The following is a 57,671-nucleotide window of genomic DNA, read 5'->3' as shown; positions in this document are numbered from 1 at the left end:
AATCGATATCGAGAACTTCGCATTCTTGGTGTATTTTGACACCTTGTTTCTGTAGTTCTTTAGCAATTCCGAGTGCGTAGTTAAGCGGGTGGAAGTGCATCGCGTTCGGTTCAAATAAAGCACCGTGATACTGGTCGCTTTTCAACATGCCGCTTAATTCTTCTGGTGGGATGTAGTCCCACTTAACGCCAATGGTGTCGCGCATAAACGTTTGCTCATCGTGCAGCATCGACTGATCTTTGAACCAGTTTGCCCACAGCGCGCCTTTATCCACTAAATCGCAGTTGATGGTGTATTGAACGACACGTCGGCGAATAAGACTGACCGCGGCTTGAGTAAATTGATACAGCACTTTTGCTTGCTCAAGCCCCACTTGTTTAACGAGTGCTTTCGCGCCTAACGAATATCCCGCAAAAACCAAGCCACCATTACGGCCAGAGCACCCATAGCCGATTCCGTGTTTATCGACAATGGCGATATTGGTGTGTCCGCGCTCAACTAAGCCTAAGGCTGTCATTAGTCCCGCGTAACCACCGCCGACGATACAGGTTTCGACTTCTTGATTGTCGACAAACTCGTCGCTGGTGATGGTTTGATTTCTAGTTGCAGCGTAATAGGTGTCGGGATAAAGAGCGCTCATGTCATGATTCGTTGTTTATTTTATGAGCATCATTGTGTCTGATTTTTAAACAGAGGGAAAGTTTATTTCACGTTGATGACCGGGTGACTTTTTAAAACTTAACATTTGTTGCTTGAGATAGGCGCTACGTCTGTTTATGGTGAATGAATAGCATTCATCAAGAGCAAGGAGTTACCATGTCGAGTAAAGGTGAGTCGAAAACTGTTGAGTCGAACGTGCGCCCAGAACCTGATGCAGAGTTGGTTCGCATTGCAGAGTATGTTGCGGATTATACGGTCGAAAGCAGTGAGGCAATGACCACAGCTCGGTACTGCTTGATGGATACGCTGGGGTGTGGCTTGCTAGCTTTGCGATACCCTGAGTGCACAAAACATCTTGGTCCGCTGGCGCTCGGGACAGTTGTGCCAAACGGTGCGCGAGTGCCTGGAACACAATTCGAAATGGACCCTGTTAAAGCGGCCTTTGATATTGGCTGCATGATTCGCTGGCTTGATTACAACGATACTTGGTTGGCGGCGGAGTGGGGGCACCCCTCGGATAACCTTGGTGGTATTTTAGCGATTGCTGATTTTTTAAGTCGCCAGTCGATTGCTGAAGGTTACGCGCCACTGACCATGAAAACCGTTTTAGAAGCCATGGTTAAAGCGCATGAAATTCAGGGTGTGTTGGCGCTGGATAATAGTTTTAATCGAGTCGGTTTGGATCACGTGATTCTAGTCAAAGTTGCTTCAACGGCAGTCGTGACGCAAATGATGGGTGGTAGCCGCGATGACATTATCGATGCGGTGTCACAAGCTTTTGTTGATGGACAGTCGCTTCGAACGTATCGCCACACGCCAAACACAGGCTCGCGTAAGTCGTGGGCTGCGGGCGATGCGACGTCGCGTGCTGTGCGATTGGCGATGATGACACTGACGGGTGAGATGGGCTACCCAAGTGCGTTAAGCGCTAAAACTTGGGGCTTTTATGATGTGTCGTTTAACGGCAAGCCGTTCAGTTTTCAGCGCGACTTCGGTTCTTACGTGATGGAAAATATTTTGTTTAAGATTTCCTATCCGGCAGAGTTTCACGGTCAAACCGCAGTCGAAGCAGCTATCGAGTTACACGATAGTGTTGCTGATAAATTGGATGACATTGAACGAATTGAACTGACCACGCATGAGTCTGCGATACGAATTATTTCCAAAGAGGGTGAGTTACACAATCCAGCGGATCGCGATCATTGTATTCAGTATATGGTGGCGTGTGGTTTATTGTTTGGCGAACTTAACGCTGATTATTATGAAGATGATGTCGCCCAAGATTCGAGAATCGATGCATTGCGTGACAAGATGACGCTGCAAGAAAACAAAGACTGGTCAAAGGATTATCATGAGCCGAGCAAGCGCAGCATTGCTAACGCGGTTCAAGTGTTTTTTAAAGACGGCAGCTCTACCGATAAAGTTACCGTTGAATACCCGCTCGGTCATAGAAGACGTAGGGAAGAGGGGATTCCTGTCTTAATCGAAAAGTTTAAAAAGAATGTTTATACACGCTTTTCTAAAAGACACGGCGAAGAAATTATTGATCTGTGTCTGGATGAAGAAGCGTTGATGAATACTCCGGTTAATGAGTTTATGAATTTACTGGTGATTTAGAGCTTTTGTATTTGTAAGCTTTAAGTACTGAGGTTTCACTCAATATTGACCCTGTCTATGTCATATTTGACTTAATAACAGGAGACATTGAATGAACTTATCAGTAAACGATATTGCGCAGTTGGAACGAAAGTACCGACTCAACTTAATTAATAGCATCACAGGCGTGAAGCCTGCTAACCTGATTGGTACAGTGAACTCGAAGGGCCAGAGTAACCTAGCCATTTTTAGTTCTGTGGTTCACCTCGGAAGTGATCCCGCTTTGATTGGTTTTATTACTCGGCCTACTGGCGAAGTTCCTCGCCATACCTATGAAAATATCCTTGAGAATCGTTATTTTACAGTGAATCATGTGCCAGCGAGTCATATTAAAAATGCTCACTACACTTCTACAAAGTTTCCAGAATCAGTTTCTGAGTTTAGTCAGTGTGGCTTTACCGAAGAGTATGTGGATGGCTTTAAAGCGCCATACGTCAAAGAGGCGACGACAAAAATCGGCGTCAGGTATTGTCAGCAGTTGCCTATCGAATTGAATGACACACGTTTGATGATAGGAGAAATTGAACACATTATCGTTCCAGATGATGCCGTGAATGATAAGGGGTATTTGGATTTAGAAAGCCAGAGTAACGTAGGTATCGGTGGCTTAAACCAGTATTATCGTTTATCAAAAGAGGACGAGTTTCCTTATGCTAGACTAGGCGAAGAACCAAGCTTTGATTAAGGTGAGTAATGCAATACTCACCACTCAATTTCTTTGCCGTCCCATGCGTAAAATTTACCATTATCCTCTAGTGTTAAGCCTTCAATCACAGCCATCATTTTCGACACCGAGTACTGAGTAGTGAACAATTTCTCTTCGGGTACGTTGGCTTGAAATGGTTTGGATAGCTCAGTGTCCGTTGTTCCAGGATGAATAGCGATGATTGTACAATGCTTAAATCGTCTTGAGGATTCTATGGACAACGTCTTAATCAATTGGTTTAGTGCAGCCTTGCTCGCGCGATAGCTGTACCATCCTCCAAGGTAATTATCACCAATACTCCCGACACGAGCTGATAGCGAGGCAAAGACTCCTGTTGATTGCTGTGCTTTGGCACCTGCTTCTAAGTGTGGCAGTAGATACTTTGCGATTAGAGGCGTAATCAGAGTGTTAGCACTAATAACGTTCTCAAAGTTTTTTTGATTAAAGTCTTCGATCTTTTTCTCAGGGGCGATGTTTCTTGACTCATCATGTAATAAACCACAAGCATTGATAATCAGTTGTATATCAAATCCGCGTCCAGTCAAATATTCAGAAAACAGCTGTAATTCGGTTTCTGAGCTAGGATCCAGCTTCATCATATGCAACTTGCTTTGGTTATCACCTTCTATGGTTTGAAAGCTTTGTGGTTGGCGTGTGCAAGCAAAGACATGCTCATAATGAGCAAGACAATACTCAACAAATTGATGGCCTATACCGCCGCTAGAGCCGAATATCAGTGCTGTTTTCATGATAAGAGTATCCTTCGGCAATTGTGAAGAGAAAGTGAAGGAGTTTAAAGCTTGTGCAACTGGGCTTTGCTTTGTCTTTAAATTCAGTATGATAGTCCGCAGTAGATTCGATGTAAGGAAATGATTGTGTCTAAAAAGCGCATGGGTATTACTGATGTTTTGGAATCTGTAAAAGACAATGCTTCTGGGGAAAAGGTGGAGCTGGGAGAGGTTGTAGAGCATCTCGAACATCGTGGATTTGGCCCTATTTTATTAGCTCCGGCTTTGGTTGCTTTGTTTCCGACAGGGGCTATTCCGGGGATACCCAGTGCATGCGGTATTCTAATCTTCTTAATCGCGATTCAAATGGCTTGGGGTAAAAAGCACCCTTGGCTACCAAATAAATTAACAGCTATCGGCTTTAGCCAAGAAAAGCTTGGAAAAGTTATTGATAAAGTCTGCCCTTATACTCATAAAATTGACCGTTGGTTTAAGCCTAGAATATCGATTCTGTCTGAAGGAGTGGTAAAGCGTCTTGTCGCCTTGCTGTGCGCCTTGGCGGGGCTAATTATGACTCCTTTAGAGCTGGTACCGTTCGCTGTCATGTTACCCGCGTTTGCCATTGTTTTGGCAGCTGTTGGGTTAAGTACTGAGGATGGAATTGTGATTGCTATCGCTAGCGTGATTATGGTGGGTTCGTTTTATCTACTTTGGATTAATTATCTGCAGTAGCATCTCTATTTAGCTAGCTTTAAAGAGCGCGGGGATGTAAAAGTTAGTTTGTTTTGGCTGATAGGGTCTATAAAGTTTAGTGTTTTTGCTAAAAGTTGCAGAGGCTGTTGATAACTATCTTCTTGTTTAGCCTGTAACTCGGGATAAAACCGATCGTTAAGAATAGGGTAACCGATTTCCATCATGTGCAAGCGTAACTGGTGGGTGCGACCAGTGACGGGACTGAGTTTAAATACAGCTTGCTGGTGATTTTGTTCGATGCATTCAATCAGGGATTCTGCAGACTGTCCTTGGGAGGGATCGTTACTGTTAGTAAACCGAAACTTGGGCTTGCCGCGAGTTAAGTAATTTTTGATATGCCACTGTTTTCCGGTAATTGAAACCGAAACTGGGGCATTAGCAATCGCTTGGTACTCTTTGTGTATTGTTTGCTGACTAAAGAGTTGGTGGTAGTCACTTCGTGTTTCTGGATTGGTAGAGAACATGACTAATCCAGCGGTATCACGATCTAAGCGATGTATGGCTTGTAATTCGTTAATGCCTGTGCGGCGTATGAGTCGCTCCTGTAAGCACTCATTGACGAAGGCTCCACCGGGCATTACGGGCAAGAAAGGTGGCTTGTGAGCGATGAGGAAATGATCATTATGTTCAATAATGATTTCATCGAAAGGAATCTGCGGTTCCTGACGGACTTCTCGGTAATAGCCTAACGTTTTATTTTGTTGGAAAGGAGTTGTCGTCGTAATGATACCTTCGCTTTCTCGCCAAAACACTTTGCCGTTGTCCATACGTTCTTTCCATACCTCTGAACTGATGTGGGGAAACTTCTCAGCCAAGAAGTCCAGAACGGTAGCGTGCCGAGAGGAGGGTGGCAGAGTGATATAGGATGGGCGGCTAGCCTGTGACATGTGATGGTTGACAGTGCGCTTTCAGGGTTAAGATTGTAACAATAATTGGGTTATATAGAGAAGTCATCACTTGGATGTTAAAGAATATTCCTATTTCTTGGTTTTAGGGGTATGATGTTTTCTGGATTACAACAGGACGATATTATGAAAAAAATTACTTATTTATTAATTGCTTGTGCAATGACTTTGCTTTTAACTGCATGTGGCGCGCCGACTATTGATGCTTCGAGCGAGCAAGCGATGCAGGAGTCTATGGAAGAGATCACTAAAGATATGACTGAGGCTGAGAAAACTGAATTTGGTATGGCTATTATGGCTGTTTCGATGAAAGTTGCTATGTCAAACATGGGTAACCCAGAAAAAGCTGAGGAAGCTGTTCAGGACGCCCTTGACGGTAAAACTGCAGAAGAAATCATTGAGATGAGTAAAGAATAATACAATTAACTCATTGATATTATTTAAGAAAGCGCCTGAGGGCGCTTTTTTTGTTTGCGTCACTCCATACCTTCTTTTGATTTAGTTGCAAATATGACTTGATTTGCAGATGATAATTGTTATCATTCGCGCCATCTTTCTGAGTTAAAGGCAGCATCATGACATATTCACTACTTTCTATCGCAGTGTTAGGAGCACTAACTGTATCCGCCCCAAACGCTTACGCAGAAGAAGCCAATGAGCCAGAAACACTTGTCGTTTCTGCAACTCGAGCGCCATTACAGCAAAGCGCCGTTCCTGCAACGGTGACCATAATAGATGGGACTGAGATTCGTCAGCAACTGTCGGTGAGTAATTCTTTATCGGATATTCTAGGTAATTTGTTGCCTTCTTATAGCCCTTCGCGACAGAAACTAACCAGTTCTGGCGAAACTTTACGCGGGCGTACACCGTTATACTTAATTGATGGTGTACCGCAGTCTAACCCTTTACGAAACGGTTCACGCTCAGGAAATACTATTGATCCAATGATGATAGAGCGCGTCGAAGTGATTCATGGAGCGAGCGCGATTCAAGGTTTGGGGGCGAGCGGTGGCATTATCAACATTATTACTAAAACGGCTAAAGCTGGCACTGAACACCAGGTAACCGCAGGGGTTGCCGCTCCAACGAGTAAGACGTCGGAAGGCCTATCTTATGATGCCGGATATTTAGTTTCTCATGGTGAGGGTAAGTGGCAGTTTGTCGCGGGCGTTCACCTGCGTGAAACCGGCATGTACGTTGATGGCAATGGAGAGTTAGTCGGTGTTGACACCACTCAGGGCGATACCATGGACTCTGATAGCCAGGATCTATTTGGTAAGGTGATCTATCAGATTAACAACGAGCAGCAGTTGCAGTTAATGGTTAATCATTATGATTTAGCGACTAATGGTGATTACGTGACCGTTACTGGCGATCGTGAAAACGGTATTCCTGCAACGTCTGTTCGCGGCGATATTGAGGGCGAGCCAGCTGAGAATGAAGTCACTACGGTCAGTTTGAACTTTAGTGACGCGGATTGGTTAGGAGCGGATTTAAAGTGGCAGCTATTCTCACAAGATTTTTCTGCGCTATATGGCGGTGGTCGTTTTGGAACTTTCCAAGATCCAGCATATGGAGCTGATCTTTATGACCAATCACGTAATGACTCAAATAAACTGGGCTCGCGACTTACTTTGAATTGGTTAGAAGTTGCTGACTCAAATATCGATATCACGACTGGTCTAGACTTTTTACGTGATCGCACTTACCAAGAGTTGGCGCAAACTGGGCGTAAGTGGGTTCCTGAAACGGATTTTGAAAACTGGGCACCTTACTTGCAAGCGAGGTTAAACGAGGGCCCTTGGAGTTTCAGCGCAGGACTACGATATGAATACGGTAAACTCATCGTTGATGACTTCACAACGTTGGCATCATACGGTAGCCAAGACGTTGAAGGTGGTGAGCCATCGTTTAATGAGTTGCTGACGAACTTTGGGCTGGTATACGAATTTACTGACGAGTGGCGTGGATTTATCAGCGTTTCCGAAGGCTTCAGTATGCCTGATGTGGGACGTGTTTTGCGTGGTATTGACCAACCAAACCAATCGGTGAATACGTTCTTGAACTTGCAGCCGGTGTTGACCGAAAACAACGAAATCGGCATCGAGTATTTAGGGCACGATCTGGCTTTGTCTGCTAGTTATTTCGAGTCTGACTCGGACCTAGGCGCTCGACTGTCACCAAATGCAGACGGCATCTTTGAGGTGAATCGCGAGAAAACTGAAATCAATGGTTTTGAACTCTCAGCAGAATATTCATTGACTCAAAGCGCGAGTATCGGTGCTTTGTATGCGGATAATGACGGTGAGTTTGATAGCGATGATAACGGTCAAGTTGATACCAAGCTTGGTGGTCGTAATATTGCACCGCGTCGCTTAAATCTGTTTTGGAGCCACAACTGGACGGGCATGGTAGATAGCCGCCTTCAGTGGAATAAATTCTTCGACCGCAAAATCTACAGTGGTGCAGAAGCGATCAATAACTTTGAAGGTTATTCAACAATAGATGCATCGCTCAACATCATGACTGATACAGTAGGAGAGTTTACGCTGGGTGTCGAAAACCTGCTTGATGAAGATTACTTCACTTACTACGCGCAAACTGCTGGTAATGACGGGCGTAACTTCAAAGGCCGTGGTCGTACGTTGCGCTTGAACTGGCGCTATGCGTTCTAACTCGGCTGTTCAGCTATAAGTAGAAGTGCCAGTGAAGAAGTTTTCAATGCTAATCCACAAATGGCTGGGCCTTGCGCTCAGCCTTTGGCTTTTATTGGTCACCATTACTGGCACCATACTTCTTTATAAAAATGATTTATTAGTTCTAACCTATCCTCAGCTGGAACAATCAAAGCAAGCCACTCAGCAAGAGGCCATCGACATTATTCAATCGGGCTTGATGTCTCCAGACTCTCGTTATGTATTTGTGCCCACGGACTTGCACCCTTGGGTTGAGGCGATTGAAGTATCAGGTGATCGCGCTTATTATTCCACCGAAGGAGAACTGCTTGTTCAGCGATCGAAGTACGGCGATTGGATCAGTTGGTTTGTTGAGTTTCACCATCATTTATTACTTGATGGTGTTGGAGAAGAACTGCAAGGAATTTTTGGATTACTGACAATATTGATTTTAATCACTGGATTGATTAAGTGGTGGCCGAAAGGGAAGTGGCAAAAGCGTGATTTAGGAATAACCTTTTCACGCCCTGGGAAAAAGCGTTGGGGGCAAACGTTATGGCAGTCTCATAGGACCCTCGGAGTGGTTTTATTGATTCCAATAGTCATACTGGTGTTCACTGGAACAGCGATGATTTATAGCCAAGCGTTTAATTCCGGTCTAAATTCCGTGTTCCCACAGCATCATCGTCAGCCTGTTGATTATGCACCGATTATTGAAAAACAAAATCAGGTTGCGCAAAACCTTCCGAGCGATTGGGCTACTCGATTGCAACAAGTATCAACTGTTCTCCCAGACCTGCGCCCAGTAATGATTTACGTTAACAGCGATAAACTACGTATGAAGCAGCCTGAGGAGTGGCATCCGAATGGTCGTAGCTATGTCAGCTTCCACCCAAACACGAGCCAAATATCTGAAATTACCAATTATCGTGATCAAACATTGGGCACTAAAATCTCACAAACATTCTATGCATTGCATATCGCTGAAGTGGGCGGTCTAATGTACTTTTCGATTGCTGTTATCAGTGGTATTGCTTTAGTTTGGGTTACAGTTAGTGGTTTCTGGTTTTGGCTGTGGTGTCGTGCTAAGCAAAAGCTTGCAAAGCAAAAGCGTCGATTAAAAAAGATTGAGAAATAGAGTTGCGACTTTATAAAAAGTAATAGTGTGATCTGGTTCAATGCAGATATGAGATTTAAATATTGAACTGTTACACGTTTTAGAAAAAAACTCACCGATATTCATTATCTGCTTCTTAGATCAAGTATGATCAGCCTGTGTTTAGTCTAGTTAAAGCTTTCAGGAAATTTAGACATGGTAAAAACAATAATTAATCACGTTGAATCGAATAACGATATCTCTTTAGTTGAAATGTTGGCCAATAAAATTTGGCATGAACATTACCTCCCCATCATTGGTCGCGAGCAAGTGACTTACATGCTCGGAAAATTTCAAAGTACTCCCGCAATAAAGCGTCAAATTCAAGATGGTGCCAATTACCATTTAGTGTACGAACAAAATCACCCAGTAGGCTATTTTTGTTATCACTATGAAAATGACTCGCTGTTTTTGAGTAAAATTTACGTTGCAAAAGAAGTTAGAGGGAAGGGTATTGGTAAGCGCGCTTTGGACTTTATTGTGGAACAGGCAAAGTTACAATCGGCCAGAGCAATTCGTTTAACCGTCAATAAATTTAACTTAGGTACGATTGCTGCGTACAAACAGCTTGGGTTTGAAACGATAGATTCGATCGTAAAAGACATTGGCGGTGGCTTTGTGATGGATGACTATGTTATGGAAAAGCCATTAACGAAAAAAGCGGTTTGATTAAACCGCTTTTTTGTTGGTAGGGCTTTATTACGGATTAATATCCTGCCGCTTGACCATCCTTGCGCGATTCTGAAGCACCTCGATAAACACCTTCTTCATGGTCTCTCATGATCGCTTGGTAACCACCAAAACCACCGTTTCCACTACGGACATCGTGACCTTTTTGCTGGAGTTCGCGGAGTACCTGAGCCGAAACTCCAGACTCTATTTCCACGTAACCACCATCGGTAAGGTATTTTTTCTGAGGTTCCGTTGGTTCAGTTGACCCCATATGCTGCCAACGTGTGGCGTCACCGGCTTCTTGAAGGTTCATTCCGTAATCAACCATGTTGACCAATATTTGTACGTGGCCTTGCGGCTGCATCGCTCCGCCCATAACGCCATAACTCATGTAAGGCTTTCCGTCTTTGGTCACGAAAGCTGGAATAATGGTATGGAAAGGGCGTTTGTTTGGCTCATAAACATTTGCATGGTCTTTATCCATGGAGAAAAGCTGCCCACGGTCTTGGAATACAAAGCCTAAGCCTGGAACTACGACGCCTGAGCCCATGCCGCGGTAATTGCTTTGAATTAACGACACCATATTACCTTCTTTATCAGCGGTAGTGAGATAGATGGTATCGCCTTCGGTTAGGTTAGGGTTACCAGCTTGAACCGTGCGTGCTGCGCGCTGCTTAATTAATTTGGCTCGCTCTTTGCCATACTCTTCTGAAATTAATGCCTCAATGGGTTGTTCAGAGAAATCCATGTCAGCATAAAATTTGGCACGATCTTCAAACGCGAGTTTTTTAGCTTCGACCATAGTGTGCAGGCTTTCGGTTGTGTTGTAACCCATGCTCGCTAAGTCAAAGTTCTTTAATATTTGCAGCATTTGCAAAGCAGCAATACCTTGTCCATTAGGCGGTAATTCCCACAAAGTGTGGCCTTTGTACTCAACGCCCAACGGCTCGACCCAGTTAGAATCATGCTCTGCTAAATCTTCGTAGCGAAGGTAGCCGCCGTTAGCTTTCATGAACTCATCAATCTTTTTGGCGATTTCACCTTGATAAAAAGCGTAGCGGCCGTTTTTAGCAAGTAGTTTATAGGTATTGGCTAGTTCGGGATTTTTAAACATTTGACCTTCGCGCGGTGCTTTACCGTCAATGGTGAATGTTTCTTTAAAGCTGCCTGGCTGTGGACTCAAGCGAGGGACACTCAGATTCCAATAATAGGCAATTAACTCAGACACAGGGAAGCCGTTCTCAGCATAGTCAATCGAGGGCTGTAGAATCTTTTCCATCGGCATCTCACCGAATTTGCTGTGCAGTTCAAACCATCCATCGACTGCACCGGGCACTGAAATTGGGAGCATGCCGTAAGGCGGTAAGTCATCACGACCGAGTTTAGTTAGCTCTTCTTGCAACTTGTCGTAAGATAGGCCTTTTGGTGAACGGCCTGAAGCGTTTAATCCGTATAGGCGTTGTGTTTTCTCGTGCCACAGAATGGCGTATAAGTCTCCGCCGATACCGCTACCTGTGGGCTCCATTAGGCCTAAGGCCGCGTTAGCACCAATCGCTGCATCAATGGCATTACCGCCATTTTTCATGATATCCAGCGCGATTTGTGTGGCTAGTGGTTGACTGGTGGCAGCCATGGCATGAGGCGCGATGACTTCGGAGCGTGTTGCGTGCATTTCACCGGTGACTCGGTCAGCTGCTTGCGCGGATGCGCTGACTATAACGGTGCTGATAAGCGCAAACTTTATCGTTTTTGTGAACATGTCTTTTATTAACATTGTGTTCCCCAAATAGTGTCTGGTGACTCGATAATAAACGCTGAGCACTGGAAGTTAAAGTGCTCGGTAGCGGAAACGTTTCAATCTTGCATTAAAACAGTGAGAACACTATCGCATACAGTTTTACGTCGCTTGCTCATAATAGGGAAAAGCAAAGGGGTGAAATGAGGGAGGTTTGCCAATGTACTTTATTACAAATCGAGCTTTTGACGATACTCAAACTGGACTCAATCAGTTAACCAAGTATCCAAATCCTAAAGGGCCGAATGAATTATCGGCGGTTAAAGTCACTGGCGAGAGTTCGCCCCGAATCGAGTTATTGGATGACCAGCTCACAGAGCAGGAAGTTGAAAGCTATAAGCAAGAATTTAATTTGCCCATCGATCCCTCTGCACCATTTTATGCGAGTTTAAAGGTAGCTTGCGAGGTCTTTCGTCAGGCGAAAGCAACCGGGAAAAGTGTGTTGCTTTATGTGCATGGTTATAACAACGATCTTGGCGATATCTATCGTTCGGCTCGTGAAATTGAGCGTTTGTATAACGTGATCGTGGTGCCTTTTACTTGGCCTGCTAATGGCGGTGGCGCTATGTCTGGTACTTTGTCGTATTTAGCTGATAAGCGTGATGCTCGAGCGTCTAATGATGCTTTGAACCGAGTAATCGATATTGTGGGGCGTTACCATCGGTTACTGGTACAGTCGACGTGGAATCGCTTGGAGAAGCAGGCGTCGAATAAACACCCCGAAAACCCGACTAAACAAAGAGAGTACTTGGCTTTATTACTGGATCGCTATTGCGATATTTCGGTGAACTTGTTTTGTCACAGCATGGGCAACTATGTTCTTAAACATGCCTTAAAAAGCACATTGGCAGAATCGCGGCAGTTGGTATTTGACAATATCGTTTTGGTGGCTGCTGACACCAACAATGAAAAGCATGAAGAGTGGGTGGATGAACTCCGCTGCCGTAAATCACTGTACATAACGATTAACGCGGATGACTTTGCTCTGTCATGGTCACGACGCAAGCCAGGCGAAGAGCAGAAAGCTCGTCTTGGACACTACCTGCGTTCGTTAAATGCTGAAAATGCGTTATACATTGACTTTACTAACAGCAAAGGCGTCAACCGAAGCCATTCATACTTTGATGGTGATACAGTTTCTCGAAATAAAACCGTCAGGCGCTTTTTTGAAAAAGCGTTTACAGCTAAGAACCTTCTGCCTTACTTAGAGTATCAGGTGCATAACAATACCTATCATCCCAAGTAAGGCTTCCGAACAGTGGATCCTCAATGCATGCGCTGCATGATCTTTATGGGAATCGTGGTTTCAGCGTGGTCACTAAGCAGTTCTAAGTCTGGATGGCGTGTGCTCATGATTTGCTTGATGTGCGACTCTTCAGCCAGAGTTAGATCAATCAACAATAAGTACTTGCCCTCATCGACCAAGTGATAGAACTCTTTTAATGCATGATTTCGAGATTGCAGGCCTATAAAACCGCCAAACCAAATACCAAATGCAGTAAAAAGGACTAACGTGGCTAGGACACCGAACCAACCATAGTAACCACCGAACGCATTGGTCGCGTAGAAAATAATTGACATGACAATAGCGCCCAGAAAACCAAATATAGCGCCTTTACTGGCCCCGTTTAGGATATCTGTTTTATACCAATTATTAGCAGCGTTAAGACCACGGCGAAGAACTCGCCCTTGTTTTTTTGCGATGACATGTAGGTGATCATCGGAAACACCTGAAACACGAAGATCCTCGTAGGTGCTCTCCAGTTCAGCCAAATGATCAGCCTTGTAGAGTAAACGTGACATACGAACCTCCTATTTGTGTAAAACACACTCTTAAATATAGCAAAGTCCCTATCAAAAATCTGTGAATTAAGGTCAACTCAATATTTCAGTGGTGGCTGAGATGAGTCACGACTGGATCGGCTTGGGGAGCATATCGCTAACAATATTTGTTTCTAAGTGATTGATTATTCGATTTTTTACCCAAAGTTTCCCGTGATTTCTATAGCGAAGCGGTGCACACTGGAAGTATAGTACTAGTCTGAAATATAAGAATGTAAACACTTAAATTAGGAGTTGGTTATTTCAATGAAGTATTTAGTTACCGCTGTTTTTTCTAGCGTGTTGGCTGTATCGGCAGGCGCACATGAACTTCCTAGCACCAGCTTAGACGCTAAACAGGCTGTTGTCATCGCAACCTCATTTTCGTTGAACGGCGACCAGATTACATCAAATTACAATAATTACAGTCAGTTTTTCGATTATAACGGTTGGTTAGATCAAAAGCGCAGTGAGCAGGGGATGCCGCCAGTAAAAGGAGATACTTGTGGTGATCAAATGGTAACGGCCAAGACTTGTGGTCAAGTCGATCATTTTTACCAAGCAGCCATGGTCGGTACTTTCACTTGTAATGCCTACGCTTCTTTACATGCTGCCAGTTACCCTAATGGTTTAACTGCGCGATTTACCGCACCAAGTAGCTTCGTTGATAATATGGAAGCGGCAGATGGTCACCATGATTACTATGATGTGTCTCAAGGCATTTCTTTTGACTGTGTTTATCCGTCAAAAACCACAACGGCAGAGCCAGCGCCAGTGGAGCATGCTGAGTTTTAAACCGATTTTCGTTGTGTCACAAAGTTCTGACTAGGGGTAGTTGCATTCATATAGAATGTATTAGGAGCTTTGTGACACCGAGCGTTGTTTGATGACTTGCATGATGTGATCAAGTTTCGCTTCCAGAGCAAGGCGTTCATCCTGCTCAACCTTACATTCGGCCAAGACGTAGTGACTGGTTTTAACCACATTACGCCAGCGCGGATTTTGTGGGATTTTGTTGATATCAATGTACTTATCCAGAGATCGTGTTCTTAAGCGCCCATCGTCAATCGACACTTTCCAAATGCCACTTTTCTCTGCAAGCTCTATACGATCTGTTTGGGTCGATTTTTCCCATAAAGCCAAGGTTTCGATTAATAGCTCCACCAGTAGCTGTCTAAAATCGAGGTTTTGTTTGCTTTCTTGTGCTACCGGCTCCTCACTCATATCGCTATCTTGCTCTGACTCAAGTAACAGCACTTTGTCTTTATGCGTTTTGATGGATTCAAGTAAACGCTGTTTTTCTTTTACTTTACGGTAAATAATAAATGCAGCTGTGAAGGCAATAATCACAAGGACTAACGAAATAATCAGTAGGGTGTTGGAGAGCGATTGGATCTTGCTACTTTGTTGTTGGCTCTTCAGTTGCTCGGCGATTAAACGGCGCTGAACACGTTCCTTTTCAATTTGCTCTTGAATGACTCGCAAGTCACTTTCGTATTTCGATGAAAGACTTTTTTCTTTGTATTGATAGGCTGTTTTTAAATGCTGAATCGCGCTTTCAAAGTGTTCGTCTTGCAAGTCTAATAAATGCAGCAAGTCGTAGGATTGCTCTAACACATGGGTATCGTCATTACTTTTAGACAAAGGAATGGACTGCTTTAATAAATAGCGAGCTTCCTCAAAGTTACCGTTGAGATAGGCTATCGCTGCTTTTATATAATCAATTTCTGCAATGTATTTACTATCACCAGTAGCATAGTGTTCGGCTTCTTGGATAAAAAGTTGTGCTTTATCGGCTTGATTCTGTTCGACATGCACCCGAGCTAAATTTTTGAGCGCCCTGACTTTATCGTTTTGGGAAAGCTTGCGAGAGAAAGTATCAATAATTCGGCGTGTGTACTCTTCGCCTCGTTCAGGTTCCCCCGTTAGACTGTAGGTGACTGCTAAATCTTCATACAGGTGCGATAGGTTCGTAAACACACGCTGGTCGAAGTCATCTGTTTCTGTGTAGGTTATGAATGCATCCAGTGCTTGCTGATAATATTGGATGGCTTGTGAATAGTTTTTGAGTTCTTTATTGAGTAACCCAAGGTTGTTTAACGTCGTGCCAATGTAGTAAAAGTTACCGATTTGCTCTTTTAGCTTCAGGCTTTCCTTGTAATACAGTAGCGCATCTTTGTAATTCTTTTGCTTGTAATAAACTAGGCCAAGATCGTTGGCGCTCTTAGCTTGTTGGGTTATGTTTTCTGATAATGCAGCTATCTCGTATGCTGTTTGTAAGTAGTCAGTGGCTTGCGGGTACAAGTTCTGGTGTAAGAAGTCCAAACCCATAGACCGGTTCCAACGGTAGCGAACTTCTTGATTAAGGACAAATGCTTCGCTTTGCTTTACCTGCTGCAAATACTGACGGCTTTGTTCTTGTTCGCCTTGCAGTGCGTATAGATCGGCTGTTTCTAGCATGACTAAAGCCCGTGTGATTTTAGCTTTTTCATCGTTTAGGCTGCCGATTTGGTCATGTAACGTTTCACATCGCTCTATGGCAAGCTCATTCGAAAGGTTCTCGCTGGCTCGAATGCATTGCTCATATGGCTCCATGATTAAATCATCAGCAAGCAGGGCAGATGTCGTCATAAGGAGTGAGCTCAGGAGTAGGGCGGGCTTGAGCATAGTTTAAAGTTGCTTAGTGTTGGTTGGTTAGATTCTAGTGATTGCATAATAGCACAGAGATTACATTAGCATCTTCTAAATGTAAGGCCTATCTCGGCGTGTAATCTAGTACCAAGCATTATCAGAAGTCTCTTAATAAATTCTATTAGCTGATAAATTATTTATATAAAGTAAACGCTTTATTAAAAAGGGGTGACGGATTATGATTCTTATTATTGAATAATAATTCTTATTGCTAGGACGTCGTATGACAAAACAAAAAGCCATGTGGGTACTCGCCAGCGTGATGCTGTTATCGGTTTTAGGAACGGCAGGGATTGCGTTACCTTACCCTGTTCTAGCACCTTACTTCCTTGATTCGCCGCCCAATGATTTAACTCACTTCATGGGGATTCACCCGAAAATATTACTGGGCTTTTCGTTGGCTTTTTATCCTCTAGGGTTGTTGATTGGCAATATTTTTGTTGGCGCTCTGTCGGACAGTTACGGACGCCGGAAGCTATTACTGATCACCTTATTCGGCAGTGTGGTGGGTTACTTGTTAACAGCGGTGGCTGTCATTTATGAATCGTTTATTGGTTTTACATTGGCGCGGCTCTTAACCGGTGTTTGTGAAGGCAACATGTCGATTGCGCGGGCTATCGCGGCTGAGCTGCACCCACATATCGAACGAACTAAAGCGATTTCGATGTCGTATGCTGCGAATTATGCAGGGTGGTTGATTGGTCCTGTGGTCGGTGGCTTCCTAGTCATATATGGGGTTTCAGCAGTATTTCTTATCGCTGCTCTCGGTATTGGGGTTGCCTTTGTATTGGTCTTTTTCACCATTGAGCGACGGGAACTCAGCAACGATACGAGTGAACTACACTTTTGGACTATTATTCGCCGTAATAACTCACTAACCTTGTTGAAAAACAAAAACATTTTGCCAATCTTCTGGTTTTATTTTCTTTATTCAATGGGGCTGAACGCCTTTTATGACTTTTATCCTGTGTGGTTTGTGGATTATCTGGATGCGGATAGCCAAACCATCGCTTGGGCCACGGTGGCCTTGACCGCTTGTATGATTATTGTCAGTAGCTTTGTGGTCGACAAACTGAATTCGCGGTTCGGTGAAGTGAGATTGATGATTGTTGGTGGTAGTTTACTGTGTGTGGCTTTGGTCGTTCAGCCGTTTATTGGCACAGCTCAAGTGTACTTAGTCTTCGGCATGATTGGAGTATTTATTGCCATAGCGAACGGTATGGTGCCGACGTATTTATCGAAATACTTCGGTCATTTAGGTCAAGGCAAGGTGATGGGACTTCAAACGTCAACTTTCTGTGTCACCAACGTGATTATTGCGAGCGCCGGAGGCCCCTTAAGTATCCTCAGTTCTCGCTGGGTCATATTAACAGGTGCGGCCTTGGTACTGGCGTCGATTGTGGTGATGTTCGTTACGCGCCAACAGCAAAAATTCATGATGGATAACCACGAGCGAGAGCAGCAAGACATTAAAAATTCGGAGGTGGTCAATGCCTAAAGTGCATGATAAGACTTCTTCGCAGAGCAATAAAGAGCGCATTCTTTATTTGCTGAAAACCCGTGGAGAACTGACTGCCACGGTGCTATCCCAATTATTGAACATGACCATGATGGGTGCGCGCCAGCTGTTGCAAGACTTGGAAGCACAGCAATTGGTGAGCTCTGAAAAACGAGCTGAAGGGCGAGGGCGGCCAAAGTTATTTTGGCGCTTGAGCGATAAAGGGCATGGTCGCTTCCCTGATCGCCACTCGGACTTAACCTTAAGTCTTATATCTGGCATATCAGAGGCGTTAGGGCCAGAAGCCATGGAGAAACTGATTGCTATACGCGAAGAGCAGTCGCTACAACTCTATTTGGACAGAGTGACGCCACAGCCTGACCTGCGAGCCAAAGTCTTTGAGTTAGCAGCCATTCGTAGCGAAGAAGGGTATATGGCGGATGTTGAAGTTGTTGATGATGGCTTCTTGCTGATTGAAAACCATTGTCCTATTTGTGCTGCAGCCCAGGTGTGCCAAGGTTTTTGTCGCTCAGAGCTGAGTATTTTCAAGCAGTGCCTTGTTGCCGAGGTTGAGCGCGTGGAGTATCTGTTAGACGGTGCAAGACGCTGTGCTTATAAAATCACGCCTTAAAACATAGGATTCGTCCTGAGCTTGTTTTTGTTGAACTTTGTTACATTTTTCCTTTTTCTAAGTTTGGCTGTTCCTTGCCTATTGCGGGTAGACCACGTATAAAAGATCAGTTGCAAGTATTAATACTAGAACGATAGGTACTTTTATATGAAAAAATTAACTCTTGGGGCAGCTATTGTGTCGGCTTTATTGGCCGCTGGCTGTGGTGATGACTCAGCGAAGAAAGCTGATGTTACAGAAGCAAAAGCTGCGCAAATGGATAAAGTTGATGCGTCATCTTCCGACGCGAAAGCAGCTGATACGAACAAAGACTCGGCTACCACGGGCAGTAACCCATTCTTCGAAGAGTGGGACACACCTTATGGCATGCCTCCTTTCGACAAAATTAAAGATGAGCACTTTGCTCCTGCGTTTGAGAAAGCGATTGCAGAAGCACGTAGTGACGTCGAAGCGATCGCTAATAACCCAGAAGCGCCAACTTTTGAGAATACGATTGAAGCGATGGAGTACAGCGGCAAGCTAATGACCAAAGTCGCTAACGTTTTCTTCAACTTAACGTCGGCAAATACCAATCCAGAGTTACAGAAAATTCAAAAAGACGTTGGTCCTAAGTTATCTGCATTAAGCGACGATATCAGCTTGAATCCAGCGTTATTTAAGCGTGTTGAAACGATTTATAACCAACGCGAAGAGCTAGGCCTTCGCGAAGATCAGATGCGTTTGTTGGAAGAAAACTACAAATCATTTGTTCGAGGTGGTGCTAAGTTAAATGATGAAGAAAAGCAGCTGCTACGTGATTTAAACAAAGAAATGACAGAGCTAGCGTTAGCGTTTTCTGAAAACGTACTGGCTGAAACCAATAACTGGGAGTTGGTTATTGATAATGAGGACGATTTAGCCGGTTTATCACAAGGTTTGATCGACGCTGCAGCGGATACGGCCGAAAAGCGTGGTCATGAAGGCAAATGGGTCTTCACGACGCATCGTCCAAGCAAAACACCATTCTTGATGTACTCAGAGAAGCCTGAGCTGCGTGAGAAGATGTACTATGCCTACACGCACCGTGGCGATAATGATAATGAGCACGATAATAAGATGCATGCGGCAAAATTAGCACAGCTTCGTGCGAAAAAAGCGCAATTATTGGGCTACGACACTCACGCAGATTTTGTTTTAGAAGAGCGTACGGCTCAAAACGCTGAGAATGTCTATAACTTGTTAAATCAAGTATGGCCGGCAGCGTTAGAGCAGGCGAAAGCTGAGCGTGCTTTGATGCAAGAGCAAATCGAGAAAGAAGGCAAAGACTTTAAACTTAAAGCTTCTGACTGGCGTTATTATGCGGAAAAGGTTCGCAACGAAAAGTACGCGTTAGATGAAGCGGCAGTTAAGCCATACTTCTCTTTAGAGAGCACATTACAAGGTGTTTTCTATACGGCTCAAAAGCTATTTGGTATGAACTTCAAAGAGCGTTTTGACTTACCGAAATACCATGACGACGTGCGCACGTTTGAAGTGACGGATAACGATGGTGAGTTAATCGGTATCTATATTTCTGACTTCTACGTTCGTGATGGTAAACGTGGCGGTGCTTGGATGAACTCGTACCGTAAGCAGTTTGTGACGCAAGACGGTGAATTTGTTAAGCCGATCATTGTTAACGTTTTGAACTATCCACGTCCTGTGGGCGATGAGCCAACATTATTAACGTTTGATCAAGCCAGCACCTTATTCCATGAGTTTGGTCATGCGGCACATGGTCTTCTGTCTGACGGCGTCTATCCATCGCAAACGGGTACATCGGTACCTCGTGACTTTGTTGAGTTCCCATCTCAGGTCCTTGAGAACTGGATGTTAGAACCAGAAGTGTTGGCACAATTCGCTAAACACTACAAAACTGGTGAGGTGATTCCTCAAGAGTTAATTAATAAGATTCAAGCGGCTTCGAAGTTTAACCAAGGCTTTGCAACGACTGAATACATGGCTGCAGCTTTGTTGGATATGGCATGGCACACGTTAGATGGTAAAGACGTTAAAGATGCTGATGCGTTTGAAAAAGCCACGTTGGACGAACTTGGACTTATTCCTGAGATTGCGCCACGTTACCGCACAACTTACTTTAACCACATCTTCTCAAGTGCGAGTGGTGGTTATTCAGCGGGTTATTACAGCTACATCTGGTCTGAAATCTTTGCAGCAGACGCCTATCAAGCATTCCGTGAGAACGGCATCTTTGATAAGGAAACGGCGGATAAGTATGTTGAATTCATCTTATCGAAAGGTGGTACACAAGATCCGTTAGAGTTGTACAAAAAGTTCCGTGGTAAAGAGGCTGATCCTAAGTATTTAATGATTAGCCGTGGCTTGATCGACGCTGATAAAGAGTAAATCAAGCTTTATAAGCCCAATAATACTATTTTCAAAGTATTTTAAGCCGCCTCAGGGCGGCTTTTTTGTATGCTTTTATGCATTAGTTTCTTTAAAAGTAACGGGTATTATTTACCAGATCACGTTAATTCGTGACCTACCTCAAACTTTTTATCAGGATATAATCTCAGATTTGCATTTTATTAGTTTTACTTATCCGAAAGGTTAAAAAATATCCTATGAAAATGTCTTAAAACTGTCATCTAAAGTGCCTATAATTCTCTCCGTGGCAAACACTTACGGTCTTAATCTTAAAGGAGATGGTTATGAGCGAGTACATCGAGAGTGCATTAGTAGCTGTAATTGCGATTGTTGTCGTATCAGCACTAGTCATTACTTTGTTCTAGTAGATATCCCAAATATCGTTTCATTAGGTATTTTACCCGAATACCCCTAGAAACCCGAACGTTTTCCCATCATAACGTTCGGGTTTTTTATTGGTTTCCTGTTGTTCCCTTAGTTACCATCAAAAGTTACAATCACACTCATCTTCATTAACCCCGTGATACTGTGTCTGATTCTCAGGAACCACAGATCGTTCTAAAGCCTGCTTTGTCGATCAATGAACTCCAACCAAACGATTGGACACGGTTATTGTCGCAACAGCCCGCTTTTCATCGGGATAACCCTTTTGTCCAATACGAATTCCTAAAAGTTCTTGAAGATACGGGATCAGTATCGTCAGAGTCAGGTTGGCAGCCGTGCCATCTCGCTTTTTACCAAAGTGACCAGTTGGTCGCCGCATTACCGAATTATATTAAAATGCACTCTTATGGTGAGTATGTCTTTGACTGGGCGTGGGCCGACGCTTACCAGCGTAATGGATTGGATTACTACCCTAAAGCATTGACTGCAGTTCCAATGACGCCAATCACTGGACCGCGACTGTTAACGTCATTGCCCGCATCTTACAGCTCATCTTTAATGGGTGCCGTAATCCAGTGGATTGAACAAAACCATTTTAGTAGTTGGCACCTTAATTTTCTGACACCAGAAGCTGCCGAGAGCCTTTCTCAAGGAGACTTGCTGCGTCGCCGCGACATTCAGTTTCATTGGCATAACGATAATTACCAAAATTTTGATGATTTCTTGGCGGTGCTGAAGGCGAAAAAGCGAAAAAACATACGACGCGAGCGCAAACCCTTTCAGGATGCGGACTGGTCGTTTGAGTGGTTGGATGGTCATACTGCCAGCGTGGACGATTGGGAGGCGTTTTATCGCATGTACCGTAACACGTTCGATAAGAAGGGCGGATGGGCACAGCTATCCGATAGCTTTTTTCAGTCGGTGGCTAAGGCTATGCCCAATCAAACGCTACTGCTCCTAGCTAAGCGCCAAGGTAAACCGGTGGCTGGAGCATTCTATATGCGTTCAAATAGAGGGCTTTATGGGCGTTATTGGGGATGTTTTGAAGACGTGGAGTTCTTGCACTTTGAAACCTGTTATTACCAAGGGATTGATTATGCCATTAAGCAGGGTTTAGAGCTTTTTGAGCCGGGTGCACAAGGAGAGCATAAGTTAGCACGAGGATTTACTCCGACCTTCACTCACTCGCTGCATCACGTTACACACCCTAATTTTCGCCAAGCGATTAGGCATGCCATTGAAGAGGAACATGCCTGGCTTGATATACGCTTGGCAGAGTATCTTGAACACTCCGCCTACACAGAAAGCTAGCTCATAAATTTTACTAGGATTGCGTTCCAAGGCGTTATAGACTGTTAAATATCAGTGTCTTAGAGAGTAATAGGAGCCGCTCATGAAGTATCAATTGGATATCATTATCAATAAGCCGGTGGATGAGGTGATTCAACTATTTGATAATCCAGATAATCTCAAGAAATGGCAGCCTGAACTGGTATCGTTTGAGCATATCAGTGGTGAAGAAGGGCAGCCTGGCGCCAAGTCTAAGCTCGTGTATTTGATGGGTAAGCGTGAGTGTGAAATGATTGAAACCATTGAAACGCGACAGTTGCCCCAGGAGTTTACTGGGACCTATGAAACCAAAGGTGTGTTCAATCGTATTGAAAACCGATTTAAACCCGTTGGTGCAGATCAAACACACTGGACGACGCACAACGAATTTAAATTTACCAGCTTGGGCATGAAACTGATGGGCTTCTTTATGAAAAAAGCCTTTCCAAAGCAAACCATGCAGTTCATGCAGCAATTTAAAGACTTCGCTGAAAAAGAATAATCCAACATATAAACGAGTTTATGAAAACATTAAGCAAAATCTTTTTGCAGGGGCTTTTTGCTGTCCTGCCTATCGTACTCACTATTGCCATTATCGTATGGTTAGTATCAACGCTTGAAACCTACCTGAGCAAACTGTTACTGCTGGTTATGCCTGCCAGCATGTATTGGCCTGGGTTGGGGTTAATTTTAGGCATCGCACTGATATTTGGCTTGGGTTTATTAATCAAGTTTTATTTAGGTCAGTTGATCATTCGTGGCTTAAATAAGTTAATGGAGCGGATCCCTGTCGTCAGCGCGGTATATAGCGCGTTCAATGATATGGTGCGTTTCTTATCGCCCTCAGAGAAGGAAGAGCTACAAAAAGCGGTATTGGTTGAGGTGCAAGAAGGGGCTGAAGTGATTGGTTTTGTCACCAGTGAGGACGTTTCGTTAGGGGAGCGCTCTGAATTGATCGCGGTGTATATTCCGATGAGTTACCAAATTGGTGGTTTTACGCTATTTATGCCGAAAGACAAGGTCAAGGAGTTGGATATGGCGCCAAGTGAGGCCATGAAAAAAGTGCTGACTGCGTCTATGGGTAGCGAAAAGAAATTAACGCCTGATGAAGTGTGAATAAAACTTATCAGTACCTGAAGGGCCTGCTGTGATTTGAGAACACCGGGCCTTTTCTGTAGAATGCGCGCCTTATCTGACCCCGTTCTGGGGTAATTCACCTGCTCGGTAAGAACAATGATTGATTTGATAGTGAATAAGACGGCGAGTCTGAAAAATGACTTACTGTCGGGTCTGACTGTGGCGCTGGCGTTGGTACCTGAGGCCGTGGCGTTTGCGTTTGTGGCAGATGTTGAGCCTTTAGTGGGGCTGTATGCAGCCTTCATGGTGGGATTGATTACCGCCATCTTTGGTGGTCGCCCTGGCATGATTTCTGGTGCGACTGGAGCTTTGGCTGTGGTCATGGTCGCTCTGGTGGCTGACCATGGCGTTGAGTATCTGTTTGCGACAGTGGTCTTGATGGGTATTTTACAGATGCTGGCGGGCTGGGCTAAGTTAGGTAAGCTCATTCGTATGGTGCCGCATCCAGTGATGTTAGGCTTTGTCAACGGTTTAGCTATCGTCATCTTCCTCGCGCAGCTAAAACAGTTTGGTGTCAGTGACGAAAATGCACCGAGCTGGCTAGACGGTACTTTTCTGGAAGGTTCCAGTATTGATGTTGCATGGTTGCAAGGCACTGAGATGTACATGATGCTAGGCCTAGTGTTACTGACTATGGCCATTATTTATGTCATGCCAAAGCTGACCAAGGCTATTCCTGCGTCACTAGCAGCTATTTTGGTGGTGTCTGCAATCGTACTGGGCTTTGATATGCCGACCAAAACGGTGGGGGATATCGCGAGCATTGGTGGTGGCTTCCCTGAATTCCACATTCCTTCGGTTCCGCTAACCCTTGAAACGTTGAAAATTATTTTGCCTTACGCTGTGGTGTTAGCCGCGATCGGCTTGATTGAGTCTTTGTTAACTCTTCGCCTAATCGATGAAATCACAGAAACGCGTGGTCAGGGTAATAAAGAATGTTTTGCTCAAGGCTTAGCAAACACGGCGACAGGTTTCTTCGGCGGCATGGGTGGTTGTGCCATGATCGGTCAGAGTTTGATTAACGTGAACTCTGGTGGTCGCGGGCGTACTTCAGGTATTGCCGCAGCGCTATTCTTGTTGGCCTTTATTTTGTTTGCGTCTCAGTGGATTGAGCAGATCCCTGTGGCAGCCTTGATAGGTGTGATGTTTATCGTCGTAATCGGCACCTTCGAATGGGCGAGCTTCCGTATTATGCGTAAAGTTCCGCGCCACGATGCGTTTGTGTTGGTGGTGGTATCGGTCGTTACGGTCGTTACAGACCTTGCGATGGCGGTGTTTGTCGGTGTTATCTTATCAGCATTGGTGTTTGCATGGACCAGCGCCAAACGTGTTCGAGTGCGCCGTACGGAAAAAGACGGCAAGGCTTTCTACACAGTACGTGGGCCTCTGTTTTTCGGTTCGACCACACACTTTGCAGAACAGTTTTCCGCGCGTACTGATTTAGACGAAGTGTATATCGACTTTGCGGAATCACGTGTATGGGACCACTCAGGTGTTGAAGTGATTGACTCGCTGGCTATGCGGTATGAAAAAGCGGGTAAAAAACTACACCTATTACACTTGAGCCCTGACTGTATTAAGCTACTAAAAAGAGCGGGCAACTTAGTTGAGAAAAACTCTGCTGAAGACCCTCGCTATTTCGTAGCTGACGACGAGCTAGGTGGTTAATTCATAGTGACTGAAGACAATAGCATGACCCAAGAAAACCCTTTTGAGGCATTGACGCCAGACTTCATTCTGGATGCTGTGGAATCGAGAGGGTTTTATTCTGATGGCCGTGCTATTGCTCTTAATAGTTACGAAAATCGTGTTTTACAGATTGGTATCGAAGACACGACACCTCTGATCGCAAAATTTTATCGGCCGAATCGTTGGAGCAAAGCACAAATCCTTGAAGAGCATGATTTTTGCTTTGAATTGGTTGAGCAGGAATTGCCTGTAGTTGCGCCAATGATTACCAAAGGCGAGAGTCTGTTTGAATATAACGGCTACTACTGCGCATTATTTGAACGCAAGGGTGGCCATGCGCCTGAACTTGATAACCTCGATAGCTTATTTACCCTAGGCCGGTTTTTAGGCCGAATTCATAAAGTTGGGCAGGCGAAAGATTATACCGAGCGTCCGAGCCTTACTCCCCAAGCGTTTGGTCACGATTCCATTGATTACATTATTGAGCACGCGCTTCCTGATGAGGTTCGAATGCCTTATGAATCCTTGGCTCGTGACTTAATGAAGTTGGTCGATGAGTTATGGCAAAGAGCTGGTCAGCAGCAATATATTCGAGTTCACGGTGACTGCCACGTAGGCAACATCTTATGGCGAGACGATAACCCTCATTTTGTTGATTTGGATGACTCGCGCATGGCGCCAGCGGTTCAGGATATATGGATGTTGCTATCCGGTGAGCGTGAGCAGCAACAAAAGCAACTGCTTGAAATTATTGAAGGTTATCAAGAGTTTTGTGACTTTAATGTCGCAGAGTTGCAGCTGGTCGAGTGCTTACGTACATTGCGCATGATTTACCATAGCGCATGGTTGGCGCGGCGCTGGCATGACCCAGCGTTTAAACATGCCTTCCCGTACTTTGGCTCGGTACAATATTGGCAGGAGCAAATTCTTGATCTGCGCATGCAGTTCGCAGAGTTACAGGAACCCGCCATTACATTGCCCATGTATTAGCCAATATCTTGCGTGCTGTATAACAAAACACGTTCCCGTTTAGTGTAAATTCAGTTTTCTCGTGCTAGTCTTAGTGCATGAAAACAAAGCACTTCAGTTCTCTCACTCATTATTTCTTTCTAGCGATAGTAGCGCTTTTAGTCGCTAGTTGTGCTAGTACTCCACGAAAATCATCACACCCAAGCAACGAGACTGAAGCGGCTCAGAAGCGTACTTATCAAGGCTCCGATAAAGGCTTGGCGATTGCCGATATTGCGCAGTCGATGGTTGGCGTGCCTTATCAGTATGGTGGTAGTAACCCTAATGAAGGCTTTGACTGCAGTGGCTTAGTCTATTATTCCCACACAAAAGTCGGCGAGCAGGTTCCTCGGGTTTCTTATGCCCAGCTTGCAGCGTCTGATGAAGTTGATCTGGAGGACCTAAAGCCTGGTGATCTGCTATTTTATCGTATCAATGGTAAGCCTTCTCATGTTGGAATTTACATTGGTCATGGGCAATTTGTTCATGCGCCTTCAAGTGGCAAAAAAGTTCGAGTTAGTTCGGTTGAAAATGTATACTTCAAACCTCGCTTGATTAGAGCGGGGCGTTTATACACTAACAACTAAAGGCCTTATGACTGAGACCAACCAAGAGCAGCAGACGTGGCATTTATACATTCTGCGTTGTAAAGATGGTACTTTGTATACCGGCATTACGAATGACCTAACTCGTCGATTTGAAGAGCACCAATCCAATAGCCCCAAGTGCGCAAAATACTTGCGTGGTCGTCAACCGCTAACCATGATTTATCATACCGACTTCAAAAATAAGTCTTTGGCGCTAAAAGCCGAACTTAAAGTGAAAAAGCTCACCGCGAGCCAGAAAAAGTTATTAGCATCCGGTCAGCTGGTGATTAATGAAATTGCAGATACTCACTAGGAGTTGGCTTGGAACAGAAACGTTTGGAAGCATTTGATTATGAAATTGTGCGAAGTGATCGCAAGACACTTTCAATCGAAGTTCATCATCAGAAAGTTAAAGTTCGAGCTCCGAAAAAAGCCCCTGAAGACTGGATAGAAAGCTTTGTTTACCAAAAAGCCAAGTGGATCGCCCGTAAATTAGTCGAGCAAGCGAAGCGAGACGAATCACGGCTAAAATTGATAGATGGACAAGTGATTCACTACCTAGGACAGGATAGAGTTATATCGGTTATAAGTGGTCCTAACCGAATTACTTTAAGCAATAACAGCCTCATTATTCAAAATAAAGAACTGACTGACGAATCTCTATCTAAGCAACTGGATCGCTGGTTGTTAACTCAAGCTAAAGCCATATTACCCAGTAAAGTTGAAGCCTTGGCCGAACATATGGGCTTACAACGAAAATTGTCAGGGATTCGTTTCCGTAAAACCAAAACTCAATGGGGACACTGTACGCGACAGGGTGTTGTTCAACTTAATCAGCTGATTCTCTTAACACCCATGTTTGTTATTGACTACCTGATTATTCATGAGCTAAGTCACCTCAAACACTTAAATCACTCAAAGCGCTTCTGGTCATTAGTACAAAAGTACTGCCCAGACTATCAAAGAGCAGAGCTATGGCTAAAGCAACACGGGCATAGTGTTTGGTATTAGCTCATATCGTTTGCCTCTACCATTATCTTAGCTTTGGTAGCTACAGGTAATGCCAGAATGATTTGTCATTAATGCAGATTTAACTTATTGATATCATTGAACTTAATAAAGTTAAAATAACTTAAATAAATTTAGAATAAAGTCGATTCCAGTGCTAGTATGAATCACTCTCACCTTACACGGTGGGAGGTTTGAATTTATTATTTTCATATAGCTAAGGAGAAGGGTATGTCTACACCCGTTTATATCAGGATATACAACTATACCGATCATGCGATCACAACCGATGTTACTGACCACCGCGATTTAGAAAATTCTGGCAAAAGTTTTGATGATAAAACGATCCAACCAGATGATGTTTATGAGAGTTCAGTTGAGGTGAAAACAGGAATCGGCAATGGCGAGTTAACGATCACCATTAAGGAAGGAAGTGCGACTCTTGGCTTCTTCAAGATGAAGGACCTAAAGAACCCACACGAAGGAGTCAATTCGATCCAAGTGCCAAACCCACCTGAGCATCCAATACAGTTCAGTTATGTTGCGTATCGTAAAATCGACAATATGCCCGAAGATAACCGATATATTTATCTAGTCGTTAATAAGTATCCTCAAGGAAGCAAACTACCTTAATTGTTGTAGGGAGTGTTAACTATAGGATGGGTTAGTCGAAGACGTAACCCATCTGTTATAAGAATGCTAGGTTGTGTACAAATGCTAACTCACTATATTGTTGAGCTTTAAAGTAGTACAAAAAATAGCCAGCAAGGCTACACAAACGCTGTAAAAACCATTACAATCTCGGCTGAAATTTGCACTGGATTTACGTTCCAGCTAGCTGAGGAAAGAGGAAAATGACTGATACTGCTTCAAATGCAGCAACAGCTCCTATTGTTGTTTGCGCGCTCTATAAATTTGTAACTCTCGAAAACTTCGAAGACATTCGCCAACCTTTACTTGATGTCATGCTTGATAATGACGTCAAAGGCACTTTATTGCTCGCGAATGAGGGTATTAACGGTACTATCGCTGGCACACGTCAGGGTATCAATAATGTTCTCGCTTGGATTAAAAGCGATGAGCGTTTAGCGGATTTGGATTATAAAGAATCTTATGACGAGACTATGCCGTTCTACCGCACGAAAGTGAAGTTGAAGAAAGAGATTGTCACTATGGGCGTTGAGGGGATTGACCCGAAAGAAGTGGTCGGCACCTACGTTAAACCTAAAGATTGGAATGCGTTAATTTCAGACCCTGAAGTCTTGTTGATCGACACGCGTAACGACTACGAAGTGGGTATCGGTACCTTTAAAGGTGCTGTAAATCCTAAAACGGAAACCTTCCGCGAGTTTCCAGACTATGTGAAAGAAAATCTTGATCCAGAAAAGCACAAGAAAGTTGCTATGTTTTGTACGGGCGGCATTCGTTGTGAAAAGTCGACTGCTTATTTGAAAGAGCAGGGATTTGAGAATGTGTTCCACTTAGAAGGTGGCATTCTAAAGTATTTAGAAGAAGTCGATAAGGACGACACTCTATGGGAAGGGGAGTGCTTCGTTTTCGACAACCGAGTTGCTGTTGATCATGATTTGCAGAAAGGCCAGTATGATCAATGTCATGCTTGTCGCATGCCAATTACTGAAGAAGAAATGCAGCATGAGAAGTATGAGAAGGGCGTAAGTTGCCCACACTGTTACGACAAACAAACTCCAGAGCAGCGCCAGCGCTATTTGGAGCGAGAGCGTCAGGTCCAATTAGCCAAAGCTCGCGGTGAAAAGCACATTGGATCAGAGGTGATTACTTCTATCGCTAAACGTCGTCAGTGGAAAAAGCAAGCTAGAGAACAACAATCAGCAAAAACTCAAATGAAGGCAGACTGAGTCTTTAATGCCAATATTTATTAGCAAACATATCTCGTTAGGTGAACATGAGGTAGAGCTTCAGGCCATTCGCTCGCAAGGAGCGGGTGGCCAAAACGTGAATAAGGTTTCGTCAGCGATTCATTTACGCTTTGACATTCAACACTCATCACTACCCAAGCCAGTCAAAGAGCGCCTACTTAAGAGTAACGATAGCCGCATCACAACGGAAGGCGTATTAATCATTAAAGCGCAAACTCACCGCACCCAAGAGCGGAATCGTGATGATGCGCTCAAGCGTTTGCGTGAAACTATCCAGCGCTGCTTAAATCCCCCTAAAAAACGAATTCCCACTAAACCCTCAAAAGCTGCTAAAAGAAAGCGTTTAGATAATAAAAAGCAACAAGGTCACAAGAAGTCGTTGCGGGGCAAAGTCGATTTTTAAGTAGCACTTCTTTACATTTGTTCAACACTATTTCCTTGCATACCAACTGATACTCCTTATATTAAATAGTAAGTCTTTTCTAAATAGCTTATTAAAAGCTTAAGGAGAACCTCATGGCAGAGTTAAAGAAGTCAAAAGATAAAGTGATCGCTGGCGTCTGCGGTGGTCTAGCAAAGTGGCTAGGTTGGGATATGTCACTCACTCGAATTATTTATACGTTATTAACTATCTGTACTGCCTTCGCTGGTGTTATCATTTATATCGTTTTGTGGATCGTGATGCCGAATGAATAGACTTTCGGCGTGCAGCAATTAATAGTGAGGAATATATGATTAAAGTCGGTGATAAGTTGCCTAACGTTGCAGTCAAGGTGATGGGCAGCGATGGGCCAGAAGATATCCAAACGGACCGAATTTTTGCTGGCAACAAAGTTGTGTTGTTTGCAGTTCCTGGTGCTTTTACCCCAACGTGTTCAGCAGCGCATTTGCCTGGTTTTGTCGTTAATTTTGATAAGTTCAAAGAAAAAGGTGTAGACACCGTAGCATGCATGTCTGTCAACGATGCTTTTGTTATGGATGCATGGGGAAAAAATCAGAACGCCGAAAGCTTATTGATGGTAGCTGACGGTAACGCAGACTTCGCTGAAGCACTGGGTCTCGATATGGATGCGACTGGTTTTGGCATGGGTGTGCGCTCGAAGCGTTTTGCTTTAATTGCTGAGGATGGTGTTGTAACAGCGCTTGAAGTTGATGAAAAAGGCTTTGAAAAAAGCTCAGCTGAAAATATGTTAAGCAAGCTGTAGGTCAGGTTGTTTAAAGTCTGCAATAAGACAAAGAAAAAAGCCGCTATTTAGCGGCTTTTTTATAGATAAACAGTCTTTTCTTTTAAGACTGTTCAGTTTTCTTATCACTGATTTCAGTCGCTTGTTTTGCTTTTTCATTTTCGGCTTCAAGCTGTTTTAGTGTTTCTTCCAATCCAATTTTAGAAATTTGCTCTCGGTATTGGTTTGCGTAGCTTTTAGCCATGCTAACGCCTTCAATAATGACATCAGTCACTAACCAGCTCTCATCAGGTTGAACTTTGAGACGATAATCAATCAAAATGGGCTCACCTTCATTGGGTACGATAGTCGAACGTACGTTTGCGAGGTTACCGCTTTTTGAGTACTGGGTATCGTCATACGAAATTGGTTGCCCGTCATAATTGGCTAAACCTTTCGCATAACTATTCAGTAACAACCCAATGAATTCATTGATAAATTTTTTGCGCTGCTCTTCTGAGGCCTGCATCCAGTATGTTTTACCAAGGATACGCTTTGCCATGTACTCACTGTCGACTTCCGGCAACAGGTAGTCGCGAATTAAGCTTTTGGCGTATTCTGAGTCAGAACGTATTTTCTCTTTATTTTCGAGAATTTCAGTGCTGATCTTTTTTGTCACCTCTTCTAGGTGAATCTTAGGATCTTGAAAAGCATGGCTCGCCAAGCTGAATGATAAAAATAGTAAAACTATCAGTGCTTTAGACACAAGTTTTTTCATGATGTCCCCTTAACAAGGATTTATTGTCGCACAACTAATGTTGCTGTATTTTACCTTTGCTTTTGATCCTAAACAATCGACCTGAATCATTCCTTAACAGAAATTATTGGTGTTTAATGCATATTTGCATTGATATCAATGCAAATATGGTCTAATTTGGAGTTAACCGTCTAATAATTATAGGTTTATGGTTTACGCTAAGCTTGTTGTAGTGTTACTTATTTATTCGAGTATGGTGCTGGTAATTCCTTTGGCGTCAGCAGCGGCCATTACTGAAACCTATACTAACGCCACTCCAGCCAACGTTGATCCCAATCAAACAAGCCCCGTTAACCGGTCTGTAACTGTCCCAGCCGTAGATTTCCCAAACGGTGTGACTGTAGATAACATTATTATTTCTATTGATTTTGATAAGCGAGATAGAAATAACGGTGTTTGCTCCAACTACAACGGTGGTCTTGTTTATAACAATGAAATTTATTTCGAATTATCAAAACCGTCAGCTGGCATAAGTAGTATTTTAATACCGTTTAACACATACAGTGGGAACGTTCACCCAGCTCCTACCAATAATGGATTTATTACGGTTGTCCTTGATGATGATGCGACAACGACAGTCGGTGGTGGAACTCCTGTAGCGGGTACGTTCGCGCCAGTAAACCCACTCAGTGTTTTTGAGGGATTAGATCCCAGCGGCACTTGGACTTTGACAATGGCAGATAGCGCAGCGCAAGATCCGCTATGCTTTTTCAGTTATACCTTGAGTATTGAAGCATCTTCACAGGTCGATATTTCAGTAACCAAGTCTGATTTTACTAATGCCTATACGCCAGGCGGTACTGCTAGCTACATTATTATCATTGAAAATAATGGTCCAGATGATGCTTTAAATCTTCTCGTTAATGACACAATCCCAAATGGTATCGTTTCTGCTAGCTGGAATTGCGTTGGTTCAGGTTCTGCGACGTGTGGTACCGCAAGTGGCTCGGGTGATATAGTAAATGTAAGTGTTGATATACCAAGCGGTCAAAGTATCCAGTTCACCGTAGACGTTACTTTTTCATCCAACCCTGCAGATTATTAGTCTAGATACAGCGGGCTGGCTTAGGAAGGCCTGCGATTTTGGTAGCTTGCTTTGCCGGGCCTTCCGGGAACAGTACATGCAGGTAGATACTATTGCCTTTGTCTTTGGACCATTCTTGAGCTAAATACTTCACTAATGGGCGAATCGATGGGCTGGTATTGAATTCTTCGTAAAATTGGCGAACGTAGCGAATGACCTGCCAGTGGTCCTCCGTTAGGTCAATATTTTCAGCTTTACTGATAGCAATGGCAATGTCTTCATTCCAAATAGAGGAATCCGTCAAGTATCCTTGTTGATCGCGAGGCAGCGAGTCTAGATCAATACTCATAGCCATGAAACCGTTTTATCGTATTCCAGAGTCAAAGCAACGAAGCCATCGTAATCTTTATTTCCCCAGCTGCCATTTGAGTCTAATCCTCGAGCAACAAGATCTTCTTCCAACACAAAGCCGGCTGTTTTGGGCTCCAATTGCTGTGCTAAAACAACAGCATTTTCGATTAATAGTAATCCATCGTTTTCATCAAGCACTGCTGAACATTGCTGAAAGAGGTCTGGGTTATTCAATATATATAAGGTTGTCATAACTAGAGTTCTAAAGCATAAAGACGAAGTCAGATTGAGCAATGATGGACTGTAACTCATTCTGTTTAGCTGGCTGAGCGACCGGCAGTAGCTGGCTTTGTGATAAACGTCGATGAATCAGTGCGTCCTCAGAGACGAGCGCCGTTTCAATGCCATATAGTTCTAAGGCTTTGAAAGTAGAGCTATGATTTTTCATATGCAGTATATCCGGTTGCTGGTTGTCCAGCAGTTGATAGACGCCATCCTCGATGAATAGCGCACTGATGTCCATATCGAAGGCGGCTGCCATTAACGCGATGTCCAAAAGCTCTCGTCCCGACTGTGTACCATAAGGAGCTTTGTTGAATATGATGGATAAACGCTTTCTCATAATAGTTACCCAAACGTGACTAATCGGTCACTTTCTAGCATGGCTTCTGTTAGTTGGCCCAAACCACTAATTTCAAAGGCTGGGTCGAGGTTATCACCAGTTAATGCATTTCGCTCAGCTTCGGCGGCGTTGGTAATGCCGCGTTTCATTGCTACTGTGACGCAGGCTACCAGCTCGAAATCATGCTCAATTGCGAGTTTTGCCCATGTTTTGGTTAGGTTGTATTCATCCGAAGGAGGACAGTTCAGGCGGCTTGCTACCAGCACTCCGTCCGCATAAAAAAAGACACGCTTTAGGATATGGCCTTGAGAGATCAATGTTTTTGCAAACTGAATTGCACTAAACTGACCTTGCGAAGAATGTGGGTTAGCCGTGACTAATAGAGAAAAAGTTGCCATACTGAACTGTAGTCATAATTGAAGATAAATATTTTATAGCAAATAAGAAGAAAATGTTAGGTGGAGGAATTGTGAAGACCTGTAAAAAGGCCTTTTTAAGCTTGTTTCTGATGCTTTGCGTGCCGACAGCTTTTGCTGGTGCTTTTTTTGAATCGGGGCGCACCCAACTAAATACAACCGTCGATAGCGGCGGCTGGGTCACTGTAAATTTGCAAAAGTCGTATGTAAATCCAGTCATTATTGCTGGAAACATTACCCATAATAATGATAACTCATTGTCTGCTCGTGTTAGGAATGTTACTGGAACTAGCTTTGAAATTGGGATGCAAAGTCCTTGTGAAAGTTATAATCGCTTTAATAGCACGACGCCTCCGCCTGCCAATACTTGCCCAAGTTCACCTTGGCTGAGTGAAACCGTCGAATGGATAGTGATCGAGCAGGGGACTTGGGTCTTTCCCGATGGTACAAAAGTTGAGGCATACTTGCATGAAACCTCTATAGTAAGAAGTAATGCAAATGCTGCGTTAGGCACCGATATCAACTACAGTCATACTTATACTTCGGCGCCAGCTGTATTGCATACTGTGAACACATTTAATGATAGTCGCTGGATTGCTTCGTCAGTATGGGCTCCTAGTGCAAACAGGCAGAGTCCTCCGACCAATACGGGCTTTAGGATTGCATTAGAGGGTGCCGAAGCCATTAATACCCATGGTTCTGAGAGTATTGGCTGGTTAGCCATTGAGCCAGGTAGTGGCACCAATTTAGGAAATAATTACGCTGCAGGGGTTACTGCCGGGCTAGACGTAGATAGACACAGTGATGAGTGCCAAAATATAACTTATGGTATCAGCTTTAGTGGCGCACCGAATGTTGTTTCAAAGCACAATACGATGAACGGAATCAACGGTGCTTGGGTTAGGGACTGCCTAAATGGTAATAACACTAGTTTTAACGTCCATATGGATGAAGACCAAGTTGGTGATATAGAAAGAACCGGTATCCCCGAATATGTAGCTTGGCTAGCTTTTGAAAACGGTAGCTTTGGGGTTTTGGAGTTTCTCCGCGCTGAAAAGACGGTAACGGATGAAGATAGTGATGGGGTTGGAGGTCCTGGTGAGTTTCTGACCTATGCTGTGACTATTACCAACCTACAAGATGACTATGCTCAACCCAACAATACAACCAGCACTGCGCCTGAATTTATCGATACATTAGATTCAAATGTGAGCTTTGACTCCGTTATTTCTGCTTCCAGTGGTACTTTAACCTATGAATCTGGAGCTAACCGTATGGAGTGGCAAGGTGCTATCCCTGCCTCAGGTACGGTGACTTTACAGTACCGGGTTAGAGTTAATGAAGATATGACCATTTGTAGTCTCAGCAACATCAGTAACCAAGGCCAACTAAACATGGATCCGATTGATGATGTTGTTGAGTTAGGTGATGTTGATGGCCTGAATCAGATTATTGAGTTAACCGATGACCCCACACGTGATGATGGTGTAGACAGCGATGGTGACACGCTGACAGGTGACGATGATTCAACGATCATTTCGGCTGACTGTTTAGCCGATATCTCTGTGACTAAAGATGATGGCGCGGGTAATTACCAACCTGGTCAAAGCTCGAATTATACAATCGTCATCACGAACTCTGGACCTCATTCGGTTGTTGGCATTCAGGTGTCTGATACGTTACCCACAGGCCTTTCATTCAACGGGGTCGTGACTTGTGCAATAACTACAGGAGTGGGAGCTTGTGGTGCTCAGTCAGTCTCAGGGCAAGACTATACCCAGACTCTAGACTTAGGTGACGATAGTACTGCAACCCTAGTGATACCGGTGACTCACAGCTCAGACCCTGCTGATTTTTGAACAAAAAAAGCGCCACATTTAGTGGCGCTTTTTCACTTTCAGTAGCAAGCTTAATTTAGCCCCAATACTTTTTTACCTTGTTTAAAGGTAACGTCCACGGGGATTTGTCGTTCTTCTAAAAGCTTCAAGTCAGCTGCTAACTGCTCACTGATAATGCCTTGGGTATTCAGTAATTCCTTGGAAGCTTCGTAATCACCATTACCTTGAATCACAAGTATTTTCTCAGAAAGTTTATTCATCGCTTGTGTCATCTTTTCAAAGTTCACGCTGTAATGACCGGTTTTTTCGTTACGCTCAAAAGCGCCGTTATCCTTAAAGAAGTTGAATCGAACCATGTTAGCTTTGCCATGCGCGCTACTTGCACCAAAACGAACTGAGCGGAAAATACCGGCTAGGAAGGTAACATAATTATCCATCAACTCGCCTTCCTTGATTTCGCCTTTTTCGTAAAGCTTGCTGATCATGTACAGACCCAGAATATCAGCTTTACCTTCCTCTAGCGCTGAAGCTGTTTCTTTTAAAGCGCTACGAACAGTCCCCTTATCATTAATCGTATTTTTGATACCTAAACCATGAGCCACTTCATGAAACATGGTGTTGGCGAAAAATGCATCAAAAGTGATATGGTCGCGCTGGTCTTCAGCAATTAACTCATCTGCAATCGGCACTAGAATTTTATCGAATTTAGCTCGCATCGCATTTTTAAGTTGTAAGCGACGAGTGCCCTTAGCTAACTGCACTTTTTCATCGTTTGGCAAGTTGATAGCGATGGTTTTTGAGCCTGCGTTGCTGTCACCTGCATAGAACACGACATCGTAAGCGTTTAAATCGCTGTCTGTGCCTGGCATTTCCCGCTTGTACTTATCTTCAACGGGTAAGCCTTTTTGTAGTTCTGGTAAGAATGCTGCAAAGCGTGATAGGCGCTCGCTCCACTTTAGGTCCTTAATGAGGACGTATGTGGAAAAAGCTGCACGATAACCGAATAACTGATCTTCATAAGTCTCAATAGGCCCGATTACCACTTCAACTGGGTTGGTTTTCATGTCCATCCAAGCGAAGTCTGACGGTTGATAATTGTCTGTCATCAATGCATCAGCACGAAGGTTTAGGTAGTTTTTAAAGCCTTCGTCTTCAGCGAGCTCTGCGGCTTGGCGTAATAAATCACTAGCTTGCGTCAGTTCATCTTTAAACGCAACAGAGTAGGGGATTAATGTTAGGCTTCCTTGATCATCTCTTCTGACAAAAGAGTAAAGGCCTTTCTTACCTGCCTGTTCCCAGTTTTCAAACTCAGTGACGGTCATGTCATCAGGATAAAACTCAGCGCCTTTATCTTTATTATCGAAGCCTTCAATAAAAGGTTTGTTGTTATCGAGTCGATCCCATGGACCATAATTAATTTCTGCGAAGGCTTTGACTTTTGGATCTTCAATCGACTTGAGTAGCTCACCTTTGTTGCCGAAAGCTTGTTTCCAAAATAAACCATCCATGATCTTACCAGCATCGATCAAGAGACCGATCATTTCCTTTTGATTATCTGAAAGGTGGCTTAAGTCACTGGTTAAGGTAAAAGGCGCGTATATATCAAATCGTGAGTAATCGTCGCTTGTTGCTGACTCTGCCTCAGACTCTTGTGGCTGCTGTTCTGTCGCCATCGTTTCATGTTGCGCCTTCGAGTTCTCGACTTGAGTGGTTGCGTTCTTTTCAGAAGAGTCTGAGCATGCGCCCAGTGCTAACAGCACTGAAAAACTTAACGCACACAGCGATGCTGTCTTTTTTAATTGAGTCATAATCTAATCCTATGTTTTTAAATTCTGTGCTCTTTTTATTTTTCTGAGTCTATCACAGCGACTAATATCGCTCGGTGAGGGTTGCCTCAGTTTATAAATTCTTTTTGGTTTAAGTACCCGGCGTTAAAATCTGCTAAATACATACTTCTCGCGCTTAACTTGCTTAACTCCAAACTCTTTTTCTTTTAGCATTTCAAACACTTCATCAACCATGTTGGGATTTCCACAGAGGTAAGCCATGTCGGTGTCTGGGTTTGGGCTGAGTTCTGCTAATTTGTGTTGAACATAGCCCGATGTACACTCAGGCTTCTCTTCTCGGCTTAAGCAAGGGTGAAAGTGGACGTGATCCAAAAGTGATATTGCCTTAAAGTCATCAAGGTAGAACATATCTTTATGGTATTGAGCTCCAAACAGAATATGGAACTCCGTATCTGTCCGAGTCTTTATTTGCTCAATCATCGAGCGATAAGGCGCAACACCGGTGCCAGTACCGACGAGGAATACACGTTTAGGTAAATCATCGGTTAGGAATAGCAAGCCAAAGGGGCCTGTCATTTCCATCTCCATACCAGGCTCTGCATTAAAGAATAGCTCACTGGCTTTACCACCTTCGACATAAGAAATCACAAACTCGATGTACGTTGAGTTTTCGCCATCCGTTTCCAAGTTCGCGATAGAATAGCTGCGTTTGATAGGGCGATCGTCTTCTGTACCAAGCATAAACGATACAAACTGCCCCGGTTTATAGGTGATGGTTTTTGGATCGTCTAAGCGAAAAACCAGTTTTCGTGTGTTGGCGGTGATTTGTTCGTTAGATTCTAAGTGAACCTTGAAGCTTGGAAGTGGCATTATTGACCCTATAACTTTCCAGAATTGGATTTTGCAACCTATTATATAAGACTAATTGCAAATATCTAGGTACGGTTTTTCCATGATTTAACAAACTTTGACATTGATTCAGTTATGGTTCATTTCAGATTTGTTGTACTAGTACTCAAGCTCCCCAGTGACGTATTCAAGGAGTGAGTCAATTTTGGGGCTGGTTAGGACGTACAGGAGATGAACATGTTAAAGGTAATCAGTAAATATAGTTTAGTTGCATCAGCAGTACTTTTAGGTATTTCAGGCGTTGAGGCTAGTCAAGAAGAGAAAGTCGGTGCTGAAACCAGCGCTGAAATCACTACAGCTATCGCAAAGCGAGCAAAAACCACCACTGTGGTTAATGATAATATAGCGACAGTTGCTTTGAAAGGCGACGCGGTCTTGCCTGTGCGCACTAGTCATTATACTAGCCAGAAATCTGATAGTGATTTAGAGCAAGAGTTAAAAGCGTACCAAACTCTTGATTTCAAGAATCAGCCTAACCAAACTCGTGCTGAGATGAAAAAGTATAGAGAAGCTAACAGTAAGTTACCGAAACTTTCTGCTAAAGCCCAAGAAAAGGGTGCTAATCACCTTTATATACACGATGCAGCGGTGCTATTGTTTGATGACGAGGATGGTGACGGAAATTACAGCAAACTTAGAGTCGACTTTGATGTGGATGCTTCGTATGACGACTACTTTGATGTCTACGCTGAATTGTTTATCCGTCGCATTGGTGATGCTCAGTGGACCCATTACTACACAACGGACGTTTTTGAAATCCACTATGATTACAGTTCCGATGAGTACAGCGTCACAACGCGTCTGAATACCGGTTTCCCACCAGGTAATTACGAAGTCTTAATCGATCTGTTTGAGTATGGTTATTCGGACATCGTGGATACGCTTGGGCCTTTTGATGATTACGATTTGACCAACTTGCCGCTAGAAGATAAAACCTACGAATCAAGCGGTGTGTCGAGTAATACCTATGTCGATAATGTTAAAACTGAAATCTTCACCGATGCAGATGACGACGGGTTCTACCGTGAATTTACCGTAACCTTTGATGTGGATACTGAAGGCAGTGCAGATCGTGATGTTTACGTCAACTTTTACCAGCGTACGAATGGCGGTTCTTGGCAGTTTGAAACTGAGTCAGATGTGTTTACTGTCTACGGCTATAGTTCGGAAGATGCCTATGAGATAAGTGGTAACTGGCAGTCAGGTTATCCAGCGAATTACTATGACTTCAGATTAGAAGTTATTGATGCTAATACTGGTGAGGTGCTGGATGATGTGTCTCCAGAGTTTTCTTCGCTACTTCAGGTGCCGCTTGAAGATGCTAACAATGATACGCGTCAGTCTAATCCTAACCCACCAAGCTCGACCACGAGCTCGGGGTCAGGCGGTGGTAGCGCTGGTCTACTGACCTTGATAGCCCTAGCGCTAGCCGGTTTTGGGAGAAGGTTCTTAAAACGTTAATCACTTCACAAAACACACGCTATAGTGTAATCTTGCTGATGCTTTTAAAGGGAGGGGACAATGAAAGCATCAGCGAGGCATATCTTAGTCACTGACGAAGAGCTTTGTCAGGAAATTAAAAAAAGTATCGAATCTGGCGTTGATTTCTCAGCCATGGCGGCAAAGCATTCTGTTTGCCCATCGAAAAGTCGTGGAGGAGAGCTTGGTGTTTTCAGGCGTGGCATGATGGTCAGAGAATTCGATGATGTGGTATTTACCCGTTCGCTTAAAATTGTCCATGGGCCTATCAAAACGACATTTGGATTCCATTTAATAGAAATCATGGATCGAGATGTGTCGTAATCTATCTGTATCAAAATGCCGCTAAACATTTGATGCAAATTTGACGATACACTCGCTTACAAATTTCCTCCAAAAAAGCGCTCAAAACGTTATAATCCTCCATTCATCAAAACAATAACAGACATTATGAAACGACGACTGATGACACCTTTATTGCTTGTGTTAGCAAGTTTTGCTTATCAAGTTAAAGCTGCTACTGACGATGGAATGTCGGTCATTAGTATTCCTAAAGTTGATGCAGAAATCACTGTTGATGGCCGTTTAGACGAAGCTTTTTGGAAAGACGCGAACCAAGTCGTTTACCGCTATGAAACTCAACCTGCACAAAATACCAAACCTAAAGTTAAAACGGTTGCTTATATTGCTGAGAATGGGGACTCCTTATTGGTCGCGATTAAGGCTTACGACCCCAACCCTGAGTTAATACAAGCCTCCTATAAAAAGCGCGATCAGATCTTTGGTGAAGATACCGTCGGCTTTAAGGTCGATACTTTTAATGATGAGCGCAAAGCCTATAACTTTTTTGTCAATGCACTGGGTATTCAGGCTGACAGCATCGAAGATGATGTACTGCTAAGAGAAGATTCATCATGGGATGCGATTTGGTCAAGCGCAGGACATATTGATGACGATGGTTATACCGTTGAGATTGAATTACCTTTCAAAGTGCTTCGCTTTCCGAATACTTCAGAGACTAAAACCTGGGGTATCGACTTTATGCGCTTTTACCCTAGAGATGTTCATTATCGTTTGGCCTATTCACCCAATGATCGCGATTTAAGTTGTGTCTTGTGCCAGATCGCCAAGGCAGAAGGACTTGATGATATTGTTAGCGGAAATAATCTTGAGTTTACGCCATACGTTTCTGCGGAAAAAAGCGAGTTTCGGGACCCTCCTGCACAGACGCAATGGCAAAGTGAGGGTGTTAATTATAACGCCGGGGCTGACTTGAGATGGGGCGTGACGGATAACTCAGTATTGAATGCAACCTTAAACCCAGATTTCTCACAAGTCGAGACTGATGCTGCCCAGTTAGATGTGAATAATCGTTTCTCACTATTCTTCCCTGAAAAACGACCATTCTTCTTGGATGGTGCTGAATACTTTAATACCCGCTATAACTTACTGCACACCCGAAATATTTCAGATCCGGATTATGGTGTGAAGTATACGGGTAAAAACAGTGAGCATTCTTATGGCGTTCTAGTTTCTCGCGATCAAACTACGAGCTTCATCATTCCAGGGGCACAAAGTTCATCTGTTTACACTTTAAGAGATAGTAATTTGGGGGATGTGGAAAGCGATGTTGCCGCTGCTCGATATTCGATTGATGTCGGCCAAAACTCACAAATTGGGTTCCTTGCGACTAATCGCTCAGCTGATGACTATGAAAATACCGTTTTATCGATTGATGGCAGTCAAAAACTCTATGATGCAGGGACTTTACGCTATCAATTCATGTACTCAGACTCTGATAATACAGAGGATATGCAACAGCGTTTTGGGTTAGCTCCCAACACTACAGGCAGAGGCTTTGAAATTAATTACAGCCACCGTGATACACATTGGAACTGGTATGCGACCCATTCGGATTTTGATGACGACTTTAGAACCGACTTGGGCTTTTTAGGCATTGTCGGCAATACCAAAGATGTCGTTGGTGCTGGCTACCGTTGGTACGGTGACGATGAAGACTTTTTCCATGAGTATAAAGTCAGTGGTGAGTATAAAGAGCGTCACTTAACTTCTGGCCAAAAGTATGAGCAGCAGCGAGAAGTTGGCTTTCAACTCAATGGACAGTACCGTTCGTTCTTCTTTTTCGGAGCTGCGAATCGTGACACTTTATTCGAACAAATTTGGTTTGATGAGCAGTTTTATTGGATGGAAAGTAGCTTCCGTCCGGTAGGCAACCTCAAAATAGGCTTTTATCTTGAAACCGCTGATACCATAGACTTTAGACACACGCGCTCGGGTCAGTCTGACTCTTATCAATTCTACACTGAGTGGCAAGTAAATGATCACTGGTTGCTTGGCTTCGATTCAAGCTTTACTGACTTTACGGTCAGTAATGAGCCACTTTTTGATGCCGTTATTAGTAATTTAAACACCAGCTATCACTTTGATGATAAGAGTTATTTGCGCCTCATCGTTCGTTATAGTGATATTGATTACAATACAGCGCTTTACTCAGATCCGGCACAAGTGGAGCAGGAAACTCAGGTCAGTCGACAGCTTCTCTATACCTATAAATGGAACCCGAGAACTGCTTTTTATCTTGGCTATTCTGACAATGGGTTTGAAGATGACAGAGTCAGTCAGTTTGAGAAGACCGGTAGAACCTTATTTACTAAGTTCAGTTACGCTTTCCAGTTGTAATGCTATAGAAATACAAAGCTTTAGAGATATAACAAAACGCGCCGATTGGCGCGTTTTTATAGGTTCCAGGCGAAAGATTCTATGATGTAAAAAAGCGTTTATTGGCTTCTTCAGGGAGTTCGAGTCCTGTTACCTGAGCGCGTTGCAGAAGCTGCCAGTAATAGCGGTAGGTCGCACGATCGTGTAGTTCGCCATCGTATTGAATCGGACCCCAGTGGTTATCCTGTGCCGCCACTAGGATATTTACTGCATCATTAACTTCTGAATAATCAGGCTTCATGGCATCTACAATCGACTGGATCTGCGTAGGGTAAATACTCCACATTCTCAAAAAGCCGAACTCTGTTCGAGCGCGTTCAGCATCTTTATAAGTTTGGTACGGGTTTTTAAGATCTAATGTCACGTTATGCGACGGGACGACGCCGTTTGCTAAGGCCGCAGTTACCATATCCGCTTTAGCTCTGGCCAGAAGAGGGTGATCAAATTGACCTGGACTACGCATGCAGGCAGCCGGAATAGCGCCTTGATGGTCACTGACAAAGTCCATCATGCCAAAGTCCAATACTTGAACCCAGTCAATGGCGGCAATTTCCCAAGACTCTTTAAGCGCACCATGAGTTTCAATTAATACATGGATTGGAATCTCTCTATCAACGCCATGCTCCTCGGATTTCGACTTGATGTAGTCGACCATTTCTTGAATGTGAGCTGCTCGGTGGGTTTTGGGAAGAGTGAAATAGGCCACTCGGTCGCCAATCGCTGGCATCAAAATATCAACGTCAGCCTTCCAGTGATCATGGGTATAATCATGAATTCGGACGCCAGCCATGTGATGTTTATTAATATCACTGGAGAGTACACGAGCAATCATTTCAGCGTGTTCTTTTTCTTTGCCTGCTTGTGCGCCGTCTTCACAGTCGCAGGTGATATCGAAAACAGGGCCGAACTTTTCCTGTAATTCCAATGCTTTAGTAATGAGTTTTTCACTTCCGGCGAAATGTTCGCAGGTTGGAATGACAGGGAATTGTTTCTCAGCATTAAACAATGCGTCGTTTGGATGAACCATCGAACTCACTATTTTCTCCTCATAAATCAACAATATAGCTAACGTTTAGTGTTAATCGCATTAGCTAGCTTTTGATTTATAGTAACGAGTGATTAGAAAAATTCAAACAATAATTTGAAATAAGCGTTTGAATATGGTTTATTTATGAACTACCACTGGTCGGATTAGTTAATATGATGCAAGAGCATTCGTTTTTGGAAAAAGTCGATGAGCAAATGGTATTGGGTGGATATTGGCCTGGGATACAGCTGTATTATCCGCCTGTTAAGTATTCTCCTGCCGATGGAATCTATGAAACCATGGAGCAGGCATCACACAGAATGCGCAAATATGCTCACAATACGAGCGCTCACACACTGTTGTTCGACCTAGAGGACGGTTGTCGACAGAAGGAAATGAGCCGTGAATTATTGCGCAAAGAGCTCCCGTTATTCGAAGAACGGCAATTCCAAATTGCTCTACGAATTAATCCTTTCAGAACTGACGAATACGAAGAAGACCTAAAACTCATCAAAGAGTGCGCCGAGTATATTGACGTTATTATCTTGGCAAAAGCAGGCGAAGTTTATGGCGCCGCAGAGATTAGGGACCTGTCAGCATGGTTAGTGGGAGTTAATCCGAAAATTGAAATTCAGCCTATCATTGAACACCCGCGTTCCCTGAAAATCTCACCGGAGCTGATGCAATACTCTACGGTGCGTCATGTGGTATTCGGTATTCACGATTTCTCAAAAGCCATGGCAATCCATTTAACGCCCGAAGGCTGGATTGATGAATTAAAAACGTTTTTACGGATGTTGCTCCTAGAAGCTCGAATAGCTGGCAAGGGGGTTATTGGTGGTGTTGAGGTATTAATTAATAAAACCCCAATGCCGGAATCTTATATTGAGCCGAATGATGTTCGTCGCTGGTTGGATCTCCACGGTGAGCATGAGTCTCATGTGGTACATCAGCATGCCTTAGTTGAGGCCCAAATGGGCTTAACAGGAAAGCAAGTTATCCATCCATTCCATGTGCACCTGTGCAAAACTGCTTTCACGCCATCGCCATTACAAATTCAACGCAATGTGCATATTCTTGAAGCCGCTATCGAAGCTGATGCGCTGCTGGGTGGTGCGATTAAGTTTGAAGGTGAGATGCTCGATCCTCCGATGTTTGGTAAAGCGCTGCAGACATTGCTAAGAGCTTACGCACTAAAGTCGTTGGGCGATAAAGATAAAGCTTTTGCCATGGACGTGATTAAGCGCTTGCCTGTACATGTCATACGTGAAAACTGGCCGTACGGAATGATTTAAGATGACGTATTCATTTGACGATATATTAAAGCAGGACGATGACGGTCAATGGGACTGGAGTCTACCTGATATTTTTAATATCACGGAAGCTTGCGTTGAGCAACATACGCGCACAGTGAAAGCGACACAAGATGCTTTGGTGATTGAAAATCAGAGCCTTGGTCAAACCTCAGTGACTTACGATGAGTTAAGTTGTTTAACCTCACAGTTTGCGAACTTACTCTCGTCCTATGGTTTAGCAAGGGATGAGCGTATCTTGATTCGCTTGCCTAACTCGATTGAATACCCTGTAGCATTTTTCGGAGCTATCAAATATGGCGCCGTTGCGGTACCAACATCAACGTTACTATCTGCAAGCGAAGTTGCGTATTTAGCAAAAGACTCTGGTGCCAAGGTCTTGGTTACCGATAAAGCGATGTGGCCGGAACTGTCTTCAGAGCTGAAAGACTCTGACGTTCAATTAGTTTTGCTATGTGGTGAAGGTGATATCAGCACCAGTGAGCGCTATGACATTGTTGATTTTAGCAAGTCTCTTGCAGAGCAGTCTAATGACTTTGACTGTTATCAAAGCAATATCAATGACCCTGCCTATTTAGTTTATACCTCTGGTACAACAGGGTATCCCAAAGGTGTTTTGCACGCGCAAAGGGCTCTGTTGGGGCGCTTGCCAGCGAGTAAATTTTGGTTTGATTTGGATGACGCTGCAACAGAGCGAATTATGCATTCGGGCAAGTTTAACTGGACCTACGTGCTTGGCTCTGCGCTGATGGATCCTTTATTACATGGCCATACGGTTATCGCTTATGAAGGTCAAAATGATGCAAACACCTGGCCACAGCTGATCCAAAAGCATGACTGCTCAATCTTTATCGGTGTACCAACCATCTACCGACAAATTATTCAAAAGACCGAGTTTCAAGGGAATGATTTGCCCAGCTTAAAACACTGTATGAGTGCTGGTGAACACTTATCTGACGAAATGCAACAGCTCTGGGAACAGCGTTTTGGCAAGCCGATCTACGAAGCAATCGGTATGTCTGAAATTTCGTATTATATTTCTCAGCACAAAGATGCTGCGGTGGTGCCAGGAGCTGCGGGCTTTGTTCAGCCCGGCCACTATGTCGAATTACTCAATGCCGATTATCAACCGGTCGCTGTAGGCGAGGAGGGGATGATTTGTATTCGTGAAGATGATCCAGGGTTATTCTTAGAATACTGGCAGCTCCCAGAAGCGACAGCAGAGGCAAGGCATGATGGCTACTTTTTCACGGGTGATTACGCGCGCCAAGATGACAAGGGCTATATTTGGTTTCTAGGTCGAAAAGACGACATCATCAACACTTTCGGCTTTAGAGTCTCGCCACATGAAGTTGAGAGAGTTTTTAAAGCGCACGATGCCGTCGCTGACTGTGTGGCAATTGGCGAAGAAATAGGTCCCGATAAAACGCTTGTGTCTATCTGCGTCATTAAAGAAGCAAATCACGACATCTCTGAAGATGAATTATTAGACTATGGCTTAGAGAAGCTTGCCAAATACAAAGCCCCCAAAAAGGTTCATTTTTTAGACTCATACCCGAGAACGAAGAACGGCAAAGTTCTTCGTAAAAAACTTATTCAGGAAATCCAACGTAAAGGTGTTAACTGATGGAAACGACCATTAACTATCGTCCTCGTCGAACCATGCTCTATGTACCGACCCATGTTGAGCGGTACATGGATAAGGCAAGAACCCTAGATGCTGACAGCATAGTATTTGATTTCCAAGAATCAGTACCACCAGAGCAAAAAACTGCGGGCCGTGAACTGCTACGTGAAAAATTGATACAGTCATGTGACTACCAACATTCTGAATTGGTTGTTCGCATTAATTCACTGCAGAGTGAGTGGGGCGAGGACGACTTACGAGCGATCGCTAATCTCAAGATAGACGCCATTATGTTGCCTCGAATTGAATCGGCTCAACAGTTACTCGAGTCGATTGAACGAATTGACCAAATCCGTGGTGACACACTCGATATTATGATTAATATTGAAAGTCCCTTAGGCGTGCTGCATGCCGAAGAAATCTGCGCGGCAAGCGAGCGAGTGGTAGCAGTTGTTATGGGAACCACTGATTTATCAAACGAGTTAAAGATTAATCAAACCAAAGATCGTCTAGGTCTTTTAACCAGTTTATCGCTGGTTATTCTCGCCGCCAGAGCTTATAAAAAATGTATTATTGATGGCCCTCATTTTGATTTAAAAAGTGTTGAGGCTTGTGAGTTTTCCTGTCGTCAAGCCAGAGACTTAGGCTTTGATGGTAAAGCAGTAGTGCACCCAATACAGTTAGACTATACCAATGACGCTTTTACACCTAAGCAAGCAGATATTGCTCGTGCCAAAGCTATTATTGAGGCCATTGAGCAGGCGAACAAAGAAGGTCGCAATGTGGCAGTGATTGATGATAGGCTTATTGAACCTTCGTTACGTGAGTGGGCTGAGAGAGTGATTAGCTTGTACAACACGGTAAAAGCGATAGGTCAAAACGAATTACTGGGTGTTGTGCGATAGTCGAGGATGTTATGAATAAGGCGTCACGTGGACTTTTCTTTGAAGACTTTTCATTGGGGCAGGTACTTTATCATGCTACGCCGCGTACTATTACGGAAGCTGATGTTAGTTTGTATATTGCTTTAACAGGAAGCCGATTCAGTCTTTTCTGCAACCAAGAATTTGCTCAGCAACTGGGCTACAGTAAACAGCCTATCGATAATGTCCTCGCTTTTCAGATTGCGTTTGGCAAAACCGTTAACGACATCTCCTTAAACGCTGTGGCTAACCTTGGTTATGCCGAAGTCGAGTTCTTAGAGACTGTGTATGTTGGCGATACTATCAGCGTTGCCTCTGAAGTTATCGGTTTAAAAGAAAACTCTAACGGCAAAACTGGTATTGTTTATGTGCACTCCAAAGCGATGAACCAGCAAGGTCATCAAGTGATCAGCTGGAAGCGTTGGGTCATGGTTCATAAGCGGCAAGAAGGTATGCAGAATACTTTCGCCGTTGAGCCTCAGCTTTCTTCACAGGTGGCGTTTGATAATTTATCAATTCCTCAGACGCTTAATATGAGTGCCTACGATGAGCGCTTGAGCGGTGAAAGCTATCGCATGAAAAGTTATCAATCGGGAGAGTGGATTGACCATATCGATGGACTTACCATTGATGACAGTGAGCATACAATGGCAACCAAGTTATACCAAAACAATGCTAAGGTTCACTTTAATCAGCACCAGATGTCATCTTCTAAACATCAAAAACGCCTTGTCTATGGCGGTCATATTATTTCTCTCTGCAGAGCATTGTCGCACAATGGTTTAGCGAATGCGCAATGGCTCGCGGCGATAAATGGTGGGGCGCATCTGAACCCCAGCTTTGCTGGTGATACGATTTATGCTGCAACTCGAGTTATGGAAGTTCAAGAATTGGGGGCTGGAATTGGAGCCATGCGCCTGCGAACTTTGGGGTATAAAAACAACTCATGGCAAGAGTTAAAGCCGCAGCTTGACCGTGCTAATCAGGAAAAGTCACGGTTACCCTCTGACGTTGTTCTCGATCTTGATTATACGGTACTGATTCCTAACTAGGGTTTGCATAGATAAGCAGAGATGTTTAGAAGGTTATTCTCAATGGCTCAGCTGCCCAGGAAACCATCCTAGGCAGTGTTTGAGTTCGTTTCTTGTGTATTCGCTATTAGGTTCTAGATGACTTCGCCAACACGAACAATCTTCATTGCATTGGTGCCGCCTAAAGTTCCCATAGAGTCGCCTTTAGTAATGATCACCAAGTCACCATTTTGAACGTGACCATGGCTCACCAGTTCATCAACTGCTAAGCGGTTAACATCGTGACGGGCCAGAACCGTAGGATCGAACTCCAAAGCTTCAACACCACGATACAGCGACATTTTTCGCAAAGTTTGAACACTTCGGCTCAGTGCAAAAATAGGAATACCCGAACGGATTCTTGATAGCCATAATGCAGTAGACCCAGATTCGGTTAGTGCTACAATCGCCTTCACACCTTTTAAGTGGTTAGCGCTATACATAGCGGCCATTGCAATGGTTTCATCGATGCGCTCAAACTCAATATCAATTCGGTGGTTCGACGTTTTAGCCAGAGATTGGTTCTCCGCTCCTCGACATACATTAGCCATGGCATCAACCGTTCTTGCGGGGTTATCGCCTGTTGCAGTCTCGGCACTTAGCATGACTGCGTCGGTACCGTCTAAAATAGCATTAGCCACGTCAAACACTTCAGCACGGGTTGGAATCGGGTTATGAATCATACTTTCCATCATTTGAGTCGCAGTAATCACCACACGATTTAGTGCACGAGCTCGTTCAATAATTCGTTTTTGTACACCGATTAATTGAGCGTCACCAATTTCTACGCCTAAATCACCTCGTGCGACCATTACTGCATCGGATGCTAGTATGATTTCATCAAGAATCGATTCGTCATTAACGGTTTCAGCACGTTCAATTTTAGCTACCAAAGCGGATTTACCGCCGGCCTCATGCAATAACTGGCGAGCCTCCTCTATATCTGAGGCGCTTCGTGGAAACGATACGGCAAGGTAATCAACACCCATACTTACAGCCGTTTTGATATCTTGCTTATCTTTGTCAGTCAGAGCAGGGGCAGAAAGGCCGCCTCCAAGAAGGTTGATACCCTTGTTGTTACTTAAAACACCGCCGACGATAACGTTACAGACAATAGTGGTTGCTGTGGTCTCGGTAACTTGCAACTGAATTCGGCCGTCATCAAGCATCAGGTGGTTGCCTGCTTTAACATCCTTTGGCAGCTCTTTATAGTCAATACCAACAGAATCTTCAGAGCCTTCGTTCTTATCGAGCTCTGCGTCTAAGGTAAACTTATGTCCCGCTTTTAAGGTTACTTTGTCAGATTTGAACTTAGCAATTCGAATTTTTGGTCCTTGGAGATCACCTAAAATACCGATATATCGATCCATATCCTTGGCAATCTTACGAATTTTCTCAGCGCGTTTGATGTGGTCCTCGGCTTCACCGTGAGAAAAGTTGAGACGGAACACGTTAGCACCAGCTTCAATCAACGATTTTATTGCTTCTTCAGTGTCAGTTGCTGGACCTAGAGTGGCAACGATTTTGGTTCTTTTTAACATATAAATAGACTCTTAAAGACTTAAGAATAGTGTAAAGGTATCGCTAATGAATACAACTACATTTTGGTGAATCTTAGACAATATATGAGGACGGCATAGCATTAAAAAAGGGGCCGAAGCCCCTTAGTTGTATCATGATTATTACTAGTTGTTCTCGTAAGCTTCTCTTTGCTTAGCTTCTAAACTTTTCGCGTCTCGCTTTAAGAACCAGTCACGAGTATTGCCCATTAATACGTACAAGCAAGGTACCCAAACCAGTGTAATAAGTGTCGCAAATACGATACCAAAGCCGAGAGATACCGCCATAGGAATCACTAGCTGAGCTTGGAGGCTAGTTTCCATCGTAATTGGCAACAGACCAAAGAAAGTGGTTAAAGACGTTAGAATGATTGCACGGAAACGTTGCGTACCAGCGTTTACGGCGGCATCAATTCGGCTCATACCTTCTTCTCTAGCTCGACCAATGAAGTCGACCATCAGTAAGCTATCATTAACCACCACTCCTGATAGAGCAATAATTCCAAATAGCGAGAACATGCTGAGGTCGAGGCCAAGCAGTAAATGACCAAACATAGCGCCGATGATTCCAAAAGGAATAGCGGACATAACAACTGCAGGTTTTACATAAGACTTTAAAGGAATCGCCATCAAGCCATAGATCATGAGTAGGGCGATTAATCCGCCGAGTGCCATCTCATCTTGCAATACTTGCTCATCTTCACTTGGACCGCCTGGCACTAGCTTCACAGAAGGGTGCTCTTGAAGAATGTCAGGAATGACGTTTTGCATCATGTCCATGTGTACTTCGCCCGGAGTGATTGCAGCCTGTTGACTGACGTCAGCCGAGATGCGGTTCGCTCTCACTCCGTCGATGCGTGAAATTCGTGAATAACCTTCACTGACTTTGTAAGTCGCAACATCTGAGAAGGTGACGTAATCACCGTCCGGCGTGCGAATCGGCATCTGTTCCAAGTTGCCAATCGAGCGACGATCTTCTAACGGATAACGGACAAAGACTTTGACTTCTTCAGTGTCACGAAGGAAACGCTGTGCCTCCGCACCGTAGAAGGCATTGCGAACTTGCGTTGATAAACCTTGTACCGTCAAACCTAAATTACGACCATGAGGTTTTAAATCAACAACAATTTCTTCTTTACCGCCTGATAACCCGTCGCTGATATCATAAACACCGTCATATTCAGAAAGTTTAGTCTTGATCTTTTCTGATACGGTTTGAAGTTCATCAATGTCGCTACCAATTAACCGGTAACCAACGCCACCGCCGCCAGGTCCACCGTTACCAAAGCTAACTTCTTGTACTGATGGTAATTGGCCGACGCGGTCGCGCCACATATCAGTAAACTCGTATTGGTTAATTGGCATGTTCTCGCTTTTCACCAACTCGGTCCACATGTAGGCGCCAGTGTTGTTGTTAGTCCAAGTGACTGAGTGTTGCTTAACACCAGTACCGTACTTGGCTTTAACTTCTTCATGGATCTCGTTAAGCTTTTCTTCAACTATGGTAATGCTTCGAATGGTTTGCTCGGCCGTTGAGCCTTCCGCCATTTTGACTTCAACAAACACACCATCGCCAGGAACATTCGGCATCATGGTGGTTTTCACCAATCCACCGCTGATGAAGCCGACTGTCGTGATCAAAAGTAAACAGATAAAGCTTAAGACTGTTAGCCCGCGGTAGTTCAGAAGCTTTTTGAGACCAGGAGCATAGACATTACTAATAAAGCGTTTTAACGCACCGCTGATTGCAAGTCGTATGCCACGGAAGAATTGCTTAACTTTTCTCAACAGTGGGTTTTTAGTGTCTTCAACTTTATTCAGTTTCATGTGTGCCAAGTGAGCTGGTAAAATCAGCTTTGACTCAACTAATGAGAACATCAAGCAGAAGATTACAACCAAGCCCATGGAGGCCATGGCATTAGTCCAAGGCCCGCTAATGGCTAGAGTAGGGTAGAATGCAGCCATGGTGGTAAGTACACCAAAGGTTGCTGGTAAGGCGACCTTTCGCGCACCCTTAATGACGCTATCCACACTGTGCCCATGCTTTTCAATCGATGACCAGGCACTTTCCGCGATAATAATCGCGTCATCGACCACAATTCCCAGAACCAATATGAATCCGAAGAGGGTAATCATATTAATGGTCATAGCAAATGCGGGGTACATGTACATTAAGGCAAAGGCCCCTAAGAAGCAGAGCGGGATACCAATCATCACCCAGAATGCGAGTTTAAAGCGCAAGAATAAGGCAAGAACAATAAACACCAGAATGACACCAGCGATCATGTTCTTTTGCATCATTTCCAAACGGCCCTTAAGGTAATAAGTGCCGTCGCCCCAAGCGTCGATTGAGATACCGTGAGGAAGCTCGCTTTGCTTTTTGTCGAGGTATGCATAGACTTCTTCTGCAATTAACAAGTCATCAGATTCAAGCGAAGCTTGGATGCGCATATTGACTGCATCCTTGCCGTCGAAGCGAGAAATAAACTGATACTCAGCAAAGCCATCATCAATCGCTGCAATGTCACCAACCAACAGCGTCGTACCATCAGGCAGTGTCATTAACGGAATTTGAGCAAAGTCTAAACCAGTGTAGGCTTGGTTTTTAGTTCTCACCAAGATGTCGCCACCGCGGGTTTTGATGGTGCCACTTGGCAAGTCAAGGGAGTAGCTGCGAATTGCTTGAGCCACTTGCTGTAACGTTAAGCCGTATTTGCGAAGCTGATAGTCGCTGACCATAATGCCGACTTCATAGGGACGTGTACCATTGACCTGCACGATAGATACGTTGGGCTGTCCCAATAACTCGGTCTTAATATCGTTCGCGTATTCTTTGAGAACTCTTTCGCCGGCATCACCAAAAACACTTATCCACATCACTTGTCGCTGCATGCGGTTTTCGTAAATTACAGGACGTTCTGCAAGATCCGGTAAGTTAGGGATTGAGTCGATTCGGATTTTTACCTCATCTAAAACGGAGGCAACGTTATAACCTTCTTCTACTTCGATGTTTATGCTACCTGAACCCTCGCGTGCAGAAGAGTTGAGTTTTTTTATGCCCTCAATTTCTTTAATATTCTCTTCAATGAGAATAATGATACCTTCTTCAACTTCTTGTGGTGCTGCCCCAGGATATGGAACCTGCACACTGATCGAGTTGACCACCATGTCAGGAAAGACTTGCTGGCGGAGTTTCGATATACCAATAATACCTGCAACAATAATGGCAATCATAAGAAGGTTTGCTGCAACTGAGTTGCGGGCAAACCAAGAGATGATGCCGGAATTAGTATCGTATTCTTTTGACATTCCCGACTCCTACTGACTTACAGAAGCTGTTTGTGATTTTTCGCCAGACTCAGCATCGTTGCTTGACTGCTTATCATCGCTCTTCTGATCTGCTAATTTTTCTTGCGCTGCCTTTTGTCTCTCAGCTTGTAGCGTTGAAAGTTTTTTAACTTTCATGCCATTTACCGGGTTTTGTACAGGAGTCGTAATGACTTCTTGGCCATCTTCCAAACCTGAGCTGATAAAAATTGTGTTGCTTTCGGTACGAGCTAACTCAACTTCAACGAGCTCTATTTCACTTTCGTTTACTAATGTGAGAACTTTATTGCCATAGTATAAAGCTTGGCGTGGAAGAGTGATCAGTCCGTCTCGCTCTTTACCTGCGATTTCAGCTTGAACGAATGTGCCGTAGCGTAGTGGGGTTTCTCTGGACTTTTCTAAACCGTATGGGTCATCAATTTGAGCGACTAAGTAGGTTAAGCGGTTACTTTCTTCAACAACGCCTTCGGTACGTACCAATTTACCAAACCATTCTTTTTCTTCACCAGCGAAAACACCGCTCAGTCTGACGTCAGGATAGGTTTTGTCGTCACCTTGTTGAGGCAAGTTTAAATAAGCGATTTGTTGATCCGGTATCGGAAGGCGAACTTCTGCGGTACTAGTACCGAACAATGTTGCCACAGGAGAGCCCATATTCACGAACTGTCCTAATCCAACATTTTTAGTTTTAACCAACGCGTCAAATCCCGCTTTAACTTTGGTTCGTTCCAAATCTTGTCGAGCTCTGTACAAAGCGGCTTCTGCTGACTGTACGGCTGCCTTAGCCTGATTGAGCTGCGGGATTCTTAGTACTAAATCGTTTGGCTCACCGCGGCCAATTTTTTCCCAATCTTTACGTGCTTGATCAGTTGTTGCCTGGGCATTTTGCAAGTTTGCTTTTGCTTGAGCTAGATTAGCTTCCGCTGAACGGACGCTGGCAATGTAGTTTGCTGGGTCAATTTCGAGAAGGAGGTCGCCTTCCTTAATAAATGAACCCACACGAAATTTGTCGGATACTTTCGTGATTCGACCGCTGACTTCTGCAACTAAGTTGGTGTTGATTACTGGCTGCACAGGACCTTGGCTGTCGACAATAAACTGTGTAGATTCCTTATTAACAACTTTAGTCTCAACGATTGTAGCTTGTACTACAGGTTTTTTCTTTGGTGGCTCTGGTTTTAAAGAGCTCAAAAAAGTGATACCCGCAAAACAAGCAGCTACAATGGCAATTCCTACTATTATTCGTTTATTCATAAAGCCCCGCAAAGTACTTTAGCACTAGAAAAATTTTGATTGTTACATTATACGGAGCGAGTGGACTGATAACTAATGTTTTGTAGTGACAAAAAGTTAACAAATGTTTCAGTTGACACCATTCAGACATACAAAAGGCGCTAAAAAAGCGCCTTTGAAATCATTGAGTTAGATTAGTTATAAAGTTTGGCTATTATTTATCGCTAAGCCATTTATGAAGCCAATTATTAACAACATTGTGCCATTGGATGCTGTTGTTAGGCTTTAGTACCCAATGGTTCTCGTTCTCGAACACTAAGAACTGGCTGGGAATGCCTTGTCTTTGTAGAGCAGTAAAAGTGCCTAAAGACTGTGTTTCAGGAACCCGGAAGTCTTTAGTTCCTTGAACCACTAGCATGGGTGTTTTCCAGTTTTTAACGTGGTGGACAGGGTTATGCTTTTCGAATGTTTCAGGTGTGTCGTAATAGGTTCCACCATTTTCCCACTCGACGAACCACAACTCTTCTGTTGCGTAATACATCATACGGTTATCAAAAATACCGTCATGGTTGACTAAGCACTTGAATTGATCGGGCCATTGGCCGGCAATCCAATTAATCATGTAGCCGCCATACGATGCTCCTAGCGCACAACTATTGTCAGTATCAATAAAGTCATAAGTCTCATCGATATACGCCATCCCTTTTTGCAAGTCGACGAGCGGTTTACCGCCCCAGTCGCCAGTAATCGAGTCGGTGAACTCTTGACCGTAGCCTGTAGAGCCATGGAAGTCGATCATTACAGCAACGAAGCCTTGGCCAGTATAAGTTTGTGGATTCCAACGGTAGTGGAAATGATCACCAAAACTGCCTTGCGGTCCGCCATGGATTAAAAAAGCGAGAGGGTATTCTTTTTCAGGATCAAAGTCAGCAGGCTTTACCGCGTAACCGTAAACCGTTTCATCGTTCCAACCTTCGAAGCTAAATTGCTCATAGTCTCCAAAAGCGATGTCTTTGAGTACAGATTGGTTGACTTGAGTAATTTGTTGGGATTCGCCACTGGATAAATCGAAACGGTATAAATCAGCAGGCTTCTTCAAGTCATCATATTGATAAATTAATTGCTCTTCGCCTACGCTTACGCCACCCACGTAACCTTTATGTGTTAATAGCTTTGATGTTTTGCTCGCAATATCAAATGCCCACAACGACTTTTTACCAATATTGTTACCAGTGACGTAAAGCGTCTTTCCGTCTTGACTGAAAGCATAGCTTGAGACTGAGCGATCCCAGTCTTTAGTTAAATTGGTGACTTCGCCAGTCTTTAAATCTTTTAGGTGAATTTGCAAACGATCAGCCTCAAAGTCAGGACGATCCATGGCTAACCAAGCGAGCTTGGAACCATCAGGACTAAAGACAGGCTGTGTGTCCCATGCCTTGTTCGCTTGCGTGATATTTGTGATGTCGCCGCCATTGATAGGTACTTGGTACAAATCAAAATTAGTTGATCGTGACTCTTTCTCGTCAGCAACCCGCAAAGTAAAGACAACCGTCTTTCCATCAGGACTGATGGTATATTCTTCAGCACCGCCGAAGGGGCGAGAAGGGACGTTACCGTTCAACGCGTGCGATAGTCGTGTCGCTGTTGAAACGTTCTGGGTTAACTCAGCACTGAAGAGTCTACTTTGAGTACCGTCCAGCCACTGATCCCAGTGACGCACGAAGGTTTTATTGTAGAGCTTCCCTGTAGCTTTTTGCTTAGCACGCTTATCAAAGTTCTCCTTGCTGCAGATCAAGCGCTCACATTCAGGAAAAACTGTAGCGCTGAACACAATGTGGCTATTATCGCTAGATAGCTTAAATGTATCGACGCCAACTGGGAAGTCACTGACCTGCTCGATAGACTGGGATTTAAAATCATAGCTATGTAGTTGGCTTGAACCCGTACGGCTTGATAAAAAATACAGCTTCTTGCCATCAGCAGACCAAGTAGGGGAAGTGTCTGCCGCTGCGTGTTTTGTAATTTGCTGAGCGTCACCGCCTGTACTCGATACCGTATAAATGTCGTAACGTCCTCGGTCCGCCTCTAAGTCAGTGGTTCTCAGCTGGTAAGCCACAGTTTCGCCGTCAGGAGAAAGTGTCGCCGCACCCACTCGGTTGAAGGTGACCATATCTTCAGCAGTAAAACTCCTTGGTTCAGCAGCTACACTGATGCTCGCCACTGACAAACCCAATAAAATTGATAAATATTTCATGCTTAGTGAATGTTCCCATTTGGTTTAATCTCGTGTCAGCACTATACAAAGCTTTAAAACCCAAGTCGATAAAATACGCCAAAATCCAGTTGACAGGATCGACCTCCGTGCTAAAATGCGCGCCTGTTTGGGGCTATAGCTCAGCTGGGAGAGCGCTACACTGGCAGTGTAGAGGTCAGCGGTTCGATCCCGCTTAGCTCCACCAATTTTGTCTTATTGCTTTGTTGCTTAACTCGTCATTTGCTCATGCAAATTTCCACGATAAGCGCCGCGCACTAAGAACAAAATCTTAAATTGAAAGATGTAAAAGTTTTGTGTCCCGTTCGTCTAGAGGCCTAGGACACCGCCCTTTCACGGCGGTAACAGGGGTTCGACTCCCCTACGGGATGCCACATAAAAT

The 57,671-nt window shown here is 43.9% G+C and carries 52 protein-coding genes and 2 tRNA genes (1 of these 54 cut by a window edge); 36 read left to right on the top strand and 18 right to left on the bottom strand.

Translation table 11 applies throughout. The features are described 5' to 3' along the window. Nucleotides 1-640, bottom strand: partial view of an NAD(P)/FAD-dependent oxidoreductase gene (locus tag KFK88_RS11285; RefSeq protein ID WP_223579732.1) — the start only. 647 nt of this gene lie to the left of the window's left edge; the window shows 640 of its 1,287 coding nt (coding positions 1-640); the start codon lies at nucleotides 638-640; its stop codon lies beyond the left edge, outside the window. A 176-nt stretch (nucleotides 641-816) separates the two neighbouring features. On the opposite strand from KFK88_RS11285, the gene KFK88_RS11280 reads away from it, so the two are divergent. Both KFK88_RS11280 and KFK88_RS11275 read left to right on the top strand, forming a co-directional pair. Continuing rightward, complete coding sequence (locus KFK88_RS11280; RefSeq protein WP_223579730.1) at nucleotides 817-2,277, top strand: bifunctional 2-methylcitrate dehydratase/aconitate hydratase; 1,461 nt, start codon at nucleotides 817-819, stop codon at nucleotides 2,275-2,277. A gap of 91 nt (nucleotides 2,278-2,368) precedes the next feature. After that, the gene (locus tag KFK88_RS11275; RefSeq protein WP_223579728.1) at nucleotides 2,369-3,001 is read left to right on the top strand and encodes a flavin reductase family protein; all 633 of its coding nucleotides are present in this window, start codon (nucleotides 2,369-2,371) and stop codon (nucleotides 2,999-3,001) included. A 17-nt stretch (nucleotides 3,002-3,018) separates the two neighbouring features. On the opposite strand, the gene KFK88_RS11270 is transcribed toward KFK88_RS11275, so the two are convergent. After that, a complete protein-coding gene (locus tag KFK88_RS11270) occupies nucleotides 3,019-3,771 on the bottom strand; it encodes an SDR family NAD(P)-dependent oxidoreductase (RefSeq protein WP_223579726.1) in 753 nt (250 codons plus the stop codon). Between the two features lie 126 nt (nucleotides 3,772-3,897). Between KFK88_RS11270 and KFK88_RS11265 the strand changes: the two genes are divergently transcribed. Beyond that, entirely contained in the window at nucleotides 3,898-4,482 is a 585-nt protein-coding gene (locus tag KFK88_RS11265) for an exopolysaccharide biosynthesis protein (RefSeq protein WP_223579724.1), read from the top strand. 5 nt (nucleotides 4,483-4,487) lie between these two features. Here KFK88_RS11265 and KFK88_RS11260 read toward each other — a convergent pair whose 3' ends face one another. Continuing rightward, on the bottom strand, nucleotides 4,488-5,390 hold the full coding sequence (locus KFK88_RS11260; RefSeq protein ID WP_223579722.1) for a pseudouridine synthase: 903 nt from the start codon (nucleotides 5,388-5,390) through the stop codon (nucleotides 4,488-4,490). Between the two features lie 144 nt (nucleotides 5,391-5,534). Here KFK88_RS11260 and KFK88_RS11255 point away from each other — a divergent pair, with 144 nt between their 5' ends. The 4 genes from KFK88_RS11255 to KFK88_RS11240 all read left to right on the top strand — a co-directional run bounded on the left by KFK88_RS11255 (nucleotide 5,535) and on the right by KFK88_RS11240 (nucleotide 9,908). Beyond that, nucleotides 5,535-5,825 carry a DUF6694 family lipoprotein gene (locus KFK88_RS11255; protein ID WP_223579720.1) on the top strand — a complete coding sequence of 97 codons (291 nt, stop codon included), beginning with the start codon at nucleotides 5,535-5,537 and terminating at the stop codon, nucleotides 5,823-5,825. A gap of 158 nt (nucleotides 5,826-5,983) precedes the next feature. Then, a complete protein-coding gene (locus KFK88_RS11250; RefSeq protein WP_223579719.1) occupies nucleotides 5,984-8,083 on the top strand; it encodes a TonB-dependent receptor in 2,100 nt (699 codons plus the stop codon). A gap of 46 nt (nucleotides 8,084-8,129) precedes the next feature. Further along, a complete protein-coding gene (locus tag KFK88_RS11245) occupies nucleotides 8,130-9,221 on the top strand; it encodes a PepSY-associated TM helix domain-containing protein (protein WP_223579718.1) in 1,092 nt (363 codons plus the stop codon). A gap of 174 nt (nucleotides 9,222-9,395) precedes the next feature. Then, the gene (locus KFK88_RS11240; protein WP_223579716.1) at nucleotides 9,396-9,908 is read left to right on the top strand and encodes a GNAT family N-acetyltransferase; all 513 of its coding nucleotides are present in this window, start codon (nucleotides 9,396-9,398) and stop codon (nucleotides 9,906-9,908) included. A gap of 37 nt (nucleotides 9,909-9,945) precedes the next feature. On the opposite strand, the gene ggt is transcribed toward KFK88_RS11240, so the two are convergent. Next, nucleotides 9,946-11,670, bottom strand: coding sequence for a gamma-glutamyltransferase (gene ggt, locus KFK88_RS11235; protein ID WP_345252510.1), 1,725 nt, complete (start codon nucleotides 11,668-11,670; stop codon nucleotides 9,946-9,948). 196 nt (nucleotides 11,671-11,866) lie between these two features. On the opposite strand from ggt, the gene KFK88_RS11230 reads away from it, so the two are divergent. Next, complete coding sequence (locus KFK88_RS11230; RefSeq protein ID WP_223579712.1) at nucleotides 11,867-12,952, top strand: alpha/beta hydrolase; 1,086 nt, start codon at nucleotides 11,867-11,869, stop codon at nucleotides 12,950-12,952. Between the two features lie 20 nt (nucleotides 12,953-12,972). Here KFK88_RS11230 and KFK88_RS11225 read toward each other — a convergent pair whose 3' ends face one another. Next, entirely contained in the window at nucleotides 12,973-13,509 is a 537-nt protein-coding gene (locus tag KFK88_RS11225) for a hypothetical protein (RefSeq protein WP_223579710.1), read from the bottom strand. Nucleotides 13,510-13,794: 285 nt separating this feature from the next. On the opposite strand from KFK88_RS11225, the gene KFK88_RS11220 reads away from it, so the two are divergent. Next, entirely contained in the window at nucleotides 13,795-14,322 is a 528-nt protein-coding gene (locus KFK88_RS11220) for a hypothetical protein (RefSeq protein ID WP_223579708.1), read from the top strand. A gap of 60 nt (nucleotides 14,323-14,382) precedes the next feature. On the opposite strand, the gene KFK88_RS11215 is transcribed toward KFK88_RS11220, so the two are convergent. Continuing rightward, nucleotides 14,383-16,158: a tetratricopeptide repeat protein gene (locus tag KFK88_RS11215; RefSeq protein WP_223579706.1), complete on the bottom strand. Its 1,776-nt coding sequence runs from the start codon at nucleotides 16,156-16,158 to the stop codon at nucleotides 14,383-14,385. Between the two features lie 283 nt (nucleotides 16,159-16,441). Between KFK88_RS11215 and KFK88_RS11210 the strand changes: the two genes are divergently transcribed. From KFK88_RS11210 to KFK88_RS11135, 16 genes are all read left to right on the top strand, one after another. Next, entirely contained in the window at nucleotides 16,442-17,716 is a 1,275-nt protein-coding gene (locus tag KFK88_RS11210) for an MFS transporter (RefSeq protein ID WP_223579704.1), read from the top strand. After that, nucleotides 17,709-18,347 carry a helix-turn-helix transcriptional regulator gene (locus tag KFK88_RS11205; RefSeq protein ID WP_223579703.1) on the top strand — a complete coding sequence of 213 codons (639 nt, stop codon included), beginning with the start codon at nucleotides 17,709-17,711 and terminating at the stop codon, nucleotides 18,345-18,347. The genes KFK88_RS11210 and KFK88_RS11205 overlap by 8 nt, the downstream gene beginning before the upstream one ends. Before the next feature lie 147 nt (nucleotides 18,348-18,494). After that, entirely contained in the window at nucleotides 18,495-20,732 is a 2,238-nt protein-coding gene (locus tag KFK88_RS11200; protein WP_223579702.1) for a M3 family metallopeptidase, read from the top strand. A gap of 549 nt (nucleotides 20,733-21,281) precedes the next feature. Beyond that, nucleotides 21,282-22,448 carry a GNAT family N-acetyltransferase gene (locus KFK88_RS11195; protein WP_223579701.1) on the top strand — a complete coding sequence of 389 codons (1,167 nt, stop codon included), beginning with the start codon at nucleotides 21,282-21,284 and terminating at the stop codon, nucleotides 22,446-22,448. Between the two features lie 82 nt (nucleotides 22,449-22,530). After that, entirely contained in the window at nucleotides 22,531-22,968 is a 438-nt protein-coding gene (locus KFK88_RS11190) for an SRPBCC family protein (RefSeq protein WP_223579700.1), read from the top strand. A gap of 20 nt (nucleotides 22,969-22,988) precedes the next feature. Continuing rightward, nucleotides 22,989-23,582, top strand: a complete 594-nt coding sequence (locus tag KFK88_RS11185) for a DUF502 domain-containing protein (protein WP_223579699.1) — start codon at nucleotides 22,989-22,991, stop codon at nucleotides 23,580-23,582. A gap of 117 nt (nucleotides 23,583-23,699) precedes the next feature. Further along, nucleotides 23,700-25,271, top strand: coding sequence for a SulP family inorganic anion transporter (locus KFK88_RS11180; RefSeq protein ID WP_223579698.1), 1,572 nt, complete (start codon nucleotides 23,700-23,702; stop codon nucleotides 25,269-25,271). Between the two features lie 24 nt (nucleotides 25,272-25,295). Continuing rightward, nucleotides 25,296-26,282, top strand: a complete 987-nt coding sequence (locus KFK88_RS11175; RefSeq protein WP_223579982.1) for a serine/threonine protein kinase — start codon at nucleotides 25,296-25,298, stop codon at nucleotides 26,280-26,282. A 77-nt stretch (nucleotides 26,283-26,359) separates the two neighbouring features. Then, nucleotides 26,360-26,887 (top strand): C40 family peptidase, encoded by a 528-nt coding sequence (locus KFK88_RS11170; RefSeq protein WP_223579697.1) that lies wholly within the window; start codon nucleotides 26,360-26,362, stop codon nucleotides 26,885-26,887. A gap of 7 nt (nucleotides 26,888-26,894) precedes the next feature. Further along, a complete protein-coding gene (locus KFK88_RS11165; RefSeq protein WP_223579693.1) occupies nucleotides 26,895-27,200 on the top strand; it encodes a GIY-YIG nuclease family protein in 306 nt (101 codons plus the stop codon). 8 nt (nucleotides 27,201-27,208) lie between these two features. Next, entirely contained in the window at nucleotides 27,209-27,898 is a 690-nt protein-coding gene (locus KFK88_RS11160; protein WP_223579690.1) for a M48 family metallopeptidase, read from the top strand. Nucleotides 27,899-28,126: 228 nt separating this feature from the next. Further along, on the top strand, nucleotides 28,127-28,528 hold the full coding sequence (locus KFK88_RS11155) for a hypothetical protein (RefSeq protein WP_223579687.1): 402 nt from the start codon (nucleotides 28,127-28,129) through the stop codon (nucleotides 28,526-28,528). Nucleotides 28,529-28,749: 221 nt separating this feature from the next. After that, nucleotides 28,750-29,772, top strand: a complete 1,023-nt coding sequence (trhO, locus tag KFK88_RS11150) for an oxygen-dependent tRNA uridine(34) hydroxylase TrhO (RefSeq protein WP_223579684.1) — start codon at nucleotides 28,750-28,752, stop codon at nucleotides 29,770-29,772. 7 nt (nucleotides 29,773-29,779) lie between these two features. Further along, on the top strand, nucleotides 29,780-30,196 hold the full coding sequence (gene arfB, locus KFK88_RS11145; RefSeq protein WP_223579682.1) for an alternative ribosome rescue aminoacyl-tRNA hydrolase ArfB: 417 nt from the start codon (nucleotides 29,780-29,782) through the stop codon (nucleotides 30,194-30,196). A gap of 113 nt (nucleotides 30,197-30,309) precedes the next feature. Then, the gene (locus tag KFK88_RS11140) at nucleotides 30,310-30,489 is read left to right on the top strand and encodes a PspC domain-containing protein (protein WP_223579680.1); all 180 of its coding nucleotides are present in this window, start codon (nucleotides 30,310-30,312) and stop codon (nucleotides 30,487-30,489) included. Between the two features lie 35 nt (nucleotides 30,490-30,524). Continuing rightward, on the top strand, nucleotides 30,525-30,998 hold the full coding sequence (locus KFK88_RS11135; RefSeq protein WP_223579678.1) for a peroxiredoxin: 474 nt from the start codon (nucleotides 30,525-30,527) through the stop codon (nucleotides 30,996-30,998). An 82-nt stretch (nucleotides 30,999-31,080) separates the two neighbouring features. On the opposite strand, the gene KFK88_RS11130 is transcribed toward KFK88_RS11135, so the two are convergent. Beyond that, nucleotides 31,081-31,734, bottom strand: coding sequence for an MlaC/ttg2D family ABC transporter substrate-binding protein (locus KFK88_RS11130; protein ID WP_223579676.1), 654 nt, complete (start codon nucleotides 31,732-31,734; stop codon nucleotides 31,081-31,083). A 211-nt stretch (nucleotides 31,735-31,945) separates the two neighbouring features. Here KFK88_RS11130 and KFK88_RS12045 point away from each other — a divergent pair, with 211 nt between their 5' ends. Beyond that, the gene (locus KFK88_RS12045; protein WP_223579674.1) at nucleotides 31,946-32,818 is read left to right on the top strand and encodes a DUF11 domain-containing protein; all 873 of its coding nucleotides are present in this window, start codon (nucleotides 31,946-31,948) and stop codon (nucleotides 32,816-32,818) included. 1 nt (nucleotide 32,819) lies between these two features. On the opposite strand, the gene KFK88_RS11120 is transcribed toward KFK88_RS12045, so the two are convergent. Genes KFK88_RS11120 through tusD form a run of 4 tightly spaced genes read right to left on the bottom strand, consistent with a single transcriptional unit; the run spans nucleotide 32,820 to nucleotide 34,168 of the window. After that, nucleotides 32,820-33,146 (bottom strand): TusE/DsrC/DsvC family sulfur relay protein, encoded by a 327-nt coding sequence (locus KFK88_RS11120; protein ID WP_223579672.1) that lies wholly within the window; start codon nucleotides 33,144-33,146, stop codon nucleotides 32,820-32,822. Next, nucleotides 33,143-33,400, bottom strand: coding sequence for a DsrH/TusB family sulfur relay protein (locus tag KFK88_RS11115; protein WP_223579669.1), 258 nt, complete (start codon nucleotides 33,398-33,400; stop codon nucleotides 33,143-33,145). The genes KFK88_RS11120 and KFK88_RS11115 overlap by 4 nt, the downstream gene beginning before the upstream one ends. A gap of 10 nt (nucleotides 33,401-33,410) precedes the next feature. After that, complete coding sequence (gene tusC / locus KFK88_RS11110) at nucleotides 33,411-33,770, bottom strand: sulfurtransferase complex subunit TusC (RefSeq protein ID WP_223579667.1); 360 nt, start codon at nucleotides 33,768-33,770, stop codon at nucleotides 33,411-33,413. Between the two features lie 5 nt (nucleotides 33,771-33,775). Further along, a complete protein-coding gene (gene tusD, locus KFK88_RS11105; protein ID WP_223579666.1) occupies nucleotides 33,776-34,168 on the bottom strand; it encodes a sulfurtransferase complex subunit TusD in 393 nt (130 codons plus the stop codon). Between the two features lie 71 nt (nucleotides 34,169-34,239). Here tusD and KFK88_RS12040 point away from each other — a divergent pair, with 71 nt between their 5' ends. Then, a complete protein-coding gene (locus KFK88_RS12040; protein WP_223579664.1) occupies nucleotides 34,240-36,045 on the top strand; it encodes a DUF11 domain-containing protein in 1,806 nt (601 codons plus the stop codon). 50 nt (nucleotides 36,046-36,095) lie between these two features. Here KFK88_RS12040 and KFK88_RS11095 read toward each other — a convergent pair whose 3' ends face one another. Both KFK88_RS11095 and KFK88_RS11090 read right to left on the bottom strand, forming a co-directional pair. Beyond that, complete coding sequence (locus tag KFK88_RS11095; RefSeq protein WP_223579662.1) at nucleotides 36,096-37,832, bottom strand: dipeptidyl-peptidase 3 family protein; 1,737 nt, start codon at nucleotides 37,830-37,832, stop codon at nucleotides 36,096-36,098. 123 nt (nucleotides 37,833-37,955) lie between these two features. Beyond that, nucleotides 37,956-38,681 (bottom strand): FAD-binding oxidoreductase, encoded by a 726-nt coding sequence (locus KFK88_RS11090; protein ID WP_223579660.1) that lies wholly within the window; start codon nucleotides 38,679-38,681, stop codon nucleotides 37,956-37,958. A gap of 216 nt (nucleotides 38,682-38,897) precedes the next feature. Here KFK88_RS11090 and KFK88_RS11085 point away from each other — a divergent pair, with 216 nt between their 5' ends. The 3 genes from KFK88_RS11085 to KFK88_RS11075 all read left to right on the top strand — a co-directional run bounded on the left by KFK88_RS11085 (nucleotide 38,898) and on the right by KFK88_RS11075 (nucleotide 42,899). Beyond that, nucleotides 38,898-40,181 carry a choice-of-anchor H family protein gene (locus KFK88_RS11085; protein WP_223579658.1) on the top strand — a complete coding sequence of 428 codons (1,284 nt, stop codon included), beginning with the start codon at nucleotides 38,898-38,900 and terminating at the stop codon, nucleotides 40,179-40,181. A gap of 60 nt (nucleotides 40,182-40,241) precedes the next feature. Further along, nucleotides 40,242-40,523, top strand: coding sequence for a peptidylprolyl isomerase (locus tag KFK88_RS11080; protein ID WP_223579656.1), 282 nt, complete (start codon nucleotides 40,242-40,244; stop codon nucleotides 40,521-40,523). Nucleotides 40,524-40,649: 126 nt separating this feature from the next. Beyond that, entirely contained in the window at nucleotides 40,650-42,899 is a 2,250-nt protein-coding gene (locus KFK88_RS11075; RefSeq protein WP_223579655.1) for a DUF5916 domain-containing protein, read from the top strand. A gap of 79 nt (nucleotides 42,900-42,978) precedes the next feature. Here the strand turns inward: KFK88_RS11075 and KFK88_RS11070 are convergent, their stop codons facing one another. Beyond that, complete coding sequence (locus KFK88_RS11070; RefSeq protein ID WP_345252508.1) at nucleotides 42,979-43,974, bottom strand: HpcH/HpaI aldolase/citrate lyase family protein; 996 nt, start codon at nucleotides 43,972-43,974, stop codon at nucleotides 42,979-42,981. A gap of 164 nt (nucleotides 43,975-44,138) precedes the next feature. On the opposite strand from KFK88_RS11070, the gene KFK88_RS11065 reads away from it, so the two are divergent. From KFK88_RS11065 to KFK88_RS11050, 4 genes are read left to right on the top strand one after another with little or no spacing between them, the layout of a single operon-like run. Further along, the gene (locus KFK88_RS11065) at nucleotides 44,139-45,260 is read left to right on the top strand and encodes an HpcH/HpaI aldolase/citrate lyase family protein (protein WP_223579654.1); all 1,122 of its coding nucleotides are present in this window, start codon (nucleotides 44,139-44,141) and stop codon (nucleotides 45,258-45,260) included. A 1-nt stretch (nucleotide 45,261) separates the two neighbouring features. Beyond that, a complete protein-coding gene (locus KFK88_RS11060; protein ID WP_223579653.1) occupies nucleotides 45,262-46,905 on the top strand; it encodes an acyl-CoA synthetase in 1,644 nt (547 codons plus the stop codon). Next, nucleotides 46,905-47,810 (top strand): HpcH/HpaI aldolase/citrate lyase family protein, encoded by a 906-nt coding sequence (locus KFK88_RS11055; protein WP_223579652.1) that lies wholly within the window; start codon nucleotides 46,905-46,907, stop codon nucleotides 47,808-47,810. The genes KFK88_RS11060 and KFK88_RS11055 overlap by 1 nt, the downstream gene beginning before the upstream one ends. Nucleotides 47,811-47,821: 11 nt before the next feature. Beyond that, nucleotides 47,822-48,880: a MaoC family dehydratase gene (locus KFK88_RS11050; protein WP_223579651.1), complete on the top strand. Its 1,059-nt coding sequence runs from the start codon at nucleotides 47,822-47,824 to the stop codon at nucleotides 48,878-48,880. Nucleotides 48,881-48,993: 113 nt separating this feature from the next. On the opposite strand, the gene pyk is transcribed toward KFK88_RS11050, so the two are convergent. The 4 genes from pyk to KFK88_RS11030 form a co-directional block, all read right to left on the bottom strand. After that, complete coding sequence (gene pyk / locus KFK88_RS11045) at nucleotides 48,994-50,439, bottom strand: pyruvate kinase (protein ID WP_223579649.1); 1,446 nt, start codon at nucleotides 50,437-50,439, stop codon at nucleotides 48,994-48,996. Between the two features lie 144 nt (nucleotides 50,440-50,583). Continuing rightward, nucleotides 50,584-53,766 carry an efflux RND transporter permease subunit gene (locus tag KFK88_RS11040; RefSeq protein WP_223579645.1) on the bottom strand — a complete coding sequence of 1,061 codons (3,183 nt, stop codon included), beginning with the start codon at nucleotides 53,764-53,766 and terminating at the stop codon, nucleotides 50,584-50,586. Nucleotides 53,767-53,775: 9 nt separating this feature from the next. Beyond that, on the bottom strand, nucleotides 53,776-55,038 hold the full coding sequence (locus KFK88_RS11035; protein ID WP_223579642.1) for an efflux RND transporter periplasmic adaptor subunit: 1,263 nt from the start codon (nucleotides 55,036-55,038) through the stop codon (nucleotides 53,776-53,778). A gap of 193 nt (nucleotides 55,039-55,231) precedes the next feature. Beyond that, the gene (locus KFK88_RS11030) at nucleotides 55,232-57,271 is read right to left on the bottom strand and encodes a S9 family peptidase (protein ID WP_223579639.1); all 2,040 of its coding nucleotides are present in this window, start codon (nucleotides 57,269-57,271) and stop codon (nucleotides 55,232-55,234) included. 129 nt (nucleotides 57,272-57,400) lie between these two features. Here KFK88_RS11030 and KFK88_RS11025 point away from each other — a divergent pair. After that, nucleotides 57,401-57,476, top strand: a tRNA-Ala gene (locus KFK88_RS11025). Nucleotides 57,477-57,587: 111 nt separating this feature from the next. Beyond that, nucleotides 57,588-57,663: transfer RNA gene (locus KFK88_RS11020), tRNA-Glu, on the top strand. Nucleotides 57,664-57,671: the final 8 nt, after the last annotated feature.

The organism is Kangiella taiwanensis, from assembly GCF_020005165.1.
GTDB classification, from domain to species: Bacteria; Pseudomonadota; Gammaproteobacteria; order Enterobacterales; family Kangiellaceae; genus Kangiella; species Kangiella taiwanensis.
This window is presented reverse-complemented; position numbering and strand designations above follow the sequence as displayed.

Bases quoted from the DNA above. Each gene is read 5' to 3' on its own strand.
- KFK88_RS11280 (WP_223579730.1), top strand. From the start codon at position 817: ATGTCGAGTAAAGGTGAGTCGAAAACTGTTGAGTCGAACGTGCGCCCA.
- KFK88_RS11275 (WP_223579728.1), top strand. From the start codon at position 2,369: ATGAACTTATCAGTAAACGATATTGCGCAGTTGGAACGAAAGTACCGA.
- KFK88_RS11270 (WP_223579726.1), bottom strand. From the start codon at position 3,771: ATGAAAACAGCACTGATATTCGGCTCTAGCGGCGGTATAGGCCATCAA.
- KFK88_RS11260 (WP_223579722.1), bottom strand. From the start codon at position 5,390: ATGTCACAGGCTAGCCGCCCATCCTATATCACTCTGCCACCCTCCTCT.
- KFK88_RS11255 (WP_223579720.1), top strand. From the start codon at position 5,535: ATGAAAAAAATTACTTATTTATTAATTGCTTGTGCAATGACTTTGCTT.
- KFK88_RS11250 (WP_223579719.1), top strand. From the start codon at position 5,984: ATGACATATTCACTACTTTCTATCGCAGTGTTAGGAGCACTAACTGTA.
- KFK88_RS11245 (WP_223579718.1), top strand. From the start codon at position 8,130: ATGCTAATCCACAAATGGCTGGGCCTTGCGCTCAGCCTTTGGCTTTTA.
- KFK88_RS11240 (WP_223579716.1), top strand. From the start codon at position 9,396: ATGGTAAAAACAATAATTAATCACGTTGAATCGAATAACGATATCTCT.
- ggt (WP_345252510.1), bottom strand. From the start codon at position 11,670: ATGTTCACAAAAACGATAAAGTTTGCGCTTATCAGCACCGTTATAGTC.
- KFK88_RS11230 (WP_223579712.1), top strand. From the start codon at position 11,867: ATGTACTTTATTACAAATCGAGCTTTTGACGATACTCAAACTGGACTC.
- KFK88_RS11225 (WP_223579710.1), bottom strand. From the start codon at position 13,509: ATGTCACGTTTACTCTACAAGGCTGATCATTTGGCTGAACTGGAGAGC.
- KFK88_RS11220 (WP_223579708.1), top strand. From the start codon at position 13,795: ATGAAGTATTTAGTTACCGCTGTTTTTTCTAGCGTGTTGGCTGTATCG.
- KFK88_RS11215 (WP_223579706.1), bottom strand. From the start codon at position 16,158: ATGACGACATCTGCCCTGCTTGCTGATGATTTAATCATGGAGCCATAT.
- KFK88_RS11210 (WP_223579704.1), top strand. From the start codon at position 16,442: ATGACAAAACAAAAAGCCATGTGGGTACTCGCCAGCGTGATGCTGTTA.
- KFK88_RS11205 (WP_223579703.1), top strand. From the start codon at position 17,709: ATGCCTAAAGTGCATGATAAGACTTCTTCGCAGAGCAATAAAGAGCGC.
- KFK88_RS11200 (WP_223579702.1), top strand. From the start codon at position 18,495: ATGAAAAAATTAACTCTTGGGGCAGCTATTGTGTCGGCTTTATTGGCC.
- KFK88_RS11190 (WP_223579700.1), top strand. From the start codon at position 22,531: ATGAAGTATCAATTGGATATCATTATCAATAAGCCGGTGGATGAGGTG.
- KFK88_RS11185 (WP_223579699.1), top strand. From the start codon at position 22,989: ATGAAAACATTAAGCAAAATCTTTTTGCAGGGGCTTTTTGCTGTCCTG.
- KFK88_RS11180 (WP_223579698.1), top strand. From the start codon at position 23,700: ATGATTGATTTGATAGTGAATAAGACGGCGAGTCTGAAAAATGACTTA.
- KFK88_RS11175 (WP_223579982.1), top strand. From the start codon at position 25,296: ATGACCCAAGAAAACCCTTTTGAGGCATTGACGCCAGACTTCATTCTG.
- KFK88_RS11170 (WP_223579697.1), top strand. From the start codon at position 26,360: ATGAAAACAAAGCACTTCAGTTCTCTCACTCATTATTTCTTTCTAGCG.
- KFK88_RS11165 (WP_223579693.1), top strand. From the start codon at position 26,895: ATGACTGAGACCAACCAAGAGCAGCAGACGTGGCATTTATACATTCTG.
- KFK88_RS11155 (WP_223579687.1), top strand. From the start codon at position 28,127: ATGTCTACACCCGTTTATATCAGGATATACAACTATACCGATCATGCG.
- trhO (WP_223579684.1), top strand. From the start codon at position 28,750: ATGACTGATACTGCTTCAAATGCAGCAACAGCTCCTATTGTTGTTTGC.
- arfB (WP_223579682.1), top strand. From the start codon at position 29,780: ATGCCAATATTTATTAGCAAACATATCTCGTTAGGTGAACATGAGGTA.
- KFK88_RS11140 (WP_223579680.1), top strand. From the start codon at position 30,310: ATGGCAGAGTTAAAGAAGTCAAAAGATAAAGTGATCGCTGGCGTCTGC.
- KFK88_RS11135 (WP_223579678.1), top strand. From the start codon at position 30,525: ATGATTAAAGTCGGTGATAAGTTGCCTAACGTTGCAGTCAAGGTGATG.
- KFK88_RS11130 (WP_223579676.1), bottom strand. From the start codon at position 31,734: ATGAAAAAACTTGTGTCTAAAGCACTGATAGTTTTACTATTTTTATCA.
- KFK88_RS11120 (WP_223579672.1), bottom strand. From the start codon at position 33,146: ATGAGTATTGATCTAGACTCGCTGCCTCGCGATCAACAAGGATACTTG.
- KFK88_RS11115 (WP_223579669.1), bottom strand. From the start codon at position 33,400: ATGACAACCTTATATATATTGAATAACCCAGACCTCTTTCAGCAATGT.
- tusC (WP_223579667.1), bottom strand. From the start codon at position 33,770: ATGAGAAAGCGTTTATCCATCATATTCAACAAAGCTCCTTATGGTACA.
- tusD (WP_223579666.1), bottom strand. From the start codon at position 34,168: ATGGCAACTTTTTCTCTATTAGTCACGGCTAACCCACATTCTTCGCAA.
- KFK88_RS11095 (WP_223579662.1), bottom strand. From the start codon at position 37,832: ATGACTCAATTAAAAAAGACAGCATCGCTGTGTGCGTTAAGTTTTTCA.
- KFK88_RS11090 (WP_223579660.1), bottom strand. From the start codon at position 38,681: ATGCCACTTCCAAGCTTCAAGGTTCACTTAGAATCTAACGAACAAATC.
- KFK88_RS11085 (WP_223579658.1), top strand. From the start codon at position 38,898: ATGTTAAAGGTAATCAGTAAATATAGTTTAGTTGCATCAGCAGTACTT.
- KFK88_RS11080 (WP_223579656.1), top strand. From the start codon at position 40,242: ATGAAAGCATCAGCGAGGCATATCTTAGTCACTGACGAAGAGCTTTGT.
- KFK88_RS11075 (WP_223579655.1), top strand. From the start codon at position 40,650: ATGAAACGACGACTGATGACACCTTTATTGCTTGTGTTAGCAAGTTTT.
- KFK88_RS11065 (WP_223579654.1), top strand. From the start codon at position 44,139: ATGATGCAAGAGCATTCGTTTTTGGAAAAAGTCGATGAGCAAATGGTA.
- KFK88_RS11060 (WP_223579653.1), top strand. From the start codon at position 45,262: ATGACGTATTCATTTGACGATATATTAAAGCAGGACGATGACGGTCAA.
- KFK88_RS11055 (WP_223579652.1), top strand. From the start codon at position 46,905: ATGGAAACGACCATTAACTATCGTCCTCGTCGAACCATGCTCTATGTA.
- KFK88_RS11050 (WP_223579651.1), top strand. From the start codon at position 47,822: ATGAATAAGGCGTCACGTGGACTTTTCTTTGAAGACTTTTCATTGGGG.
- pyk (WP_223579649.1), bottom strand. From the start codon at position 50,439: ATGTTAAAAAGAACCAAAATCGTTGCCACTCTAGGTCCAGCAACTGAC.
- KFK88_RS11040 (WP_223579645.1), bottom strand. From the start codon at position 53,766: ATGTCAAAAGAATACGATACTAATTCCGGCATCATCTCTTGGTTTGCC.
- KFK88_RS11035 (WP_223579642.1), bottom strand. From the start codon at position 55,038: ATGAATAAACGAATAATAGTAGGAATTGCCATTGTAGCTGCTTGTTTT.
- KFK88_RS11030 (WP_223579639.1), bottom strand. From the start codon at position 57,271: ATGAAATATTTATCAATTTTATTGGGTTTGTCAGTGGCGAGCATCAGT.